The following is a 43988-nucleotide window of genomic DNA, read 5'->3' on the forward strand; positions in this document are numbered from 1 at the left end:
TACCTCTGGGTACCAGCCTCAAAGAATGTCTCGAGTTCTGTGGTGGTGCAACCAACGCAGATCCTGTATACATTCTTGGCGGCCCGATGATGGGACGTATGTGTGATTCTCAGGCTGCCTTTGAGAATGAAGTAATCACAAAAACCAGCGGTGGTCTTATTGTGCTCCCTCGCGGACACTACCTGCATAAGCAGGCGACCCTCGACCTTCACACCATGCAGCGTCGCGCTGCAACAGCCTGTATCCAGTGTCGCATGTGTACAGAGCTGTGCCCACGTTACCTCGTAGGTCACAGCTTTGAGACTCATAAAGTTATGCGTGCATTTGGTGGTGGACAGGATGTTGCAATGGGTGCCACTCAGGCAGCCATGTGTTGTGAATGTGGTGTTTGTGAACTCTTCAGCTGTCCTATGGGACTTTCCCCGCGTCGTATCAACAGCGCGTTGAAAGGTCAGTTCCGTGAAAAAGGTGTTCAGTACACTGGACCGCGTGAAGTTCGTTCCGAGCAGTCTGCAATGCGTCCGTACCGTAAAATTCCGGTACCGCGTCTTGCATCAAAAATCGGCATTGCTGATTACATGAATATTCATCCTGAATTTGAAGGCGATTACAAACCAGCTCAGGTAAGTCTCCCACTTCGCATGCACATTGGAGCACCTTGTGTTCCTCAGGTGAAAGTTGGAGATACCGTAACGGTTGGTCAGCTTATCGGTGCAGTGCCTGAAGGCGCTCTCGGTGCAACCGTTCATGCTTCTATTGCAGGTACTGTAGTAGAAGTTGGCAACAATATCGTCATTAAAGGAGCATAGTTGTGGTAACTCAACTCCAGTCTGTTGGTATGATCGAATTTACTTCTATCGCAGCAGGCATTGAAGCAGCAGACCGCATGATGAAAGCTTCTCTTGTAGAACCTCTCATGCTTAAAACCATCTGTCCCGGCAAATTTGTCGTTGCAGTACATGGTGATGTTGCAGCTGTTCAGTCTGCGGTAGACGCAGGTATGAGCCGCGCTGACGGTACTGTTGCGGATCATTTTGTAATCCCTAACATCAACGAAGCTGTTGTTTCTGCAATGGCATGTGCAACTCCGGAACCTTCCGGTTCTGCTGTTGGTGTTATCGAAACTTTCTCCGCAGCGTCTTCTATTCTCGCAGCAGATACAGCAGCTAAAACAGCTGATGTAGATATCGCAGAAGTACGCATTGCAATGGGTCTCGGTGGTAAAGCTTTCTGTATTCTCACCGGCGACGTAGCAGCAGTAAACATGGCAGTTGAAGCAGCATCTAATGTTGTTTCTCAGAGTGCTATGCTTGTTCGCAAAGTCGTTATCCCTAGCGCAGCTCCGGAAGTTTTGCGTAATATTTTGTAGACGCAGCTTTATAGTTGCGTCGTTGAAGAACGAAAGGAACGTATCGTTATGAACGACTCTTTAGGTTTAGTTGAAGTTGTAGGTCTCGTAGCTGCTGTTGAAGCTGCAGATGCTATGTCCAAAGCTGCTCGCGTAAATGTACGTAGCGTAGCAAACGCTGATGCAGGTCTCTTGACTGTTATTTGTGAGGGTGACCTTGCTGCAGTTGGTGCTGCTGTAGACGCTGGTAAAGCTGCTGCATCTCGCCTTGGCGAATGCGTAGGTACCAACGTTATTGCTCGTCCTGGTGACGGCCTTGGTGACATGATTGCAAATAAAATTGGTTCTATCTTTGATGAGCCAAAAGGTAAGCCTGCAAAAGCTGCTGAAAAGCCTGCTAAGCCGGTTCAGAAGAAAAAATAGATCGGACTATTCCGATTTTATATAAATAGGAGATACACATGGGCGATGCTCTTGGTATTATTGAAGTAAAAGGCATGACTGCTCTCGTTGAAGCGTCTGACGCCATGACTAAAGCTGCACGCGTTGAACTCGTAGGTTACGAGCGCATCGGTGCTGCACTTGTTGTTGCTCTTATCCGTGGCGACGTTGCTGCTTGCAAAGCTGCTATCGATGCTGGTGCTGCTGCAGCACAGCGCGTTGGTGAAGTTGTAGCAACTCACGTTATCCCACGTCCTCATGCTGATCTTGAGGAAGTTTTCCCTATTAAAACTAAGTAAACTGCCAACGGAAGACTGCTTGGTGGCAATTGAAAAGGAGAGACAACATGGAATTAGGAAGAGTACGAGGACAGGTAGTTTCTACTGTTCGTGATCCGGGCGTGCCTCCTGTAACGTTGCTGCTGGTAGATCTTGTTACCGCTGACGGTCAAGTTGTTCGTTCTGGGCAGGTAGCAGCTGACACCCTTGGTGCCGGTGAAGGTGAAATTGTTTTGTTAGTTCGTGGTAGCTCCGCGCGTTTTACTATGAATGACAGACCTCCTCTTGACCTGAGTGTAATCGCGATTATCGACCAGATTACCGCACAGGGCGAAACGGTTTACAATAAATAATATAGTTTGGAGATAACATGGCTATCGCACGTGAACAGATAGAGTCTATTGTTTCTGAAGTTCTTACTCAGCTTAATGGTGCAGCTCAGGCTCCTGCTGCTGCTCCAGCACCTACCGCAGGCGACTGGGGTATTTTCGACGAACTGGATGACGCTGTAGCTGCTGCAAAAGTAGCTCAGACTAAAATCGGTACTATTGCTATCCGCAATAAAATTATCGACATCATCCGTCGCGCTGCACGTAACAATGCACGTCGTCTTTCTGAAATGGCTGTTGAAGAAACCGGCATGGGTAACGTTGAAGACAAGATTGCGAAAACTCTTCTTGTTGCAGACCGCACTCCAGGTACTGAAGTAGTATCTGCTGAAGCAATTACTGGTGACAACGGTTTTACAATGATCGAAAAAGCTCCTTGGGGCGTAATCGCATCTGTAACTCCTTCCACCAACCCAGGCTCTACTGTTATCAACAACGGTATTAGCATGATCGCTGCTGGTAACTCTGTAGTATTCGCTCCGCACCCAGCTGCTAAGCGTATTACTCAGGAAGCAATCAAAATCATCAACAAAGCTGTTGTTGCTGAAACCGGCATTGCGAACCTCCTCGTTGCTGTTAAAGAACCTTCCATTGATGCAGCTAAGCGCCTCTTTACATACGAAGGTATCAACCTTCTCGTAGTAACCGGCGGTGAAGCTGTAGTTGAAGCTGCACGTAAAACTACCAACAAGCGCCTCATGGCTGCTGGTGCTGGTAACCCTCCTGTAGTTGTTGATGAAACTGCTGACATCGCTCGTGCAGCTGAATCCATCTACATTGGTGCATCTTTCGATAACAACCTCATCTGCGCTGACGAAAAAGAAATCATCGCAGTTGATTCTATTGCAGATCAGCTCAAAGCTGAGATGAAAAAAGTTGGTGCTTACGAGTTGACTCTCGAGCAGGCTAACACCATCGCTCAGACAGTAATTCTCGATTACGGCACTGACAAAGCACGTGCTAATCCAAAATGGGTTGGTCGCGACGCTAAAAAACTCGCTGCAATCGCAGGCGTAACTGTACCAGATACATGTAAGCTTCTCATCGTAGACGCTGGTCGTGATTCTGACTACGTTTTCGCTAAAGTAGAGCAGATGATGCCTCTCGTACCAGTTCTTCGTGCACATAACTTCGAAGAAGCTCTCGAATGGGCTCTCAAACTCGAGCGCGGTCTCAGCCACACTGCTGGTCTGCACTCCACTAACGTAAACAACATGGAAGCTATGGCTCGTGCTACTAACACAAGCCTCTTCGTTAAAAACGGTCCTCACGTTGCTGGCCTTGGTGCTGGCGGTGAAGGTTGGACTTCCATGACTATCTCCACCCCTACAGGTGAAGGCGTTACCAACGCGGCTACATTTACCCGTATCCGTCGTTGTGCTCTCGTTGATTGCTTTAGGATCGTTTAGTTATGGCCATTTCTTGGGAGTTAGCATGCGAGCGACTTGATCGCGCCGCAGCCATGATGAATGACACCGAGCCTGTTTCGGTTGAAGGCCCAATTCACATCGGCATTGACTTAGGTACAGCAGACGTTGTGCTTATGGCAGTTGATGGTGAAGGTGAGCCGGTTGCTGTCTTCCTGGAATGGACAGAAGTTGTGCGTGATGGTGTTGTAGTGGACTTTGTCGGTGCTTGCGACGTTGTGCGCAAATTCGTAGCCATGGCTGAAGAACGCCTCGGCATCGAAATCACCGAAGCCTCTACCTCTTTCCCTCCAGGTACTGATGCGCGTCTTTCCACTAATATTTTGGAAACCGCAGGTCTGGACGTAACCTATGTTGAAGACGAACCAAGCTGTGTAGCATCTCTTCTTGAGTTGGATAAAGCAGCAGTTGTCGATATCGGTGGTGGTACAACTGGTACCGCAATCGTTAAAGATGGCGAGATCGTTTTCAGTGATGATGAGCCGACTGGTGGTAAACATATTACGCTTACCATTGCCGGCCACTATGATGTTGATCTGGAAAAAGCTGAAGAGTACAAGCGTAAGGCAGAGGAATACAGAATTCTTCCGATCGCTAAGCCCACTCTTGAGCGTGTCAGCGATATTGTAGCTTCTCACATGAAAGGCTATGAAGTTGAATCAATCCTTCTTTCCGGTGGTACTTGCTGCTTACCGGGGATTGAAACAATCTTCGAGAAAGAGCTTAAGCTTCCCGTACATCTTCCAAGCCAGCCGCTGATGCTAACACCGCTTTCTATTGCGTCGTTAGCTTTGCGTTAGGCTGAAGCGATACGAAATAATTAACCGGCTGTCCGAAAGGGCAGCCGGTTTTTTTATTGTTTAGTAAAAGTGTTGTGTTGCCTCCGGCGGGCAAGGCGGGCTCTGTCCACTTGCATCCCCCGCAAGGAGACGCTGTCTCCTTGACCTCTAGTAAGTGTTTAGTGGTGTCCGGTAGATAGGGAACGAGTACACATGTGGAAGTCTTTCAACCTTTGCGGTTCTGGTAAGGATTTTTATCAAGATAGAGTTTTATTGTTGTATAGCACGGAGTAATGTTCTTTTTCTCTTATTGGTAATAAGGGAAGAATGTTAGAGAGGTAGTGAGTATGAATATTTGAGTTGGCGGATAAGACGCTGGATCTTAGTGAGTGTTAAGTAGGGCAGACAAACTTTTTGTAACAAAAGGGAGAAGGGTAATGTTCTCTTTCCGGAGATGCATGGGAGAGAGTCTGCCTTGCCAGCTGGAAGCAGGACGAGTTTTTAAAAGGGGAATAAAAAAACGGAGAATCCTTTCGGATTCTCCGCAATTTTTCGAGTAAGGCTTCAAGCAAGAGCTTGATGGTATTACATGAGCATTGACGGGAGGAAGAGAACGAGCTGCGGGAACATCACGAGCAAGAAGATAACGCCGATTGTGATGCAGCAGAACGGAATCGCTTTGGCAGAGATCTCTTCAAGAGATACGTCTGCGATACCCGAGGCAATGAACATGTTTTCTCCAAGTGGTGGAGTAGAGAAGCCTACACCACAGCAACATACAAGCACGATACCGAAGTGGATTGGATCCACGCCGAACGCTTTCATAACTGGAAGCAGTACCGGTGTAACGAGAAGAATGATTGCTAATGTTTCCATGAACATGCCAAGGAACAGGAGAATAACTACAACAAAGATCCAGATAACCATTGGGTTGGAAGTAAATGCGAGAAGCATTTCTACAATCTGGTCAGGAATTCGGTACTGTACGAGTAAGCGACCGAATGCGTATGCTGTAAACATAATAATCAGTACGCGACCAGTGAGCCATGAGGTTGTCTCAAGAGACTTCATCAACGCTTTGATGGTAAGTTCTTTGTAAATGAAGAAACCAACGAACAGTGTGTAGAAGATAGCTACGATAGCTGCTTCTGTTGGTGTAAAGAAGCCTGAGTAGATACCACCCAAGATAACGATAGGTGCCATCATTGCCCAGAAACCGTCTTTCATGGATTTGAAGAGGGTCGCTGCAGACCATTCAGCCATATCCGGTGAAACTTCCATTTTACGACACTTGAACAAGTGCATCGCGATAAGACCAACAGCGATTAAGAGACCTGGAATAACACCACCGAGGAACATTTTGGTGATAGATTCCTGTGCCGCTACGCCGTAGATAACCATAGGAATAGACGGTGGAATAATAATACCTACACCACCTGCAGTAGCTGTAGCTGCCGCAGCGTAGCCAGGCTCGTAGTCACGTTTGATCATGGCGGGAATCATCAGCATACCAACCGCAGCAGTAGTAGCCGGGCCGGAACCAGAAATAGCGCCGAAGAATACACAAGCAAGAGCGGTAGAAATTGCAAGGCCGCCACGAACTGGACCTACGAGGTTCTCAGCAATGAGAACTAATCGTTTAGAAACACCAGCACATTCCATCAAGGCACCGGCGAGAACAAACGCTGGCAACGCCATGATCGGGAAGCTGTTAACTGAGGTGAATGCGATCTGGATGAGCGTACTCAAATCCTGACCTACTACCATGAATGAGAACATGGCAGACACACCAAGTGCTACTGTAATCGGTGCCCCTAAGAGCATGAGCACCAAAAATGTTAGAAATAAAACTTCTGCAACACCCATGACTAGTCCTCCTCACCCTTGAGAGCATTTTTACTCTTTTCAATATCAGCTTTGTCAGGGTCTTCAATTTCTTGCTTCAGAATCCATTTGATGTAGTTGACCTGCAGAATTCGCAGAGTCATGAGTGAGAAGCTTAATGGGAAGATCATGTACACCCAGCTGAGCTGCCAATCGAGCGCAGGGGTTGAGTACGGAAATTCGATCAGGTCCTGAATGGTCTGAATGCCTTTCCAAGTCATCACGCTGTTAAATACGATCCAGACAACATCCATGAGAAGCATGGAAACATCAGCTACAATCGGTGGAAAGAGCTTAAACTGGAGCGTTACACGGTTGTGAGCAGCGAGTCGTGCCGCGTAGGAAGCACCGAAGAATACGAACCAAACAAAGGAGAAGCGGGCTACTTCCTCACTCCAGTACAATGGTGTCCCAATTTCGCGCAGAATAATCTGCAAGAAAAGAATAACAACAAAGAATGCAAGGAGTGCTTGGCAGATATAACTCTCAACATGGTCGAGAATATTAAAAAGGATTTTTTTGAACATCAGGTGTCCCCTAGTTTAAATGAAATGAGCCGGTGGTGATCCACCGGCTCTCTAGTATCTGCTAGACTATTTTTTACCGATGTAACCGAGGTAACGATCGAGCACTTCCTGACCGCCAACAAAGTCAGTCATTTTTGGCCATACGTTGTCGATTGCGAGTTTTTTCCACTCAGCTTCGTCTTCGAGAGTATCGATCTGGATACCGGAAGCGATGAGCTCTGCTTTAGCGCGGCCAGCGTCTACGAGCTGGAATGCAAGGCAGTATTCCTGAGCTTCACGGCCAGCTTCAACAACGAGTTCCTGCATTTCAGGAGAGAGCTTTTTGTAAAGACGCTCAGAGATCATCATTGGCTGGAGCTGGTAAGTGTAATGAACTTCGGTGATGTACTTCTGTACTTCGTTGAATTTAGCAGCCTGGAAAGTGATGTAACCGTAGCACTGACCATCTACTACGCCCTGCTGAAGAGCGGTGAAGGTTTCTGCCCAAGAGATAGGCACTGGGTTTGCACCCCAAGAACGGTAAGTTTCAAGAATAACTGCAGACTGAGGAACACGGAATTTCATGTCTTTTACGTCAGCAAGTTTTTTGATTGGGCGCTTGGAGTTAGAAAGGTAACGGTAGTCAGTGTAGGTCCAACCAAGAACACGGAAGCCGCCTTCTTTTACTGCAAACTCGTTAAGCATATGGTGAGCAGGGCCGGTTGCGCCACGTACTACGTCGTACATGTTCTCAAAAAGGTAAGGGAGAGTAAGGATACCAAGCTTTTTAACAAAAGGAACGGTGTTTGCGATACCTACTACTGCCATGTCGAGGTTACCGCGGCGAACGTTCTGAATCATTTCGGTTTCATCACCGAGCTGACCACTTGGGAAGATCTGTACTTCAACTTTACCGTCTGTACGACCTTCTACAATTTCCTTAAAGCGGGTAGCGATAGCACCCATTTCGGAATCAATAGGGTCACCCATACCGATGCGAAGAACAGTTGGGTCCTGTGCAAATGATGCAGATGAAACTGCCATCATCGCTACCAGTGCAACCAGCACTAATGCTTTCCTAAACATACTTCCTCCTGAATGTATTCCATAATAGATACGCCTCTAACTAGAGCGTGTAACTGCCGTCATGGAATAAGGTTGTTATTCACCCCCCTTCAACTGGCCGAAAGTTGTTAGGGGTAGTATTTCTTATGCTGAAGAAATTTTTGTCCGGAGGGAAACGACATGTCTTTAACTGGTGGGACAGGTCATGTCGTTTCCCGAGGGCATAAACCATATGGCTAGTATAGAGCAAAGAAGAGACCAAAAATTGCACTTGTAAGAATATTTGCAGGTATCGTTCAGTAATAGTTAACAAAATAGGATTTCCCATGTGAAAAGTGGGGCGCTAACGGGACAAAAAAAAGGGACATCAATGTCCCTTTTTTTTACTCCTAAATGTAATTGCTTGTAATTATAGTATTTTTAGTTGGGGCGAAAAAGTCCCAATAGGGTAGATTGTGAAAAAATGCGCGAAAGAGGGCTTGGAGAGAGGGACAAAAAAGTCCCAAATCTCAGACGGCTATTTGGTGGTTTGTGAAATAATGCAAAAATGCAACATTTTTTCCGGATTTTGACACCCGCATTCTCTGTGTTAGGGTGAATTTCCGTTTCTCTCGAGACAGGGATGTCCCACTTTTATTGTGTGGGACCTGTAAGGTAAAGTTGAGCTGAAATAGCAGGACAATGGTGTCTCGTTCTTAGACACAAAATTGCATGGTTAGGCTGCTTATTTCGTTCGATTTGATCGAAAGTATGCAAATTTGGTGTGATAAACACATTGGCACGTTATAATTTGTATGCATATGTCCGCTTGTGCTGTTGATAACAAGCTCTTGAGAACGGATGTTGCATAAGTAATAGCATGTAATTCACCCCTTCGAGGTGTGTTTAGACCGTTACGATGACGATGGAGCGCGTTAGCATCGGTTATCGTTCTTCCCTTATATAATGATAGAAGGGGAGAGAGTAGGAAAGTGTACGCAATTTGTTGGCTACAGGTGCGTATGTTTTGTAATTATTAGGTTAGCTATGCCTGTTTAGTCATAGTTGCAGGAGTAGGTTGAATGCGCCTGAAAATGTTAACTCTTCTTGTGTGCGGTATGTTGCTCATTGGTATGGGCGCTATCTATAAGACCGTGCTTTCCTCATTAGATTCTCGCGAAAATACTGTTGAACGACTGATTGAAAACAAAGAGTTTGTGTGGGCGAATTTTTCACCTGAAGAACGAGAGTGGCTGTCTAAGCATAGTACTGTACGTGTCGGAATTGATAATAACTTCTTTCCGATTGAGGCCAGAACTGAAGATGGTCAACATGTTGGTATGACAAGTGATTACCTGCGTATTTTGGAAAAGCTTACCGGCTTGAAATTTGAAATTTCTGAAGTGGGGCAGTGGACACAGGTCATGCAGAATATGCGTGACGGAAAACTCGATATGATAGCCGCTTTGATGCGAACACCTAGTCGAGATGATTTTCTCAATTTTAGTGCTCCGTTTATTAAAATGCCAGGGATTATCGTTGTTCGTAAGGGTGATTGGAAGGATCTTACTCTTGATGATTTAAGTGGCAAGCGGGTAGCAGTTGTACGCCGTTACGCGTGGCATGATTACCTTGAGGACTATTATAAGGATATTAATATTGATGTGGTGAGCAATAGTGAAGAGGGCTTGCAACGCGTTGCATTTGGGCTTTCAGATGCCCTAGTGGACTACCAGTTCAGTATTACCCATCAGATTAAAAAAAGTGGCGTTCTAGATTTGCAGGTAGGTGGGGTTGTGGGACTTACCGCAAGCCTCTCTATTGGTATCAGTAAAGATCTTCCAATCCTTCAAAGTATACTGAACAAGGCGTTGCACAGTATTACCTCAGAAGAGCACAGTGCTATTGTGGGCAAATGGGTACGCATGGAAGAAGTTGATCCAGTATCAACGCGTGCTATTGTCCTTATTCTTATGTGCTTTACATTCCTTATCGGTGCCACATGCATTATTGTTTTGTGGAACCTTTCTTTGAAAAAACTTGTGGATAAAAAAACGAGCGAACTGAATGCAGAATTGATTAAACGGGATTCAGTAGAAGCTGCGCTGAGGAATAGTGAAGTACGATATCGCAGGATTTTTGAAAACATTCAGGACGTGTATTTTCAGGCATTGCCAGATGGACGTATCAGGGAGGTAAGTCCTTCTATTCAGCAGGTTTTCGGATGGACTCCTGAAGAGGCGCAACGAGCTTCCATTTATGATTTTATGGAACCTGATGTTGTTCTAAGCTTGAAAAAAGAGCTACGCAAACGCGGTAAGTTGGAAGACTTTGCTTTTGTGTTCGGAACTGGTGAATATGCAATGCATTGCTCTGTAACAGGGAAAATGCTGTTTGATACAGAGGGTAATCCGGCAGAATTTGTAGGTTCTGTGCGTAACGTAACGACTCGCGTTGAGTATGAAAAGATGCTTAGTAAAGCGAACCTTGAACTTGAATCTCGAGTTGAAGAACGCACGCGTGATTTACGAGAAATGAACAAGGAATTACAACGCTCTAAAGAAGCAGCTGATGCCGCAACTCAGGCAAAGAGTCAATTTCTTGCCAGTATCAGTCATGAAATCAGAACGCCGTTGCATGGTATTATTTCCTTTGCAGAACAGGTCCGCATGCTGGAAGCATCCCCTCCTGTGCGTAAGTATTTGCGCAGTATTCTTGATTCTTCATTTACCCTGCTTGATATCATTAATGAATTGCTGGACTTCTCAAAAATTGAAGCAGGTCATGTGGCGGTTGAGAATATGCCGTTCCATTTAGACAGCACTGTTCAGCGTGTTTGTAACCTCATTTTGGGTAGAGCCGCTGCAAAAGATCTTGAATTCATTGTAGACTTACCATCAAGTGTCCCAACTCGATTATGTGGTGATTCTGGTAAATTGCAGCAAATAATGCTGAACCTTACCAGTAATGCTCTTAAGTTTACTCCTCCCGGTGGAAGCATTTCGCTTTCGTTTCGTTTTCATCAAATCACAGATAAAACAATTCTGTTGCAGTGTTTTGTGCAGGACTCCGGTATCGGTGTTCCCTCAAGCTCAATGGAGCAATTGTTTATTCCTTTCCAGCAATTAAGTGCTCCAGAACTGCGAAGCTATGGTGGTACAGGTCTTGGTTTGAGTATCTGTAAACAGCTTGTTGAGCATATGGGTGGTGAAATTTGGGCAGAGTCCGAACAGGGCGTAGGTAGCTTGTTTGCCTTCTCAGTCCCATTTGAGCTTGAAGAATCTTGCTGTGATGTATGGGAACTCCCAAAGGAACTTGCAAATATTTCTGCACTTATTGTTACCAAGTCAGAGCAATCTGGTAGCGTAATCCGCTCGCATTTCAATGCGATCGATATGATGTCTTCCGTTGCTTATGGGGTGGACGATGCTGTGTTGAAGCTTGAATCCGGCGTTGTGAAGCCTGATGTCATTTGTGTCGGGCACAATATACCGCTTGCGGAACGCCCGGAGCGCCTGTTTGAGTTTATGTCGGAAGGTGAACCGATACCTGTACTGCTTATGGCGGCAAAGCATGGCAAATTGGTGCTTTCCAGCTCTAAGTTGCCGGAACACGTTCATCTCGTGACTGATATTCTCACAATGCGTATGTTGCTGAGTTCACTATGCTCCATGCTTGGTGCGGAAGATGCTGTATTGGCTGACGCTGAGATGAACCAGTTAGGTATTGCTGATGAAGATCGTTTCAAGGGAAAACGTATTCTGATTGCCGAGGACACGCAGACCAACCGGGAAATTGTAACAATGTTACTTGAACCGACAGGTGGCCTACTAACCTTTGTTACCAACGGACGTGAGGCAGTAGAGGCCGTTCGCAAGATTAACTATGACGTTATCTTGATGGATATTCAGATGCCGGAAATGGACGGCTATGAAGCTGCGACATTAATTACGCAAGAACAGGGGGCCGCTGCTCCTCCAATGATTGCGCTTACTGCTCATGCAATAAAAGGCAGCAGGCAACAGGCTCAAGAAGCGGGGATGGAATATTATCTTTCAAAACCGTTTGGAAAAGAATCGTTATATTCAACAATTGCCAATGCGTTGAATGCCGAGGGGGAAGTGGAAGTGGTTGTTCATGATTACTCGGAAGAGAATTTGCCACTGGCAGTGCCATATGGGATTTGTTCAGAGGTTGTGAAACGTCTTGGCGTTTCTCAGGAATCTTTTGATAAGCTGTTAAAGCTTTTTGCTCAGGAACATACTGAGACTGTAGATAATCTGCGCAAAGCTCGAGTGAACCATGAGTATGAGCGTGTACGTAAAATTGCTCACACCATTTCCGGTGCAGCTTCTAATATAGGTGCTGCACAAAGCGGTGCGATCGCCAAACAAATAGAAATGCGAGCAGAAAAGGTTGTAAATGGTGAAAGTACCCCACTTGGTGTGGATGACCTTATTTTGTCCCTTGAAAGAGAGTTGACACCGTTGCTTGATGAGATTGCGGTGAAAAACACAGTTGTTGAAGAAGCTGAATATGTTGATGTGACTCCTCTTGATGCTTCTCAGTTTGCTATTGCAAATGATCTGGCGGTTGCTTTAGAGACGGCTGATCCCATCAAAATTGAAGAGTTGTTGCCACAGGCCGCTGCCTTTTTGGCGCAGGCGGATTCTGCTGCTCTAGAGTCATTTGTTTTCCAATATGACTATGAAAAAGCCCGAGAGCATCTCCTTGGATGTAGGCAGGTGGCTTCATTTAAGGCCGCATAAGCAGGGGATATGTTGTGAGAAAAAAACCGTTAATTCTACTGGTTGATGATAACCCGGTAAACTTACGCATTCTTGTTGAAAACCTTCAAGAACAATACGCACTTGTTGTTGCCAAGACTGGTGAGAAAGCATTGGAACATGCCATTGTGCAGCGTCCAGATCTGATTCTTTTAGACATAGTGTTGCCGGATATGGATGGCTTTGCTGTTTGTGAAGAGCTTCAGCAGCGGGATGCGACCAACGATATTCCGATAATTTTTATTTCGAGCATGCAAGACCCTGAGTACAAAACGCGGGCCTTTAGCGCTGGCGGGGTGGACTATGTAACGAAGCCATTTCATCAGGCCGAAGTTGTTGCAAGGGTCAATACACACCTTCTTCTGAAAGGAATGCGTGAGCGCCTTGAGGAAAAGAATGTTCTCGTAAAGCAGGAACTCAGTGAAAATAGACGACAGTTGAATACGCTGATGGATAACTTACCGGGAATTGCCTATCGGAGTGATGTGGATGCTCAGCGCACTATGCAGTTTATGAGTGTTGGTACATATGAGCTTACAGGTTTTCCTCATACTCATTTCACGGAAGGTGGAATGGAGCCGTTTCTCTCTGTTGTTGTTGAAGAAGACAGGGCTGAGTTGACTGAGCGTTTACAGGCAGCTTTAGCGGCGCATTTACGTTTTGAACATGTCTATCGTATTCAGGCAGAATCCGGCGATGCCCGCTGGGTTCGAGAGCAGGCGGTTGGGCTTTACGATGATGACGGTGAGCCTTTTGCTATTGAGGGCTTTATCTCTGACGTGACCGAAAGCAAGATGCAAGAACTTGGCATCTGTGAAGAGAACCGTTTGTTGAAAAGTAAGATGAAAGCGCATTACTTTGGCAATATCGTTGGTGATTCTGAGCCGATGCAGAATATTTATGAAATGATTCTAAAGGCAGGCGCAACAGACGATAATGTTATCGTGTACGGAGAATCCGGTACTGGTAAAGAATTGGTATCTCGTGCCGTGCATGACAACAGTTCGCGATTTGAGCGTAACTATGTTCCAGTGAACTGTGGCGCGATACCGGAGCAACTTTTTGAAAGCGAATTTTTTGGTCACAAAAAGGGCGCATTTACTGGCGCTGTTGCAAACCGTAAGGGGTATCTCGAACAGGCGGACAATGGAACGCTTTTTCTTGATGAACTTGGTGAAATAAGCCTTATTGGGCAGATTAAGTTACTTCGAGCAATTGAAGGCGGCGGTTTTACTCCGGTAGGTGGTACTGAACTTGTTCACGCCCGTCCTCGTATTGTTGCTGCAACGAACAGAGACTTGATGGAACTTGTTCAGCAGGGACAAATGCGTAGTGACTTTTATTATCGTATTCATGTTGTGCCTATATACATTCCTCCTCTTCGTGAGCGTAAGGATGACATTCCGTTGCTTATCGATCACTTCTTGAGAGTGCTTCCGGAACTTGATAATCGTCCGCCGATTACAACTGAAGTGTTGAATGCTTTTATGGCGTATAATTGGCCTGGGAACATCAGGGAGATGCAGAATGCCCTGCATCAATATCTTAACCTTGGAACACTTACGTTGGGAGGAGAGCGGATTATTACAGGTAGTGACCGCTCTGGCATGCAGGTTCTTCAGGAACCGCTTGATACTGCGATGTCCCGTTTTGAGCGCCAATACATTCTAGATATTTTAAAAGCAAATGACTGGCATCGATCCCACACTGCTAGAACGTTACAAGTTGATCGACGGACTCTTTTCCGTAAGATTAAGCAGTACGATATTGAGCAAGGTTAGTTGAAGCTATAAAAATTAAACCTCCCGATTTTTATTAAGAATCGGGAGGTTTTCTATGAAAAAAGTCTTATAGGCAGCTTTGTTTGCCAGTCTTTTTTACTAGAGTAATTTGATCATATTTTTCCTCATTTTGTTGATGCGGATTGCAGCCTGACTTTTGTAGATATTAAATGCAGTGAGAAGGAAAAGTGAGTGCGGGGCATGTATCGCGGCATTATCCCGTCATTCCCTTTTGAAACTAAATCATCCTATCCTTCAACTCAAAGAAATACGAATTTATAGTGAGACCATATTAGGAGTTTCATATGAACAATTTTACGTTTTATAACCCGACCCGTGTTGTTTTTGGTAAAGATCAGCTGAAGGAATTACACAATCTCGTTCCAGCAGATGCAAATATACTTATTATATACGGTGGTGGCAGTGCGGTTCGTTCCGGTCTTATAGATGCGGTAAAAGAAGAGCTTTCAAAAGGTAACAGAAAAATCAGTACGTTTGGTGGAATTGAGCCAAATCCAAGATTTTTAACGCTGATGAAGGCTATAGAACAGGCTCGCAAAGACGGTGTAGACTATCTTTTGGCGGTCGGCGGCGGCTCTGTAATGGACGGAACCAAGTTTATTGCTTTAGCAGCCGCGGGTGAAGACTTTGTAGGAAAAGAAGAAGAGATTCTTTCCTTTGGTTTTGGTGGAGTTCCCGCAAATAAAGCTCTTCCGCTAGGAACAGTATGTACCTTGCCGGCTACCGGTTCAGAAATGAACAACGGTGGGGTAATTTCCAACGGACACGATAAGCTTTTCTTCCATAGTCCAATCACGTTCCCGCAGTTTTCTATTATTGACCCTAGCTACACAATGACCCTGCCGGAGCGGCAGGTGGCAAACGGTATTGTTGATACCTTCGTACATGTAGCTGAGCAGTATGTGACATATCCTGCTGAAGGTCGTTTTCAAGACCGTACAGCAGAAGGTATTTTGCAGACCTTGATTGAAATTGGAGAAACTACGCTGAATGATCCGCAGGACTATGATGCTCGCGCAAACCTTGTTTGGTGTGCAACCATGGCGTTAAATGGTCTTATTGGTTCAGGTGTTCCACAGGACTGGAGTGCACACATGTTGGGACATGAAATTACAGCACTATATGAGATTGATCATGGACGCACTCTTGCGATGACCCTTCCAGCAATTTGGAAAGTACGCAAAGAACAGAAAAAAGCTAAGTTGTTGCAGTATGCAGAACGCGTTTGGGGATTAACCGAAGGTTCGGAAGAGGCGCGAATCGAAGAAGCCATTGATCGTACAGAAGCCTTCTTTGGCTCTTTAGGTGTGCCAACTCGTTTCAGCCGCTATGACCTAGGCGAGGAAGTGGTAGAAAAGGTTATTGCAAATCTCGAAAAGCATAAGATGACTGCATTGTCAGAGCATGGCGATATGACACTGGATGTTTCCCGCAAAGTGTTGAGAGCTGCTTTGTAGTACGTTTTGAGTAGCAGCTCCTCGTTAAGAGGTTCCTTATAAAAAAAGAAAAGGACTTACGAGAAATCGTAAGTCCTTTTTTCGTATTAACAGGGAATTAGCGGTTTGAAAAAGTTAAGATTATTCTGTGACTTTTTTATTGGAGAAAATTACATCCACAAAGCTGAATGCAGTTTCTTTTTTTACGGTTTGTTCAATGGTTTCTTGAATAAGCTCCATCTCTGCTACTGGGAGACTTGGTTTAAGAGGAGCAACTAGGAACATAAAGTAATAGGTACGTCCTAACTTGTTAATCCAGATGTGTTCCAGTTTGTATCCCTCTGGGAAAATATTTTTTGTAAGGTTGAACATTGTATCCCTGAGACTTTGGTGCGTGTCTCGTATGGTGAGTTCAAAGAATGAATTGCGCACAATCTGGATAGGGTCACCAATTAATAGTCCACATAGTATGAGAACAACAATTGAGTCAGTGATAGGAAGAATTGGTTTAACAAAGGTATTTTCTAATAAGGCGACAAGAAGGAAAACAATGCCAATGGCTCCAGAAATAACACCATTTTGAAATACAGCAATTTGTTCAGTTCGAAGCATGACGCTTTGTCCGTCTGTCTTTTTTACCTGAGCGGCGAGGTAAAGGTATACGACAGAGCAGATTGCGACCATAGAAATTGAATAGATTAAAATAGAGCTTCCGTTTACAGGAACAGCGTCACCTGTGGTGAAAAAAGTATGAATTTTCGTTATGTTGGAGACAGCTGCCAGTAGAATTACACCAAGCATCATAATGCCTTTCATCAGGGTGTAGAGTGTTTCATACATGGCAAAGCCGATAGGCTGTATTTTAGAAGGCTTTAGAGAAACAAACTTTGAAATTTTAATTCCTACGATCATGGATAAGGCAGAAATAAAGTTGAAAGTACCGTCGATGAGCACAGCCTCTGAATTAGAATAAAGTGAGTTGGTAATCCCGACGATAGCCATTAGTAAGTAAGCGAAGAAAATAACTTTCATCGTTTTAATTTCGATTTTACCCATATCCATAAAAGCTCCTGTGTGGTGTGCGTGTGATGAGAATATTTTTATGTAAAGCACATAGCAAATAGTACGCAACTCTTAATCAAGGTAAAAGTGGATATTTAGAACTGATAAGTGGAAAAGTATGGCTATTCGAAGATGAGGGGATGGGATGAGCGGAGCCTGATAGCTCGGAATCATAACGCAGTGCCTTGGTTGTGAGGCTGCAAAAGCTTTGTGGTTAACGACGACATAAAAAAAGGGATTAGCATTTCTGCTAATCCCTTGATATTCAATGGCGCGCCAGGAAAGATTCGAACTCTCGGCCGACGGCTTAGAAGGCCGTTGCTCTATCCAACTGAGCTACTGGCGCGCGTTGAGGGCTGTTGTTTATCTGAAGCTGATAGGTTGGTCAAGCCTTCAAGTGTAATTTGTTGCATTTTTAAATAAAAAACTTTTAAACATTACTTTTTTGTACTGGATGAAATCCTAGACGGAAAAGGATTGCTAGTGGATGATAATTGCAGTGTAAATTTGCTTTGCAGAGTATGGAAAGTTGCTGCAAAATACCCGATGTATTTATTATGCCATCAACAGGTTGTTCATGTGAACGGAAGAGGATGCTGTAAAAGCATTGACCTGTAAGCAATCATATTCTAGGGCGACTGCATGAGCGAAACAGAACGAAATTTTTTTGCAACGTATGAAGATTTTGAAGCGCATCTTTTAAAGCTTGGCCTGTTCCATATGGACCTGGCACACAGCCGCATTGATGCTGTTTTAGAAGAGGCTGAACTTAAACGACCTGAGTACCCCGTTGTTCAGGTTGTCGGGACAAATGGAAAAGGCAGTACAAGTTCTTTTCTTTCTGCTTTTGGACAGGCAACCGGCTTAACTGTCGGGCTGTACACATCTCCGCATTTTGTTACTCCTCGTGAGCGCATCCTTATTAATGGTGAGATGCTGGATGAGGAAGAGTGGTGTGATGTGGCAAATGATGTAATGGAATGCGGTGGACAAGATCTCACGTATTTTGAATTACTAACTGTCATGGCAGTATTTCTGTTTGCCGATTATGAAGTTGACCTCGCTATATTTGAAGCCGGGCTAGGTGGAACGCATGATGCGACAACAGCAATTGGGCGTGACCTTGTTGTTTATACCCCGATAGGACTCGACCATGTTGATGTCTTGGGTGCATCAATCGAAGAGATTGCACGGGATAAAGCAGGAGCAATGCGAAAAGGCATGCCTGCTGTCACTCATGTTCAGACTCCGGAAGTTATGGCAGTCTTAAAAGAGGAAGCACAAAAAGCAGGTGCACCTCTTATTCAAGCAGAAGGTACAGTCACGTTGCCCCAGACAGAGCGTTTCGGTCTTGTTGGGGCGCATCAAAAAGATAACGCAATGCTTGCCCTTGCTGCATTTAGACAGCTCGTGGGTATTTACGGCTGGGAACCGGCTGATATTATGGACTGGGATGACGTAAAAGAGATCGGTGTTGCAGATGCATGGATAGCAGGGCGTTTCCAGCATGTTTCGGCAACCGAAGAACTTCCTGATCTGTATCTTGACGGTGCTCATAACGAACCTGCGTTTGATGTGCTGACTGCTGCCTTGCATGATACCGGACTGAAGCCTGCTGTTATCATTTTTGGCTGCATGGAAAATAAGGATATTAAAACCCTTGTTCCCAAAGTGCAGGCGTTAACTGACGGAACGATTTTGCTTCCTCAGTTTATAGACATGGACAGAGCAGAACCGGCGGCACGGCTTGCAACACATTTTGATGAACAGGCAAAAGTGTGCGATTCTTTACAGGATGCACTTAAGCAGAGCAAAGAGATTGCGGGTGACAAACCTGTGTTGCTTTGTGGATCATTATACCTGCTTGCTGAGTTTTTTGCATTGTACCCAGAATTTTTACAGCGTTAAGGAGCTTTGCGTGTCTATTCTTTTCCGCGCGTTACCATCTGTTGATAAAGTCCTCGATGCTCTGACTGCTTCGAGCGAGTTTTCTCATATTCCTCGCTCGATAGTTCGCGAGCACGTAAACGGCTTTTTAGATGTTTGTCGCGAAGAGATTCGTGCCGGGGTAGTGACCGAACCTGAGCAGCTGGGGCTTGAAGTGCTCATCCCCCGTATGCAAGCGTATGTTCGTGCGCAAGCTCGTCCGCATTTTCGTCGGGTGTTGAATGGTACAGGGGTTGTTGTTCATACTAACCTTGGGCGGTCTCTTCTGGCTGATTCGGCAGTTGAAGCGGTAAAAGAAGCATGCGCGCATTATTCCAATCTGGAATTTGATCTTGCAACTGGTGAACGCGGCAGCCGTTACAGCCATGTTGAAGAATTGTTATGTCAGGTATGCGGTGCAGAAGCCGGTTTGGTTGTGAATAACAATGCAGCGGCAGTCATGATTGTTCTGGATACATTATGTAAGGATAAAGAAGTGCCTGTTTCCCGAGGTCAACTTGTGGAAATTGGCGGCAGCTTCCGTATTCCTGAAGTCATGGAAAAAAGTGGAGCAACACTGCGTGAAGTCGGAGCAACTAACCGGACCCATGTAAAAGACTATGAACAGGTGATTACGGAAGAAACAGGCGCGTTACTGCGTGTGCATACTTCCAACTATCGCATTGTAGGCTTCCATAAAGAAGTCTCGCTGGAAGATATGGTCGCGCTGGGCAAAAAGTATGATCTGCCTGTAATTGAAGATCTTGGAAGCGGAAGTTTTACTGATTTTTCAGCACTGCGTATTGGAGAAGAGCCAACTGTGCAGCAGGTAGTCGGCGCTGGTGCTGATGTTGTTACATTCTCAGGCGATAAAGTGCTTGGCGGACCTCAGGCGGGGATTATTGTCGGTAAGAAGAAATACATCGATATGATTAAACGTAATCCTATGAATAGAGCGTTGCGTATTGATAAGATGACCCTTGCGGCGTTGGAAGCTACGTTGCGCCTTTACCGTGAACCTGAGTTAGCCCGTGAGCAGATTCCAACTCTTTCAATGATGTTTGCAGAATTGCCCAAGCTGAAACAGCGTGCACGTCGGTTAGCAAATCGTATTAAAAAAACGTTTGGCGATCAGGTTGCAGTGTCTGTGGTGGACGGCAACTCTCGTGTAGGTGGTGGCTCTTTCCCTGAGAGGGATTTGCCGACAGCACTTGTTGCTATTGTACCGACTGTAGTATCTGAAACAGTGTTGAAAAAAGCATTACTTGATACGACACCGCCGCTTGTAGGGCGTATTGAACAGCAAGCTTTCTGTCTTGATCCGCGTACGTTGACAGATAAAGAATTTTCACTGGTTATCGAAGCATTACAGCAGGCATTGCAGGCTGTTTCTCAATAAATGAAGCACCGTTTTGTGTGCATTGGAGATATGTATGAGCTCTAGCAAATTAACTTCTGAGCCAAAAAACTGCTGGGACGTATACACCAGCGATAGTGATCTTGCAGCAATGGACTCCCTTGCTGCCCGGTACGTAGATTTTCTTTCTACTTGTAAAACAGAGCGCGAAACTATTGCTTACGCAGTGAAGCGTCTGGAAGAAGCAGGTTTTTCAACAGATATTTCTTCTGGCAAGTATTACACAATTCTTCAGGGAAAAACCTTGTTTGTTGCCCGTAAGGGAGCAAAGTCTCTGGCGGAAGGTGTACACCTTGTTGGTGCACATGCTGATACTCCACGCATCGATTTTAAACAGCACCCGCTCTATGAAACTTGTGGTGTAGCTCAGGCAAAAACTCACTACTACGGTGGTATCCGTAAGTATCAGTGGCTTTCCCGTCCGCTCGCATTACATGGTGTTGTTGTAAAAGAAAATGGTGAAAAAGTTATTGTAAACATTGGTGAAGATGCATCAGATCCAGTATTTACTATTGCCGATTTACTCCCACACCTTGCACAGGATCAGTCCAAGAAAGTGCTTGCGGATGCTTTTGAAGCTGAAAAACTCAACATTATTCTTGCTCACCGCCCTGTAGAAGTAGAAGACGAAGAGAGCAAGGACGCGCCTAAAGACAAAATTAAACAGCGTGTACTTGATATTCTCCATAAAAAATACGGAATTACCGAAGAAGATTTATACTCATCAGAGTTACAAGCTGTTCCGGCAGGCCCTGCGCGAATGGTCGGTTTGGATGAAGCTATCATTGGCGGCTACGGTCAGGATGACCGCATCTGCTGCTTTACAGCACTTGAAGCGTTGCTTGAAACAGAAGCTTCTGACCACACTCAGGTTATTGTGTTGTGGGACAAAGAAGAAATCGGCTCAGAAGGCTCTACGGGTGCAAAGTCTCGTTTCTTTGAATACTGCATTGAAGATATTATCGAAGCATGGGACCCAGAAGTACGCTTCCGTCAGGTAATGCTTGCAACTCGTGCTCTTTCTTCCGATGTACATGGTGCTCTTGATCCAGATTATCAGGAAGTACATGAAAAATTGAACTCTGCGACTCTCGGTTACGGACCTTGTTTCTGCAAATTTACAGGGCACCGCGGTAAATACGAAGCAAATGATGCGCATCCGGAATACCTTGGATGGCTTCGCGGCGTCATGAATACTGCGGGTGTACCGTGGCAGATGGCAGAGCTTGGTAAGGTTGACCACGGCGGCGGTGGAACTGTTGCCATGTACCTTGCCATGTACGGCATGAACATTGTCGACTTCGGGCCGGGGCTGCTGGCAATGCACAGCCCGTTCGAATTGGCAAGTAAGGCTGATTTATACGCGACTGTGAAGGCATTTTCTGCTTTCCTTGAAGCTAAATAATATCACTAAGCGGTGGGACATGGTTCCATCGCTTTTGCTTTTTCTGACGAATGGTTCACACATGGCGTAAGCTGCAAGGAGTAAGATTATGATTGATTTTATGTTTCACATGCCGACAAAACTGATTTTCGGCAGCGGTAAATTAAAAGAGTTGGCAAACCCCGAAAACGTTCCGGGGAAGAAAGCATTCATTGTAATCAGCTCCGGCGGTTCGATGATCCGGCACAGTTATCTGAACTTTGTACAGAACATGCTGAATCACAATGGTGTGGAAAGTGTCGTTTACAACAAGATTCAAGAGAATCCGATCTTGGATCATGTTACAGAAGGTGCTGCTTTTGCCCGTCAGCATGGTTGTGACTTTGTTATCGGTCTTGGTGGTGGCAGTTCTATTGATTCTGCTAAGTCCATTGCACTGATGGCGAACAACGAAGGCAACTATTGGGATTATATGCAGGCAGGCACCGGTGGAAAGAAAACTCCGGCTAATCCGGCGCTTCCTATCGTGGCGATTCCTACCACTGCAGGAACAGGCACTGAAGCTGATCCGTGGACGGTGATTACCAATAGTGAAACCAATGAAAAAATAGGCTGGGGGAACGATTCAACGTATCCAACACTGTCTATTATCGACCCATGGTTTACGATGACTGTCCCACCTAAGGTGACTGCTTTTACCGGTATGGATGCTTTTTTCCATTCTGTAGAGACCTATTTGTCTGCCCAGCGTCAACCGACGAGTGATTTGCTGTCACAACAGGCTGTTCAGCTCATCAATACTTTCCTGCCGGAAATCGTGGCTGAAGGACAGAATATTGAAGCTCGCACAATGGTTTCATGGGCATCAACGGCTGCCGGTGTTTGTCAGTCTCTTTCTTCTTGCATGTCACTGCACTCAATGGAACATGCGTTGTCTGCGTTTTATCCTCAGATCCCACATGGTGCCGGACTTATTATGCTTTCCAAGGCGTACTTCAAACACCTTACTCCACATATGCCTGAACGCATGATTGATCTTGCGTACTTCATGGATGTTGATGTGGATGCACTTCCGGAAGATAAACGTCCGTATGCTTTTGTTGATGCGCTAGGTACACTGATTTCTAAGATCGGTATGGGTGACCTTACTCTGGAATCCTATGGCGTGAAGAAAGAAGATTGCGCAAAAATGGCGAAGAACGCGATGGAAACTATGGGAGTACTGTTCGCGTGTACTCCTGTGGAAATGGAAGAAGGCGAAGTTGTCGCGATCTTCGAAGAATCTTTTTAGGCTATCGAAGTGTGCAGGGGCATTCCCCTTATCAATCTTTTAGAAAAATCGTTTTAGAAAAAGCCTGCCGTACGTTGTGTCCGGCAGGCTTTTTTATGATCCTTGATATTCTCCAGCACTATGTAAGTCTGAAACAGGCTAAATAGCTATGCTGGAAAAGATGTTCAGATTCCTTTCTGAATCCACATGGAGCGGCGAGTGCTTCAACATCATTAGCAGAGAGTCGCGAATGTAGAGGAGGGCCAAAATTTGATGCCTCTTTTTTGCATTCAAGCACGGCTAGTACACCATTTGGGCGTAGTATTCTTTTGAATTCAGAGAACATAGCGTGAGCATGATCTCGCACAGCTTTGATATGCAGCACTGTACTCAGCAAGACAATATCCACGTCTTGAGACGGTATCGGTAATGGCTGTGTAAGATCACATACCAAACCTGAGATTTTTGCCATGCCATCTTCTTGCTCTTGTGTAAGAAGTGTTTCTACAGAAAGTTTTACTGAATCAAGCGCGATAACTCGTCCGTTTTTACCAAGCAGCTGTGCAGCGTATCTTGAATAATCTCCCGCACCGCATCCGGCGTCCAGAAACGTTGCTCCTTCATGCATGGGAAGATGTCTAAAGATTGCGTCCGGCGACTGAAGTCGGAAGCTTGTGGGACCATAGCCCGTTCCGGAAGTCTTTTTAGGTTGAGGTTGATTGCAGAAGCTCATGTTTGTCCCCTACAGCGTGCTGGTTTGGAACGTAATGTTTAAGTGTGCATATCTGTTGTTATTGTGCTGTGTTGTGAACGAAGATGCTTATCCCCAAGGAGAAATAGTATGTTCTTGAAGCCATGAGTAGGGCGGGCGTATCCCGTATTCCAGAAGGGAACCAAGCATACCTTGCGGATCACCGCTCCCTTTTAATTTTCCATGGTGTAGAACAATCATAGAGTCTGCAAGATCAATCACAGGCTCAAGGTCATGTACAGAAACAATCTGGGTAAGCCCGTGCTCTTTATTTGCCTTCATGATTGATCGCATTTCAACCATTGCCGGATAATCCAGCCCAGAGAACGGCTCATCAAGCAGGAGTAATGAGGGCGTAGAGAGCAAGGATACAGCGAGGCACAGCTTACGCTTTTGCCCGTAGGAAAGAGCGTGAACCGGTGAGTTCCAGTGTTCAAGCAGTGAGAAACGTTTTGCCATGGCTCGGCACGTTTCTTCAGCCTCTGGATCGTTGGCAGGGAAGGCGAGCATCATGTCTTCAGCAACAGTAGCACCGATAATTTGTAAATCTGCATCTTGAAGCACAAGAGCGCTTTGAGCTCGAAGCTGTTGTTCATTCCCCTTAGCATTAACAGCATCTACTTTAAGCGCCCCTGAAGAAGGGGTTTGCAACCCTGCTAATAGTGAGAAGAGTGTTGATTTGCCGCTGCCGTTTGTTCCGCACAGGCAAACAAGCTCGCCTTTTGGTATGACAAACGAAAGAGCATCCAGCGCGGGAGACGCGTTTCCACGATAGGAAAAAGAAAGGTTTTCTGCTTTGATCATTCTGGAAGCAGCCTCTGTTTTCGGAGAAAACGAAATGCAGTTGCGGCGGCTGCTACTTTAATGAGATCCCCCCAGATAAATGGGGCGATTCCGATTGCAGCAGCTTTTTCGAATGAGATATCGAGAACAAATTTTAAGCGCAGGAAGCCGATAAGATAGACAAAAACAAGTCCGAGAAGTCCCCATACAAGTGGCATGATGTTGTTTTTGCTATGCTTTCCCAGTCCTGCGATGTAGGCTGTGCCCACAAAGCCGAGTAAGTATCCTCCCGTAGGACCAAAAAGTATTGCAAAACCTGCTTTGCCGCCTGCAAAAATAGGGAGCCCGATGGCACCTGCTAGGATATACAGGAGCATAGCAACAGCCCCGCTTGTTGACCCCAGAATGTAGCCTGCAAGAACAATAAAGAATGTTTGCAGTGTTACGGGAACAGGGCCGATGGGGATTTGTATGAGAGCACCTACTGCGATAAGTGCTGCGAGCAGTGCGGTCCAGACTTGTCTGTGGAGTCCTGTAAGTGGTGAAGGTTGCATATATATCCTTACTCGTAGTTGCATGAAAGAGGCATAAAACATGTCCTGCATGTTCTTGCTGTAGGCGTTATACCTGATAACGTCTTGAAAGGTATAGTAGCGGGGATACGGAAAGGTCACAAGTGTGACTATGTTGGATGAAATTGCATATATCCGCATTTTGAAGCAGGTGTCTTTTGTAGACGGATGAAACAAGGTGCGCTATTGAACGTTTTTCTGCAAAACTCAATGGTAGTTTGGATTAATGAATCAACTTTCTGAATATACACCGCGTCTCGAAGTCCCGCTTTGCGGGCGCAACTGGACGCTGGACAGGGCTGCTGATCTGGAAACACTGTGGGAAAACATGGTGGAGGACGATCTTGATGCTGACGAGCGCCTTCCGTATTGGACAGAGCTGTGGCCGTCCAGTCTGGTTCTTGGTGAGCACCTCTACGCTCATAAAGACGAGATCGCGGGGAAGTGTTGTTTAGACATCGGCTGCGGTCTTGGATTAACTGCAATTGTTGCTTCATGGCTTGGAGCGCATGTTATTGCAATGGATTATGAGTTTGAAGCTCTGCGTTTTGCTCATAAGAACGCGGAACTGAATAACGTACCGCAACCTGTGTGGACATTAATGGACTGGCGTTATCCTGCTGTCCGTCCGCAATCTGTTGATCTTATGTGGGGTGGGGACATTATGTACGAGGTACGTTTTGTTGAGCCTGTTCTTGAATTTCTTGATCATTGCCTCGTACCCGGTGGTCGTGCCTGGGTGGCAGAACCCAATAGAAGTGTGTACAACGAGTTCAAGGCACAGCTTGATAAAAGGGGATGGAAATCCCGCAAATTGCTTACTGAAAAAACGTCGGCAATTTACGAGCAGCCATCGAAAGTAACTGTTAATCTTTGGGAACTCACCCGCTAGAATTACCGGGAATGTGGAGGACATATGGGACGTACAATCCGTTTCGGCGTATCCCTTGATTCCGAACTGTTAGAAAAGTTTGATGATTTATGTGAAGAGCGCTGCTACCAAACCCGCTCTGAGGCTATTCGTGATTTGATCCGTAATACCCTTGTACAGCAGGAGTGGGAGCAGGACGATAAAGAATTAGCAGGAACTCTGACGCTTGTGTACGATCACCATAAAAGTGATCTTGCGCAGCGACTTACTGAGATACAGCATGACGCGCATGATATGATTATTACATCAATGCATGTGCATTTAGATCATGACAATTGTCTGGAAGTTCTTGTTCTTAAAGGAAGCGGAGCTAAGATTAGAGCCTTAGCTCAAAGGCTGACCTCTACCAAAGGGGTTAAGCATGGTAAATTAAACTTAACTACAACAGGACAAGACATTGCCTAAGCAGCTACAAGATATCCAGATGAGCTCATCTGAGGTGGCAATTCCTATCGATAGTGTAGGGGTGAAAAATTTACGGGTTCCTCTTTCTGTGCGTGATCGCGAAAACGGTGCACAGCATACCGTAGCGCAGGTGGAAGTTGGGGTAGATTTACCGGCGGCTTTCAAAGGCACACATATGAGCCGCTTTGTTGAGTCGCTGGAAAGCTTTGGTGAAAAGCTGGACTACAATAGTCTGAAAGACTTGCTTGCGCAGATTCAGGAACGTCTCAGCGCTCGTAACGCTTTTATTTCTTTTACGTTCCCATATTTTATGTCACTGCCGTCACCGGCCACAAAGCGTACTAGTCGCATGGATTACGAAGTAACGCTTACAGGAGCACTTGAAGACGAAGAAATGAGCTGCATGCTCGAAGTCTGCGTGCCGGTAATGACAGTGTGTCCATGTTCCAAAGCTATTTCTGATGAAGGTGCTCATAGCCAGCGTGCTGAAGTACGTCTTCAGATAAATATGAATGGCTTTGCATGGATTGAAGAATTTATCGAAATTGCTAATAACTCAGGTTCATCTCCAGTATATTCTCTGCTCAAACGCGAAGATGAAAAGTATGTAACTGAGAACGCATTTGCTAATCCTACTTTTGTAGAGGATGTTGTGCGTGCGGTTGCAAAACAGCTTAGCGATCATGAAAAAATTGATTGGTACCGGGTGGAAGTGGAAAGCTTCGAATCCATCCATAACCACAGTGCCTACGCTGTGATCGAAAGCCGTTAATTCAAACAAGACGGTTCAGCTTCACAACAGCGCCAGTTTTTAGAGTACGTAAAAAGGGTTGTTCTACGATTGTAGAACAACCCTTTTTTACGACGTAATACGTTCTGCCGATGTGTGGAATAGGCTGGTGTGGCGTATTCTCAATACATCTTGAGAAGGTGTTGTTACTCTCCGCTACCGGAAACGGCAAAGCCTTGGTCTGCGAGTCCTGTGGATGCCGGAGTGCCTGCTATTTTACTTAAGAAAACATCACCGAGCTTTTCAATATGCCCAGAGATGGAATCAAAGTAGTTATAGTGCATTTGCTCTTCTTCGATGATTGTTTCAAAGATTTTCTGGCTAACACTGTCGCCATTATCTCTACAGACCATTAGGAACTGGTTGTACTGTTCGATAGTGTCATCTTCCTGATCAGCATCAAATGTAAAGATGCGATCCACAGCTTGTTTGCGTTCAACCGGACAGCAAAGTTCAGCCGTTGGTTCACCGCCAAGTTCTTTGACGCGTTCTGCAAACATTTCCGCATGACGCATTTCATCAAGTGCAATAAGCTTAACTTGCTTAGCCAGTTCACCGTAATCCATGTCATCCAGACCGTAGTGCTGGTTCATGTATTGTGTAATGGCATGCAGTTCCATGCTTCGGGCTTTGTTCAGAACTTCAATAACTTTTTTCCGACGGGCATCTTTGTCAGATTTACTCATGCAGTCTTCTCCTGTGTCTTTATAGAAAGGTCAGCAGGCTGACGCGATCAATTGTGCTGTTTGGAGAAGACTGTAGCGCAGAATTTACCTTTGCGGCTATGATAGTCAATTACTGCTATCTATTCTGAAACATCCGTTGAGAACATGCGTGCATTCGTCCTTCAATGCCCGCAATCGTCTTTGGAATCTGTTGCCCGAGAACTCTGTGTCCATCACGGGAAATGTAAATATCATCTTCAATGCGAATGCCGCCAAACTCGCTGAACTGTTTAGCAGTATCGAAGTTGATGAATTCTTTACAGGTGCCTTCAGACTCCCATTGATCCATAAGTGCCGGAATGAAGTAGCAACCCGGTTCAACCGTGACAACAAAACCACGCTCTAGTTTTCGAGCAAGTCGAAGGCCGCGAAGCCCGAATTGTTCTGAACGAGTAATGGTTTCATCATATCCTACAAAGTCTTCACCAAGCCCTTCCATGTCATGTACATCCAGCCCGAGCATATGCCCCAGTCCGTGCGGGAAGAATAGGGCATGAGCGCCGGCATTAACAATATCCTCAACATTGCCCTTTAATATACCGAGATCACGGAGACCGGAGGCAATGGTCGTTGCGGCAGTCATATGACAGTCAATAAAGGGGACATCTGGAGCACATTGAGAAATAGCTGCTTCCTGTGCTGCTAAAACGATAGAGTAAACATCTCGCTGCTGGTCTGTGAATGTGCCTGCAACAGGGAAGGTACGTGTAATATCTGAAGCGTAATGGTTGTCGGATTCAGCTCCTGAGTCGATCAATAACAGATCACCGGAATGGAGCATATGTGTGTAGTCGTGGTTATGTAAGATTTGTCCGCGACCGGTGCAGATTGGAGTAAAAGAGGCTCGTGAACCCGCAAGGGCGAGTGTTGATTGTAGGATGGACGCGATTTGTCTCTCAGAAGCTCCGGGGCGTGCTGCGGAAAGAGCATTGGCGTACATTGCATAGGACGTTTCGAGAGCCTGTTCAATTTCCATTACTTCTTCAATGGATTTGATAGAGCGTAGTGCAACGACTTCTTTAATGAACGGCGTAGAGATAAAATTATTTACCTCCATAACACCACAATCCAAAAGTTGTACAAGGCGCATTCTGGTGTCTGCTCGATAGACAGGAAGAATATGAATTGGACGTTGTTTTTTTCTGGCTTCACTCACCATGTGTGAAAGGGTGTTTTCAGAACCATACTTATCAGCTCCGCATCGAGCCGCGAGTTCTTCTGGGGTAGCCATTGCCCCTGACCAGATGATGTCATCCATTGAAAAACCTTGGTCAAAGTACCAGGATTCCCCTGAGTCCAGATCAATAACACCGGTCAGACCTTCATGGTCATGTCCAAAAAAGTAGAGAAAGGATGAGTCCTGACGGAACGGGTATGCGTTGTCTGTGTAATTCATAGGGGAAGAAGCGTTACCCGGAAACAGCAGCAGACCTTTTTCACCACGCTCTGTAAGACGAGCGCATAATTTTTTTCGTCGCTCAACGTAGGTAGCAGCAGAAAACATGAAGCCTCCATTTTTCTTGTGTATGCGTAGAACACAAGCAGTACAGGGAATGGGAAAAGTGTTGTGGTGCAAAGGTTATATACGCTTATATGGTATTTGAAAATCAAAAAAGGCTTCATGACGCGCTGACGTCATGAAGCCTTTTCTGTTCCAGTGCCGAATGATGGATGGTGGTGGAAGAGGAGGTGGGTCCTCCGTGCGACACTGAAACCCTAGTGAGAGGAGCACTATGTGTGGATCAACGTAATTCGGTTGCCGACGAGTTACGTTTCTGGATAGACAAATTGGAGGAGGTCCAAATGAGCCTAGTTACTGTTCACTTGGATATATCCAAATGCCGTGCCAAAACCCGCAAAACACGTAAGCGCTTGAAATGTAAAGATAATAAAATTTTGATAATTAAGTAGTCAAAAAATAAAAGCGTTGCATAGTGCAACGCTTTATAGGCAGGTAATTGAAAACCGCTGTCATTTAGGGGAATGCGGGCATTCGTTGCGTTTTGCAACGCGTTGCAAAACGCAACGGGGTGGATATCAAAGTAATTTACTGATTTTACAAAGAATACTTTTTTAATTTACGCCACAGGGTTGCACGGTCGATGCCAAGTATTTTTGCAGCGGTAGCTTTATTGCCATCAACGCTATTTAGTACTTGGGTGATATGTTCCTGCTCTACATCAGCAAGCGTGCGGTGGGCATTGTTTATTACAGGCTTATGTTTTGCCTTTGTTCCTTTGGAAAATTCTTGAGGCAGATGATTGAGATGTATAGTTCCGCTATCACAAAGAACAACAGCACGCTCAATAATGTTTTCCAATTCACGTACATTACCCGGATAAGAATGTCGCATAAGCGCAAGAAGGGCATCTTCAGAGAGTCCGTTCACTTCTTTACCGAACGTTTTGCAGTATTTTTCCATAAAGAAGTTACAAAACAATGGAATATCATCAGGGCGTTCTCTTAATGCAGGAAGACGCAATGTGAAGACGTTAAGGCGGTAGAACAAGTCTTGCCGAAACTGATCTTTTTCAACCAGTTTTTCGAGGTTACGGTGGGTCGCGGCAATAACACGTACATCAATAGATATATCTGATGTGCCGCCGACACGCGTGATGGTTCTCTCTTGAAGAACACGCAACAGCTGAACCTGCATATTTACAGGCATTTCACCTATTTCATCGAGTAGTAATGTACCGTTGTTCGCGGCTTCAAAGATACCTTCTTTGGTTGACTGGGCACCGGTGAAGGCTCCTTTTTCATGTCCGAAAAGTTCATTGGCGAGTAGCTCAGCACTGAATACACCGGCATTAATAGCGTAAAATCGTTTGTGCGCCCGAGAGCTCAGCTTGTGGATCATTTTAGCTACCATCTCTTTACCGGTTCCTGTTTCACCTTGGATAAGTACGGTACAATCGAGTGGAGCAATTCGGGCAATTTCTTTCTTCAGTTCCTGCATTGCAGCACTTTTTCCGATGAGTGTCGGCATAGTCTGCTGTTTTTGCAAGATTTGGCGAAGCTCTTTAACTTCAGACTGAAGGAGACTTTTTTCCATGGCCTTTTCAATAATGACAAGAAGGTCAGCGGGATTTTCCGGCAGTGATAAAAAGTGGAATGCTCCCATCTGCATTGCGCGCACGGCAGCATCAACACGCGCTGAGCGGGAAACTAGAATAACTTCAGTTTCAGGCGTGTTTGCTTTGATGGATTTGAGCAGATCCTGTTTTTGTGCGTGATGGTCTTCAAGACCGGCAATGACCACTGCAAAATGCTCTTTTGCAAGTGTGGAGCGGGTCTCATCATGGTTGTGAACATGAAGCACGTCATACCCTGCTGTCTTCAGGATTTCAGGAAGTGCAGCAAGTGAACCGTTGTCTTTATCTACTACTAAAATATTGCGTCGCATATCTTTAGAAAAATAGTGGAGAGTGCGTCATAGGTCAACGCCTATGTACCGGCTCGGAAAGAAGTTGCGCATGCTGTCCTGTAAGGCTAATATGACTGTATGCTTAAAGAGATACTCATATACTTACAAAACCTTCCGGTCATAACTATTCTTACGGCACTTTTTGGTGTGCTTACCATTTTATGGGCAAAGAAAAAGATTGACCAGACGGAGTCACAGCGTCAGCAGCGAATTTCAGCATTAAATCAGTTTCAGGCAAAAAACACTGATTCGCCTGTTGATAGACCAAACAGACGGGCACGTAAAAGAGCGATGGAGTCAATTGAGAGCAGGTTCTCAATTATCCGTCGCATTTCTTTATTTGTTCTTGTACTTCTTTGGGTCATGGCTCTCGTTTTTCCACACATAGGAAGTATTCCTAAAACATATATTTCAGTGATTGCGGCTTCTATTGGTGTGGTTGTGGGTATTATGGCGCGGCCTTTGATCGAAAATACCATAGCGGGAATGGTTATTTCTTTTTCACAACCTTTTCGAGTGAATGATACGGTTACGGTGGATGGGCATTATGGAACTATTGAAGATATTACAATGATCCATACTGTGTTGAAGCTTTGGAATTGGCAGCGGGTTATTTTTCCTAACAGCATGATGCTGTCACAAAAAGTTATTAACTACACTAAAACAGATCGTTACCAATGGGTAAACATAGAATTTCTTGTTTCATATGATTGCGATTTAGACCAAGTGGAGCGGTTGGTGAAACGCCAAGTAGTAAATTGTAACCACTTTGCTGACTATGAAGACCCAAGATTTTGGGTGATTGGAATGGAAGAGCGAAGTTTCAAGTGCTGGGTTGTCGCGTGGGCAGATAATCCGCCTGCAGCATGGGAACTTGGACATGAAATTCGTTCTAAGATTATTAAGGTGTTTCGTAAAAACAATATTAATGCTTCAAAGGTTGAATTTCATCTTTCATCCGAAAATGTTGAGTTTCGGGATAGGCAGGTTCAATAGTTATGTCACTACGTACAGGGAGTGATTGTCCCTGAATTTACGTAAGTATAAAAATAGAAGTGATAAATAAGTAACGCCTGTTGTTTGCAGCACTAAAAAGAGCTGTTAAAACAACAGGCGTTTTGCGTTAGGCAGTCAGTAGGTGACCCTAAGTGGAATCAATTTAAAACTTAAGTAGATTTAGCCCAATGGTTTCGCTGAATTCTCGATCAACAAAACCATCAACAATATCAATCCAGATTTCCGCTGTAGCGCTTACTGTTGCAGCGTTCAAATGACCTCCGAAGGCGTTGTGCTCTATATCTGCGAGTGTTGCGTGCAAATGTAGGTATACTTCGTTATTCATTTGAGAAACGTTGCCTGTCAGATTTGTAATTTCAAAATCTTTTTCCAGTGTAGTGGAAAAGTATTCTTTGGTTACCGGATTGAATAATCCGACAGTTGCCTTGTTTACTGCACCTATTCCAGAAATAATACCAAGTGGAATTTCCTCTTTGGTGCAGATTTCGGTTAAAGCCGAAACTACTTCGTCTCCCGGATCAAGCCTGATGAGTAGTCTTGAATCATATCGCAGGTATTCCATATTGGTTCTCCTGTTAGTGATTAGGGGTTACGGTGCATAGTGTGTCACTTTAATTCGCAATGATTTAAGTTTATTGGATGGCGTAAACATCAGAACATCTGATGTTTGATTTAAATTAAGAATGTTTTACTTTTTTGTCAATATAACGAGAGGTGGGGATTTTTTTGAGCAAAGGAACTTGCTTGAATGTCCTTCATAATTTTTTTATTACGAAAATATGAATGCAAAATCAGGTAAAATTCAACGTAAGCGTCTAAGCGATCAAGTCATAGAAAGTTTAATTAATATGATCGCTGGAGGTAAACTTAAGCCTGGAGATAAGCTTCCTCCTGAACCGCAGCTTATGGAGCAGCTTGGGGTTGGAAGAAGTTCGATTCGAGAGGCAATAGGTGCTCTTGAGTTGATAGGCGTACTTGTTGTTCGTCCCGGGGATGGGACGCGTATAACCGACTCTACAGATAGTATTCAGTCAAAAGCTGTTGGTTTATCTTTGTTGACTATCGGAAAAGAGAAAGTGCACGACTTGGTCGAGACTCGCATGGAACTTGAGCAAACAATTGCAATGTATGCTGCTGAACGAGCCACAGCCGAAGATATAGAGAATATTTCTCACCAGCATAGAAAGTTGATTCAGGCAAAAAAGAACGGGCGAAAGCTGATTACAGCTGACCTCGAATTTCATAAAGCTATAGCGCAGGCGTGTCATAATAGTATTATGATGAAATTTTTCTGCGAAATTTATGAACCTGTAAGGCTTTGGATGGAACAAAAAGCAAGATTTGACTGGGGATTTGATCAAGTAGAAGAGGAGCATGATCGAATTGCGAAAGCTATAGCATCTGGTGATTCAAAGGCAGCAAGGTCGTTGATGAAAGTGCATATTGAACGAGCTGGAAACAAATTGGTTAGAGCCATGAGTGATAGCAATATTGATACGTAACATGCTTGTTTTATTTGTATCCCCTTGAAATTGTCGTTTGAGGGGGAATGTGATGTAAAATCCGCCTGTTGTTTGCAGCACCAAAAAGAGCTGTTAAACAACAGGCGTTTTCTATTTAGACTGTCGAGAGAGTTCCTTTTGTGGGTGGAGGGCAGAGTGCTTTTCGCCGAAGGTATTAAAAAAAGCTGCCGTGATGGGCAGCTTTTATAGTTAGGATGATGTGATGACGATTTTTGAAGCATCATTTGGATTTTGTAGTAAGAAGACAAAAAGTAACTGCCCGAGCGGCACACTTTCTCCCTCTGGGAAGCCAAATTTAAATGACAGCTTTTTTTCACCTTCAACAAAGCTTTTAAGATCTGCCTGATAGTTAACCGCTGGTACTTTTTGGAGCTCTTTTTCAGCTGCTGCAATCTGGGCATCACCAATATTATTCGCCGCTAGGAGCTTTTTAATACCACCGTTGTTTGCAAAAGTAACCGCAACGGATTTGAGGGAGATATTCTGCGCAACCATCCGTTGGTCTAGCGATTTAACATCGTTCATGACTTTAAGAAATTTGGGGGTAAGTTCTAAAGCCATTGAAGATGTAGCACTTCCCATTTCAGGAATTTCAAAGAATGTTGTTGTATCGAGATTGGTATCAGTAAGTGTAGAGGAACCAGAAATATTTAGGGTTACTTCGTCAGCTCCGTATTGTTTGGCAGCGGAACCCAAAAGAGGGAGGTGAATTCCGGAACACTCAATATTAGTTTTCCCCTGATTCAAATCCTGATTGATGATTGTAGAAAGAGAAGGAATTTTCGAAACAGAGACTGAATCGATAGTAATATCTTGATTGGACTCTTGGTTTCCACGTTCCCTAATAATGATGTCATTGTAATCAATAGAAAATACACCGGCATCAATTCGTTGGCAGGTGACTTCTATTTGATCAGTATTAATGTCATTAAGAAAGTTTTGTGCAGTCTCTTTGTTTTTCTGGATAAGAGTAAAAGCTCCTAGTGCAATACAAGTAGAGAGGACTAGAAGAACAATAAGCGATATTTTTTGTTTGGAAGACATAATGTACCTTAGAAGGTGAATGTTAGTATGTGAAAATGAGTAAATATTTACTTGTAGCGTTAGTAATAAAGAGCCTTAGTGTCCAGTGAGAAGATAGTAAAAGGGTCACTATTTATATTTTCAGAGAAAGATTTTCGAGAGTAAACCTGAGATTAGTAAAGAGTTGAAACAAGATTGTGGTGCAAAGTTAAGTTTGCAACTTGGTAACTTATTGTTTTTATTTATATTACTTTTGGCTTGTTTTTGGAAAAGTTTCAATCTCATGTAAACTCAAGTATGCACATTTTAATTTACGAGATCGTTCAAAGAAATTGTATTTCTTTAACATGTTGAATTTGAATGTATTTTTCTTTGTGAAAAAAGTGGCATCCTCCTTGCTAGTTGTCTACCAAACCTGCGGGTTTTGTTCGTGGGGTGTTTAGATGACAGAAGTGCCAAGTTGCAAAGGAGGAAATGCATAATGGCTGAAGAAAAAAATATCGTGGTAGATGAGGGTAACTCCAGTATCTCCGATTTATGGCTGAAAGAAGACTATTGGGCGATTTGGCTCGGCGCTCTTATTTTGCTTGTTGGTAGTTTTATCTACTTCAACAACCCGCCAAAAGACCTTGATGCTAAAATTGCGAATGCAAACAGCATCATGCAGGAACAGGCTGAATACGCACCATTCAAGACTGTTGCTTACTATGACGCACAGGATACTAAAGGTAAACTTAAGGCTACCGGCTCTCCAATTGGTAAAACAATTAAGAACTGGACCAGCAAGCCTAAAAAGTGGAGCACTAACCCACTTGATGCGTTCTACATGGATCAGGCTGCTGCCGATGCATTAAATGCTAAAAACAAACCTAAGTACGATGCTGCTGCTGCCAAAACAAAAGCATCTAAAATGGCTGCTTTGACTGCTCAGGAAGCTGCTGCACAGGCTTCCTTTAAAAATGCTGCATTGAATGACGAAGCTATTTCTAAAATCGCTACATGGCGTAAAGATCGTCAGGCATCCAGCAAAGCTAAAAAGAAAATTAAACATAAGCCTTACAACTTATTCCCATCCTTGATCGGACTCTGCCTTGCAATGGCACTTCTGTTCTCCGTGGGTATCAAAGTTATGGGTAAAGACGCTGGTGGATTCCTTAAAGGCTTCTTCGCAGTATTTGCTGTGGGTGTTATTGCGTACCTCATGGGGTACCAGTCCACAATGAAGCATTACGGTATCGGTTACGCAGCATGGGCTATCGCTATAGGTATGCTTATTGCGAATACCGTCGGTACTCCTAAATGGATCAAGCCTGCTCTTGAAGTTGAATACTTCATTAAAACAGGTCTCGTACTTCTCGGTGCTGAAGTTCTCTTCAGTAAAGTTATCGCGATCGGTGTTCCTGGTATCTTCGTAGCATGGGTAGTTACCCCTGTTGTTCTGATCTCTACATTCATCTTTGGTCAGAAAGTAATTAAGATGCCGTCTAAAACTCTTAACATGGTAATTTCTGCTGACATGTCCGTGTGTGGTACTTCTGCTGCTATTGCTACCGCTGCTGCATGTCGTGCGAAAAAAGAAGAACTTACTCTTTCAATCGGTCTTTCCCTCGTGTTTACTTCCATCATGATGATCGTGATGCCTGCGGTAATTAAAGCAACCGCAATGCCACACGTTCTCGGTGGTGCATGGATGGGTGGTACCATTGACGCAACTGGTGCTGTAGCTGCTGCTGGTGCATTCCTTTCTGAGAAAGCAATGTTCGTAGCTGCTACAATTAAAATGATTCAGAACGTACTTATCGGTGTAACTGCATTCGGCGTAGCTGTTTACTGGTGCACCAAAGTTGAATGCGAAGCAGGCAAGAAAGTCGGCTGGATGGAAATCTGGCACCGCTTCCCTAAATTCGTAATCGGCTTCGTAATTGCTTCTGTGATTTTCTCCACCATCTACACCTCCCTTGGTTCCGACGCAGGTTTTGCGATGGTTGACCATGGTGTAATCCGCGGTTTCTCTAAAATCTTCCGCGGCTGGTTCTTCTGCCTCAGCTTTGCAGCAATCGGTCTTGCTACTAACTTCCGTGAGCTTGCTGGCTACTTTAAAGGCGGCAAACCGCTTATCCTGTACGTATGCGGTCAGTCCCTCAACCTCGCGTTGACACTTACCATGGCGTACATCATGTTCTACGTGGTCTTCCCAGAGATCACTGCGAAAATCTAAAGCATACTCCGCGGGGGAGACTGAGAGTCTCTCCCGCACTTGAGTAAACAAAAAATTTTCACCCTCTCCGGTGCAACTACACCGCATAAGGAATGGGATTATGACAATTAATAAGACAAGCGCAGCCTACAGATGGACCAAATTTTTCGCTGGCCTCGCAATTTTTTGGTCATTCACGTACGTGATTTGTCCTGCTATTACCGCAAGTTCAGATGATTTTGCTACGATGGCAAAATTTATTGACGATAGCGGGATTGAAACCGGTGAGTTTTTCTACACAGATATCGAAGTCTGCGGCGAAGCGGACTTAGGTGCCCGTTCAACCTTCGAGCATATGCCCCGCTCGATGGATACAACTCCAAAGTAGAGCTTTCTTGGCTTGTTTATTGTCTGGACCCCGTAGTGCACACCTGCGGGGTCTTTACGTTTTTTAACGGGGAAGCTTTTTATCCCGAAAACAGCGTGTTTTGAGGTGTTGTAGCCCCATAGATTCTGCGCTACGGTGCTTTTTCTAAAAGCGCTGCAAACAAAAGTTTGCAGGCACAAAAACGCTGTGATGTTGATCACCAGTGTTAAAGTCGGAGACACATATCTGTATGCTTTTTCGTAAACCGTATTCGTTGCAAAAGCAGTTCTTAAGTGGACTTGCTGTGGCATCACTTGTACTCGGGATAATTTTTGCTATCGGGTTCTACATCCATATGCGCACGGTGCTTGAGGATGAAGTTGAGGCAAAAGCTACCCTAACATTTACACAGGTAGATGCTGTGCAGAATTACGTGCGAAAAGTGCTGCGTCCTAAAATGTATGAGATGATCCCTGATACCTTTATTATCGAGGCGATGAGCTCTTCATACATTTCTCGAAGTGTCATGGAGCACTTTAAGGGGGAGGATGGATATCTGTACCGACGAGTTGCAATTAACTCCCGAAACCCTGAGTTTGAAGCAAATACTCTGGAACGGGGTTTTGTAGAGCATTTTCGTGAACATCCCACTAAGAAGATGTGGAAAGGCTATAAAGATATTGCAGGGCAGCGATATTACGTAATGGCACGTCCAGTGACCTATGTGGATAGCTGTATGCGTTGCCACGGTGATATCAACGATGCACCGATCGAAGTCGTAAACCAGTATGGCAAACGTGGCTTCAATAAAGAGGTTAATTCTATTGGCGGGGTGGACTTGGTAGGCATTAATGTCATGGCAAGTCTGAGTCAGTTGCAGAAAACTATTATTGGCTACTTTGCATTTTTTGTAGTGGGCGCGATTGTTTTCTTTTCTACAACTAATGTGCTTTTTAAGGTGCTGGTTGTTGATAATATTAAAAGAATTTCCACTGTGTTCCGTAAAAACCTTGAAGAAACGGGTGGCACAGATCTGTTGGATAACATTGCAGAGCAGGATGAGATTGAAGAGCTTGAATCCGGTCTGCTTGAGTTGAATAACCATCTGTTCTCAGCAAGAGCACAGTTAAAAGAGTATGCAGAGAATCTGCGTACGATGGTTGATGAACGGACACAGGAATTGACGCATGAGGCACTTGAGCGTCGTTCTGACGTTGCTTTGTTTATTACCATGCTGTCTCTTATGCAGAAAAGTCGTTCTCGCGGGGAACTGTTAAATCTTGCTATGCCAGAAATTGGCAACCGCTTCCGCGCAACTACAGTTACATATATCTGCACCTTTGCATCGAATAACAGTTATTCATGGCCAAGCGGGGCAGAAGCGCAAAGGCTTCCTGACAACTGGCTGGATGTTATTACAGAGACCGGTATTAAATTTGAAGATAACCGAATTATTATCGCTGTCGAGTCCAGTGCAGGTAACGCCGAAGGGCTGTTGATTCTGTACTGGGATGACCCGCGCTATGTGGCGTTACAAGATCATGGCTTGATGCGTGCTCTTGGACGACAGCTTGGTGCAGCGGGAGAAAACCTTGTTGCAGTAGATAATATGATGCGACAGATGCAGACTTTGCAAACCATTGTTGAGGGAATTACAGATCCTCTGGTTTTGATGGATGCCTCATGTAATATTCTGACCGCGAATCAGGCTGCGTGTAATTTGTCTGCTGAATTCACAGGTGGACGTGATACCAGTGGTAATATCTTATCGTTGCTTTCAGATTACAACGCAGCGGATGGTTGCTCAATGCAGCTTGCCCTTTCCAGAAAGGTACCGTTTGTTGACGAAGTTATTGTTGATGATTCGCGTACCTTTGCCATGGGGATTTATCCGGTAATTCAAGGAAACAATCTGCCGGACAGGGTTATTGTTCACGTCCGTGAAACCACTCGTGAAAAGCGGATGCTCGCTCAGATGCAGCAGCATGAGAAGCTTGCAACAATTGGTAAGCTTGCTGCAGGACTTGCCCATGAAATTAACAATCCGCTTGGGGTTATTCTTTGTTACGCTGAATTGCTGAAGGGTGATGCAGAGGGTGCTCAGCAGAATCAGGACATTGATATCATTCTTCGCCATACACGCCATGCACAGCGAGTGTTGCGTGACCTGTTGGACTTTGCGCGCCCGAAAGTCAGTCGTAAAGGTATCTCTGATATTGCTCAGGTCGTGCAAAATGTTACAGAAGTTTTCTCTGTTCAAGCCGCGTCAAAGAGCGTTCAGCTTACCTCCTCAGTCTCTGAAGAGAATGTATTTGCTGCAATGGGTGAACAGGAGCTTGAACAGGTTCTTTCTAACCTTGTACTTAACGCTCTTGATGCAGTTGAAGAAAGTAAGGGGCATATTCACTTAGCGGTTATCAAAGAAACAGAACATGTCGTAGTAACTGTTGAGGATAACGGAGAGGGGATTTCTCCGGAGAATATGCATAGAATTTTTGATCCGTTCTTTACTACCAAGGGGCCCGGCTCCGGTACAGGTCTCGGGCTGGCAATTGTGTACGGTATGGTAACCGACCTTGGTGGAAAGGTTGAGGCTTCAGCCAGCGATGAGTTTGGCGGAGCAAAATTTGTTGTGCAGCTTCCGGTTGCAACATCATGTGACCTTGGAGAATAGTCGTGGAACAAACTGGAATGAAACAAACAATTCTGCTCGTTGATGATGAGCAAGATTTTGCACGCGGGTTAGAACGTCTGCTTGAACGTAAGTTTCCAAATCTCGATATACAATTAGCTCATACGGGCGAAGCTGCTCTCGATGTTTTGAAATCAACCCACGTGGACATTATGCTTACAGATATGCTGATGCCGGGGATGACTGGTATGGATTTGCTCCCGCTTGCCTTAGAGCAGCGTCCAGATCTTTCAATGGTTATGCTTACTGCTCATGGAACCATTGAAACTGCGGTGCAAGCCGTCAAAAACGGTGCGTACGACTTTTTGACCAAACCTGTTGAACCAGCAGAGCTTTTTCGTGTTGTAGAGAAAAGTCAGGAACGTGCGAACCTGATGAATGAAAATAAGCAGTTAAGAGAGCAGGTGCGTTCCTTCGGAGCTTCAGGAGAACTTATTGGTGAATCTCCCGCTATGCAGCAATTGAAGCTTTCCATTCAGGCGGTGGCACATTCTGACTATACTGTTCTTGTCCGCGGGGAGTCCGGAACAGGAAAAGAAATGGTTGCCCGCATGATTCATCAGCTCAGCACTCGCTGCGATAACAATTTTTTAAGTGTAAACTGCCCGGCGATTCCAGAACAGCTGTTAGAAAGTGAACTGTTTGGACACGTAAAGGGAGCGTTTACCGGCGCAGATAAAGATCACAAAGGGCTTTTTGCTACAACGGACGGCGGCACCCTCCATCTGGATGAAATTGGCGATATTTCGTTTCAGGTTCAGACGAAACTTTTGCGGGTACTGCAGGAGGGTGAGGTACGCCCAGTTGGTGCAAACCATAACGAACACGTGAATGTGCGCGTTGTTGCCTCGACAAATCAGGAGCTTGAAAAGCGCATTCAGGATAAAGATTTCCGAGAAGATCTTTATTACCGTTTAAACGTACTTACAGTAACCATTCCGCCTCTTCGTGAACGAGTTACGGATATTCCGCTACTTACCCATCATTTTCTTCGTCAGTCGTGTAAAGAAATGGGGTTGCCGGAAAAAAGTATTGCACCGGATGTGCTCACATTTCTTTCCACAAAACAGTGGCAAGGGAACGTGCGTGAGTTGCAAAACTATGTGCGTCGTCTGACAGTTTTCTGCTCTGGAGACAGCGTAGATATGAGTGTTGTCCGATTAGTGGACAGCGGCACATTACCGACTTCAGCAGTCGCAGAGCATGGGGCAGCTAATTTGACACAGTACAAGGAAGCAAAGAATAAGGTTATCGATGACTTTACTCAGGCGTATGTGTCTGATTTGTTGAAAAACACTCAAGGGAATATTTCTGAGGCAGCTCGTGTTTCTGGTTTATCACGTGTAGCACTTCAGAAAATTTTAGCACGTCTCAATATGGACGCGGCAAGTTTTCGATAAAAGTGACTTGCAACGCAATAGTCCTTGTTGCAAAGTAAAAGGGCTTTTACGGCAGTATTGTCTGCCTGATCATATGGTTTGCAGGCTCCTGTCATCGGTGACGGGAGCCTCTTTTTTGGTTTAAAACAAGTGGTACAAAAAAAGTCCCCTGCAAGTGCATGCCTGCAGGGGACTTTTATCATCAATGAAAAAGAAATTTCTATTTTGGCGCTTTGTACTTTTCCGGTGCTGGATCTTTGATAACACCGTAGGTTGCAATGCCTTCATGATCTTCAGGAAGGTGCTCAGTTACAGGCATGCCGTCTTCGTTAACAAAAAGCATACAGTGGCAGTACTTGTATTTTTTCATATCCTCACATGGGCAAAGCCATGTACGGTGCTTAATCTCTTCTGCTTTGTCCGGGTAAAAACGGCACGGGCAGAGTGGTTTACCCAGAGTTTCAATGTTGTGCGCAAGGCCGGTTACTACTGCGTCAGTGACTTCAGCCATTGAGTGGGTGGTCAGTCCTGTTTTGGTGCAGTACTTTTCAACATAGTTGCGCACACGTTTAAGATGTTCTTCTGTTGGTTCGCTCATTTTGGTGTCCTGAAAATGGATTTGGCGGGATGTTTCCCCGATAAATTTGGTAAGTATTTTGTGGTGCGCTGTCAAGGGTAGAACGCTGTTGGAACCTGTTTGAATTCCAAGAATATTTCATAATGTCCTGTAAAGAAACATATCTTGAATTTTGTTACAAACTTGCATCATTTTCTACGCTGAATGCCTTCTTTTTTAGTATGAATTTGCGGTGTAAATTTCTTTACGCTAAGATAAAGTACAGTTGCAGATAGTGTTTTGTATCATTGTGTGTAGTACTAATGCAGTGCAGAGTGGTACTCTAAAAATGAAAGGTGTGTGGAAGTCGCATTGCAGCAACTTTTCTGTAACATCGCTATCAAGAACAAAAAAAGCGTATATTGAATTGCTCTTGCTAGACAATTGATTGAGAATAGCGTTAACTACAGTATCGGGAAGTCCCCACTGTGTAATCTTTCGGCTCATTCTTTGCGCATTATGCATCATGCATGGTGGCGATTAACAGTAGCCGCAGTTATGCAGAGGGAAAAGTCTCTATACACCTATGGCAGTACGTGCTGAATAATTTGGATAGGCACTGCGCTAATTCTATAGAAGTAGTTTCGGAACAGGAGAGAGTATGAAAACATTTTTCTTTTTTGGCGACTCGTTAACTCTCGGTGTGAACGATCCATCGTTACGCGGATGGATAGGCCAACTTTGTCTGGTGTCCGGCGTTCCGGTTCCTCCTGCTACATTTTACAACATGGGAGCACGTAAGCACTCCAGTGCTGCTATTGCTAAACGTTGGAAGTCTGAAGTAGAGGCTCGTCTTATTCCAGAAAGTAAGCCACGCCTTCTTTTTTCGTTTGGTGTTGTTGATATGGCAACTCCATCGGGGCAGCAAAACGTATCAACAGAAGCGTCTGTTGAAAATGCGCGCAATATTTTAGTTGAAGCTGTTGAAACTTACGGAAAGAAGAATGTAGTTATGGTAAGCCCGTTCCCTGTTGTCAATTTGGAGCATAGAGAACGTATTGGTAAGCTTTCCGAGGCGTATCTTGATATGTGCGCGGACTACGATATTTCCTATGTGGATATTTATTCAAGACTGGCAACACACGAACCATATTTAAATAATCTATCTGACGGTATTCACCCAGATGCAGACGGAAACGCAATTATTGCTGATATTCTTCATGAACATGAACATATTGTGTTGTGGATGAACAGTTAATATCTGGACGTTCGACGGGTGCTTCGTTTTGCCGTCCGGCAAGCCCGTATGTAATGTATAAAAGGCTGCGCAGTTGCGCAGCCTTTTTTTGTTGAGCTTCTTCGACCAACATAAGTGAGGAAGTTCCTTCTGTGTTTTGCAATTTTTTATTAAAAAACAGATTGAATTATGATTAGAAACAGAATGTCTCATGATTAACTGTTTGAAAAAACAAATCTTGTTTGTTTATATAAAAAAAATTCATGAAGAAGGTTAATTCTTTGAATTTTACTTTGTAGGTGGTGAGGCATAGACATGTCTCAACGGAGGGAAACGAGATGAAATACGTAATCAGTGCTTGGAAAAAATTAGAAAATGCTTTGGTAGACGCAACATTCGCAGAAGTTGGTTGCGGAACCTATTGTACTTGCTG

36 protein-coding genes, 1 tRNA gene and 2 pseudogenes (1 of these 39 cut by a window edge) are annotated in these 43988 nt (G+C 44.7%); 25 read left to right on the top strand and 14 right to left on the bottom strand.

From position 1 onward, the window contains the following. The 8 genes and pseudogenes from QZY95_RS11080 to eutJ form a co-directional block, all read left to right on the top strand. Positions 1–410, top strand: a pseudogene (locus QZY95_RS11080) (SLBB domain-containing protein); its annotated part reaches 529 nt to the left of the window's first position; the annotation flags it as partial. Between the two features lie 213 nt (positions 411–623). Continuing rightward, positions 624–809 (top strand): annotated as a pseudogene (locus QZY95_RS11085) (propanediol utilization protein); the annotation flags it as partial. A 2-nt stretch (positions 810–811) separates the two neighbouring features. Beyond that, on the top strand, positions 812–1369 hold the full coding sequence (locus tag QZY95_RS11090; RefSeq protein WP_290923417.1) for a BMC domain-containing protein: 558 nt from the start codon (positions 812–814) through the stop codon (positions 1367–1369). Between the two features lie 48 nt (positions 1370–1417). Beyond that, complete coding sequence (locus QZY95_RS11095) at positions 1418–1771, top strand: BMC domain-containing protein (protein WP_365971266.1); 354 nt, start codon at positions 1418–1420, stop codon at positions 1769–1771. 38 nt (positions 1772–1809) lie between these two features. Then, the gene (gene eutM, locus QZY95_RS11100; protein ID WP_290923420.1) at positions 1810–2088 is read left to right on the top strand and encodes an ethanolamine utilization microcompartment protein EutM; all 279 of its coding nucleotides are present in this window, start codon (positions 1810–1812) and stop codon (positions 2086–2088) included. Positions 2089–2135: 47 nt separating this feature from the next. Beyond that, complete coding sequence (locus QZY95_RS11105) at positions 2136–2420, top strand: EutN/CcmL family microcompartment protein (RefSeq protein ID WP_290923423.1); 285 nt, start codon at positions 2136–2138, stop codon at positions 2418–2420. Positions 2421–2437: 17 nt separating this feature from the next. Next, positions 2438–3865: an aldehyde dehydrogenase family protein gene (locus tag QZY95_RS11110; RefSeq protein ID WP_290923431.1), complete on the top strand. Its 1428-nt coding sequence runs from the start codon at positions 2438–2440 to the stop codon at positions 3863–3865. A gap of 2 nt (positions 3866–3867) precedes the next feature. Further along, positions 3868–4683, top strand: coding sequence for an ethanolamine utilization protein EutJ (eutJ, locus tag QZY95_RS11115; RefSeq protein ID WP_290923434.1), 816 nt, complete (start codon positions 3868–3870; stop codon positions 4681–4683). 564 nt (positions 4684–5247) lie between these two features. On the opposite strand, the gene QZY95_RS11120 is transcribed toward eutJ, so the two are convergent. From QZY95_RS11120 to QZY95_RS11130, 3 genes are all read right to left on the bottom strand, one after another. After that, positions 5248–6528, bottom strand: a complete 1281-nt coding sequence (locus QZY95_RS11120; RefSeq protein ID WP_290923438.1) for a TRAP transporter large permease — start codon at positions 6526–6528, stop codon at positions 5248–5250. Between the two features lie 2 nt (positions 6529–6530). After that, positions 6531–7073 (bottom strand): TRAP transporter small permease, encoded by a 543-nt coding sequence (locus tag QZY95_RS11125; protein ID WP_290923441.1) that lies wholly within the window; start codon positions 7071–7073, stop codon positions 6531–6533. Between the two features lie 66 nt (positions 7074–7139). After that, entirely contained in the window at positions 7140–8138 is a 999-nt protein-coding gene (locus QZY95_RS11130; protein WP_290923443.1) for a TRAP transporter substrate-binding protein, read from the bottom strand. A 1040-nt stretch (positions 8139–9178) separates the two neighbouring features. Between QZY95_RS11130 and QZY95_RS11135 the strand changes: the two genes are divergently transcribed. The 3 genes from QZY95_RS11135 (at position 9179) to QZY95_RS11145 (ending at position 16142) form a co-directional block, all read left to right on the top strand. Then, positions 9179–12865, top strand: a complete 3687-nt coding sequence (locus QZY95_RS11135; protein WP_290923446.1) for a transporter substrate-binding domain-containing protein — start codon at positions 9179–9181, stop codon at positions 12863–12865. Between the two features lie 14 nt (positions 12866–12879). Beyond that, positions 12880–14664, top strand: a complete 1785-nt coding sequence (locus tag QZY95_RS11140; RefSeq protein WP_290923448.1) for a sigma 54-interacting transcriptional regulator — start codon at positions 12880–12882, stop codon at positions 14662–14664. Between the two features lie 305 nt (positions 14665–14969). Further along, on the top strand, positions 14970–16142 hold the full coding sequence (locus tag QZY95_RS11145) for an iron-containing alcohol dehydrogenase (RefSeq protein WP_290923450.1): 1173 nt from the start codon (positions 14970–14972) through the stop codon (positions 16140–16142). 120 nt (positions 16143–16262) lie between these two features. Here QZY95_RS11145 and QZY95_RS11150 read toward each other — a convergent pair whose 3' ends face one another. Together QZY95_RS11150 and QZY95_RS11155 are read right to left on the bottom strand one after the other, a co-directional pair. Then, positions 16263–17183, bottom strand: a complete 921-nt coding sequence (locus tag QZY95_RS11150) for a cation transporter (RefSeq protein WP_290923452.1) — start codon at positions 17181–17183, stop codon at positions 16263–16265. A gap of 269 nt (positions 17184–17452) precedes the next feature. Then, positions 17453–17529 (bottom strand) — tRNA-Arg (locus QZY95_RS11155). A gap of 296 nt (positions 17530–17825) precedes the next feature. Here QZY95_RS11155 and QZY95_RS11160 point away from each other — a divergent pair. From QZY95_RS11160 to QZY95_RS11175, 4 genes are all read left to right on the top strand, one after another. Then, positions 17826–19091 (top strand): Mur ligase family protein, encoded by a 1266-nt coding sequence (locus tag QZY95_RS11160; protein ID WP_290923453.1) that lies wholly within the window; start codon positions 17826–17828, stop codon positions 19089–19091. A 10-nt stretch (positions 19092–19101) separates the two neighbouring features. Then, positions 19102–20508: an L-seryl-tRNA(Sec) selenium transferase gene (gene selA, locus QZY95_RS11165; RefSeq protein WP_290923455.1), complete on the top strand. Its 1407-nt coding sequence runs from the start codon at positions 19102–19104 to the stop codon at positions 20506–20508. A gap of 34 nt (positions 20509–20542) precedes the next feature. Further along, positions 20543–21931 (top strand): aminopeptidase, encoded by a 1389-nt coding sequence (locus tag QZY95_RS11170; RefSeq protein ID WP_290923457.1) that lies wholly within the window; start codon positions 20543–20545, stop codon positions 21929–21931. Positions 21932–22019: 88 nt separating this feature from the next. After that, a complete protein-coding gene (locus tag QZY95_RS11175) occupies positions 22020–23201 on the top strand; it encodes an iron-containing alcohol dehydrogenase (RefSeq protein ID WP_290923459.1) in 1182 nt (393 codons plus the stop codon). Positions 23202–23319: 118 nt separating this feature from the next. Here the strand turns inward: QZY95_RS11175 and QZY95_RS11180 are convergent, their stop codons facing one another. The 3 genes from QZY95_RS11180 to QZY95_RS11190 all read right to left on the bottom strand — a co-directional run bounded on the left by QZY95_RS11180 (position 23320) and on the right by QZY95_RS11190 (position 25268). Further along, positions 23320–23913, bottom strand: a complete 594-nt coding sequence (locus QZY95_RS11180) for a class I SAM-dependent methyltransferase (protein ID WP_290923462.1) — start codon at positions 23911–23913, stop codon at positions 23320–23322. Positions 23914–24000: 87 nt separating this feature from the next. After that, a complete protein-coding gene (locus QZY95_RS11185) occupies positions 24001–24735 on the bottom strand; it encodes an ABC transporter ATP-binding protein (protein WP_290923464.1) in 735 nt (244 codons plus the stop codon). Further along, positions 24732–25268, bottom strand: a complete 537-nt coding sequence (locus QZY95_RS11190; protein ID WP_290923465.1) for a biotin transporter BioY — start codon at positions 25266–25268, stop codon at positions 24732–24734. Before QZY95_RS11190 ends, QZY95_RS11185 begins: the two co-directional genes overlap by 4 nt. 244 nt (positions 25269–25512) lie before the next feature. On the opposite strand from QZY95_RS11190, the gene QZY95_RS11195 reads away from it, so the two are divergent. From QZY95_RS11195 to folE2, 3 genes are read left to right on the top strand one after another with little or no spacing between them, the layout of a single operon-like run. After that, positions 25513–26178, top strand: coding sequence for a 50S ribosomal protein L11 methyltransferase (locus QZY95_RS11195; RefSeq protein ID WP_290923467.1), 666 nt, complete (start codon positions 25513–25515; stop codon positions 26176–26178). Positions 26179–26202: 24 nt separating this feature from the next. Next, positions 26203–26622, top strand: a complete 420-nt coding sequence (nikR, locus tag QZY95_RS11200) for a nickel-responsive transcriptional regulator NikR (protein ID WP_160715420.1) — start codon at positions 26203–26205, stop codon at positions 26620–26622. Then, the gene (folE2, locus tag QZY95_RS11205) at positions 26615–27394 is read left to right on the top strand and encodes a GTP cyclohydrolase FolE2 (protein WP_290923471.1); all 780 of its coding nucleotides are present in this window, start codon (positions 26615–26617) and stop codon (positions 27392–27394) included. The genes nikR and folE2 overlap by 8 nt, the downstream gene beginning before the upstream one ends. 164 nt (positions 27395–27558) lie before the next feature. Here the strand turns inward: folE2 and QZY95_RS11210 are convergent, their stop codons facing one another. The 3 genes from QZY95_RS11210 to QZY95_RS11220 all read right to left on the bottom strand — a co-directional run bounded on the left by QZY95_RS11210 (position 27559) and on the right by QZY95_RS11220 (position 31543). Beyond that, on the bottom strand, positions 27559–28098 hold the full coding sequence (locus QZY95_RS11210) for a ferritin-like domain-containing protein (protein ID WP_290923473.1): 540 nt from the start codon (positions 28096–28098) through the stop codon (positions 27559–27561). 115 nt (positions 28099–28213) lie between these two features. Then, positions 28214–29641 carry an aminopeptidase P family protein gene (locus QZY95_RS11215; RefSeq protein ID WP_290923476.1) on the bottom strand — a complete coding sequence of 476 codons (1428 nt, stop codon included), beginning with the start codon at positions 29639–29641 and terminating at the stop codon, positions 28214–28216. A 552-nt stretch (positions 29642–30193) separates the two neighbouring features. Continuing rightward, positions 30194–31543, bottom strand: a complete 1350-nt coding sequence (locus QZY95_RS11220) for a sigma-54 dependent transcriptional regulator (protein WP_290923478.1) — start codon at positions 31541–31543, stop codon at positions 30194–30196. A 99-nt stretch (positions 31544–31642) separates the two neighbouring features. Between QZY95_RS11220 and QZY95_RS11225 the strand changes: the two genes are divergently transcribed. Next, a complete protein-coding gene (locus QZY95_RS11225) occupies positions 31643–32560 on the top strand; it encodes a mechanosensitive ion channel domain-containing protein (RefSeq protein WP_290923480.1) in 918 nt (305 codons plus the stop codon). A gap of 163 nt (positions 32561–32723) precedes the next feature. Here QZY95_RS11225 and QZY95_RS11230 read toward each other — a convergent pair whose 3' ends face one another. Next, on the bottom strand, positions 32724–33143 hold the full coding sequence (locus QZY95_RS11230) for a PPC domain-containing DNA-binding protein (protein ID WP_290923482.1): 420 nt from the start codon (positions 33141–33143) through the stop codon (positions 32724–32726). Between the two features lie 217 nt (positions 33144–33360). On the opposite strand from QZY95_RS11230, the gene QZY95_RS11235 reads away from it, so the two are divergent. Next, positions 33361–34083 (top strand): FadR/GntR family transcriptional regulator, encoded by a 723-nt coding sequence (locus QZY95_RS11235; RefSeq protein WP_290923484.1) that lies wholly within the window; start codon positions 33361–33363, stop codon positions 34081–34083. 210 nt (positions 34084–34293) lie between these two features. Here QZY95_RS11235 and QZY95_RS11240 read toward each other — a convergent pair whose 3' ends face one another. Beyond that, positions 34294–35148, bottom strand: coding sequence for a hypothetical protein (locus tag QZY95_RS11240; protein WP_290923486.1), 855 nt, complete (start codon positions 35146–35148; stop codon positions 34294–34296). Positions 35149–35608: 460 nt separating this feature from the next. On the opposite strand from QZY95_RS11240, the gene QZY95_RS11245 reads away from it, so the two are divergent. From QZY95_RS11245 to QZY95_RS11260, 4 genes are all read left to right on the top strand, one after another. Then, positions 35609–37345, top strand: a complete 1737-nt coding sequence (locus QZY95_RS11245) for a putative sulfate exporter family transporter (protein ID WP_290923488.1) — start codon at positions 35609–35611, stop codon at positions 37343–37345. A gap of 100 nt (positions 37346–37445) precedes the next feature. Continuing rightward, on the top strand, positions 37446–37712 hold the full coding sequence (locus QZY95_RS11250; RefSeq protein WP_290923490.1) for a hypothetical protein: 267 nt from the start codon (positions 37446–37448) through the stop codon (positions 37710–37712). A 229-nt stretch (positions 37713–37941) separates the two neighbouring features. After that, positions 37942–40365, top strand: a complete 2424-nt coding sequence (locus tag QZY95_RS11255; protein WP_290923492.1) for a DUF3365 domain-containing protein — start codon at positions 37942–37944, stop codon at positions 40363–40365. A gap of 2 nt (positions 40366–40367) precedes the next feature. Further along, a complete protein-coding gene (locus tag QZY95_RS11260) occupies positions 40368–41783 on the top strand; it encodes a sigma-54 dependent transcriptional regulator (protein ID WP_290923494.1) in 1416 nt (471 codons plus the stop codon). A gap of 199 nt (positions 41784–41982) precedes the next feature. Here the strand turns inward: QZY95_RS11260 and QZY95_RS11265 are convergent, their stop codons facing one another. Then, entirely contained in the window at positions 41983–42360 is a 378-nt protein-coding gene (locus QZY95_RS11265; protein WP_290923496.1) for a ferredoxin-thioredoxin reductase catalytic domain-containing protein, read from the bottom strand. A 619-nt stretch (positions 42361–42979) separates the two neighbouring features. Here QZY95_RS11265 and QZY95_RS11270 point away from each other — a divergent pair. Continuing rightward, complete coding sequence (locus QZY95_RS11270) at positions 42980–43576, top strand: GDSL-type esterase/lipase family protein (protein WP_290923498.1); 597 nt, start codon at positions 42980–42982, stop codon at positions 43574–43576. Positions 43577–43988: the final 412 nt, after the last annotated feature.

The organism is Halodesulfovibrio sp., from assembly GCF_015482765.1.
GTDB lineage: Bacteria > Desulfobacterota > Desulfovibrionia > Desulfovibrionales > Desulfovibrionaceae > Halodesulfovibrio.

Coding starts and splice junctions, on each gene's coding strand:
- eutJ (WP_290923434.1), top strand. CDS start 3,868: ATGGCCATTTCTTGGGAGTTAGCATGCGAGCGACTTGATCGCGCCGCA.
- QZY95_RS11215 (WP_290923476.1), bottom strand. CDS start 29,641: ATGTTTTCTGCTGCTACCTACGTTGAGCGACGAAAAAAATTATGCGCT.
- QZY95_RS11150 (WP_290923452.1), bottom strand. CDS start 17,183: ATGGATATGGGTAAAATCGAAATTAAAACGATGAAAGTTATTTTCTTC.
- QZY95_RS11235 (WP_290923484.1), top strand. CDS start 33,361: ATGAATGCAAAATCAGGTAAAATTCAACGTAAGCGTCTAAGCGATCAA.
- QZY95_RS11170 (WP_290923457.1), top strand. CDS start 20,543: ATGAGCTCTAGCAAATTAACTTCTGAGCCAAAAAACTGCTGGGACGTA.
- QZY95_RS11245 (WP_290923488.1), top strand. CDS start 35,609: ATGGCTGAAGAAAAAAATATCGTGGTAGATGAGGGTAACTCCAGTATC.
- QZY95_RS11180 (WP_290923462.1), bottom strand. CDS start 23,913: ATGAGCTTCTGCAATCAACCTCAACCTAAAAAGACTTCCGGAACGGGC.
- QZY95_RS11095 (WP_365971266.1), top strand. CDS start 1,418: ATGAACGACTCTTTAGGTTTAGTTGAAGTTGTAGGTCTCGTAGCTGCT.
- QZY95_RS11195 (WP_290923467.1), top strand. CDS start 25,513: ATGAATCAACTTTCTGAATATACACCGCGTCTCGAAGTCCCGCTTTGC.
- QZY95_RS11145 (WP_290923450.1), top strand. CDS start 14,970: ATGAACAATTTTACGTTTTATAACCCGACCCGTGTTGTTTTTGGTAAA.
- QZY95_RS11220 (WP_290923478.1), bottom strand. CDS start 31,543: ATGCGACGCAATATTTTAGTAGTAGATAAAGACAACGGTTCACTTGCT.
- QZY95_RS11120 (WP_290923438.1), bottom strand. CDS start 6,528: ATGGGTGTTGCAGAAGTTTTATTTCTAACATTTTTGGTGCTCATGCTC.
- QZY95_RS11175 (WP_290923459.1), top strand. CDS start 22,020: ATGATTGATTTTATGTTTCACATGCCGACAAAACTGATTTTCGGCAGC.
- QZY95_RS11185 (WP_290923464.1), bottom strand. CDS start 24,735: ATGATCAAAGCAGAAAACCTTTCTTTTTCCTATCGTGGAAACGCGTCT.
- QZY95_RS11110 (WP_290923431.1), top strand. CDS start 2,438: ATGGCTATCGCACGTGAACAGATAGAGTCTATTGTTTCTGAAGTTCTT.
- eutM (WP_290923420.1), top strand. CDS start 1,810: ATGGGCGATGCTCTTGGTATTATTGAAGTAAAAGGCATGACTGCTCTC.
- QZY95_RS11255 (WP_290923492.1), top strand. CDS start 37,942: ATGCTTTTTCGTAAACCGTATTCGTTGCAAAAGCAGTTCTTAAGTGGA.
- nikR (WP_160715420.1), top strand. CDS start 26,203: ATGGGACGTACAATCCGTTTCGGCGTATCCCTTGATTCCGAACTGTTA.
- QZY95_RS11225 (WP_290923480.1), top strand. CDS start 31,643: ATGCTTAAAGAGATACTCATATACTTACAAAACCTTCCGGTCATAACT.
- QZY95_RS11160 (WP_290923453.1), top strand. CDS start 17,826: ATGAGCGAAACAGAACGAAATTTTTTTGCAACGTATGAAGATTTTGAA.
- QZY95_RS11130 (WP_290923443.1), bottom strand. CDS start 8,138: ATGTTTAGGAAAGCATTAGTGCTGGTTGCACTGGTAGCGATGATGGCA.
- QZY95_RS11135 (WP_290923446.1), top strand. CDS start 9,179: ATGCGCCTGAAAATGTTAACTCTTCTTGTGTGCGGTATGTTGCTCATT.
- QZY95_RS11270 (WP_290923498.1), top strand. CDS start 42,980: ATGAAAACATTTTTCTTTTTTGGCGACTCGTTAACTCTCGGTGTGAAC.
- QZY95_RS11240 (WP_290923486.1), bottom strand. CDS start 35,148: ATGTCTTCCAAACAAAAAATATCGCTTATTGTTCTTCTAGTCCTCTCT.
- QZY95_RS11125 (WP_290923441.1), bottom strand. CDS start 7,073: ATGTTCAAAAAAATCCTTTTTAATATTCTCGACCATGTTGAGAGTTAT.
- QZY95_RS11190 (WP_290923465.1), bottom strand. CDS start 25,268: ATGCAACCTTCACCACTTACAGGACTCCACAGACAAGTCTGGACCGCA.
- QZY95_RS11265 (WP_290923496.1), bottom strand. CDS start 42,360: ATGAGCGAACCAACAGAAGAACATCTTAAACGTGTGCGCAACTATGTT.
- QZY95_RS11250 (WP_290923490.1), top strand. CDS start 37,446: ATGACAATTAATAAGACAAGCGCAGCCTACAGATGGACCAAATTTTTC.
- QZY95_RS11210 (WP_290923473.1), bottom strand. CDS start 28,098: ATGAGTAAATCTGACAAAGATGCCCGTCGGAAAAAAGTTATTGAAGTT.
- QZY95_RS11230 (WP_290923482.1), bottom strand. CDS start 33,143: ATGGAATACCTGCGATATGATTCAAGACTACTCATCAGGCTTGATCCG.
- QZY95_RS11105 (WP_290923423.1), top strand. CDS start 2,136: ATGGAATTAGGAAGAGTACGAGGACAGGTAGTTTCTACTGTTCGTGAT.